This is a genomic window from Asticcacaulis sp. (genome assembly GCF_051954415.1).
Taxonomy (GTDB): domain Bacteria; phylum Pseudomonadota; class Alphaproteobacteria; order Caulobacterales; family Caulobacteraceae; genus Asticcacaulis.
This window is the reverse complement of record NZ_JBQCHT010000037.1, coordinates 1-54,109: the sequence shown is the minus strand read 5'-3', so window position 1 is coordinate 54,109 and position 54,109 is coordinate 1. Positions and strand designations below refer to the sequence as shown.

Below are 54,109 nucleotides of genomic sequence, written 5' to 3'. Positions count from 1 at the left end.
CCGCCAGCACGATCACGACCAAACTGGCCGCTACGATCTTCGATTTCATGATGCCCTCCCCTATCCCTTAACAGCTTAACGTCGAGCGAGCCCGGCGTCTATCTGCGTTTGGACCAAAAAGTTTGAAGGGGAGCCACAGATTTCACAGATGACCACAGATGGCGCTGCGCGCCCCTATGTTACGACAATTGGAATATGTATCCACGCAATGAATATCTGTGCCCATCTGTGAAATCTGTGGCTCCCCTTACACTTTCCGCTAAACCCAAACCGGCTGAGTGGCGCGCATGGCCTTGGCGGCCTCGACCAGGCGCTCCAGCGCGGGCCTCGTTTCGGCCCAGCCGCGCGTCTTGAGGCCACAGTCGGGATTGACCCATATCTGTTCCGGCTTCAGGCGTTGCGCCGCCCTGGCTAGCAGGCGCACCATCTCTTCGGTTTCCGGCACGCGCGGGCTGTGGATGTCATAGACGCCCGGTCCGACCTCGTTCGGATATTTGAAGTCGATAAAGGCTTCCAGCAGTTCCATGTTAGAGCGCGAAGTCTCGATCGAGATGACATCGGCATCCATGGCGGCGATGGCGCGGATGATATCATTGAACTCCGAATAACACATGTGGGTGTGGATCTGGGTTTCGTCCGCCACTCCCGCCGAGGCAATCTTGAAGCACTCAACCGCCCAATCGAGATAGCCCTGCCACTGCGCCGGGTCGATCGGCAGCCCTTCCCGGAACGCGGCCTCATCGATCTGGATGATGCGGATACCCGCGGCTTCGAGATCTAGCACCTCGTCACGGATGGCCAGGGCGATCTGGCGGCAGACTGTGGCGCGCGGCAGGTCATCGCGCACAAAAGCCCATTGCAGCATAGTCACCGGGCCGGTCAGCATCCCCTTCATCACCTTGGAGGTAGTAGATTGCGCGTAGATCGCCCACTCCACCGTCATCGGCTTTGGCCGCGACACATCGCCGAAAATGACCGGAGGACGGACATAGCGCGAGCCATAGGACTGCACCCAGCCATGTTGCGTGAAGGCATAGCCCTCAAGCTGTTCGGCGAAATACTGCACCATGTCATTGCGCTCGAATTCGCCATGCACCAGTACGTCGAGGCCGATTTCCTCCTGCCAGCGGACGGCCTTTTCGGTCTCGACCTTCAGGAAGGCATCATAATCGGTATCGCTCAATTGCCCCCTGCCGTGCTGCAAACGCGCAGCGCGCACCTCGGCCGTCTGCGGAAAGGAACCGATGGTCGTGGTCGGGTAAAGCGGCAGGTTCAGGCGCTTGCGCTGTTTCAGAATGCGTTCGGCAAACGGGCTTTGGCGTTCCGACATCGGCGGCGTCAGGCTGGCGACGCGTCCGGCCACCGCCAAATTATGGATGCGCGGGGAGGTCTTGCGCGCGGCGATGGCGACAGCATTTTCCGCGAGCTGCGCGCCAACATTTTCGCCCGACAGCGCAGCTTTAATCACTGATAGTTCTTCCAGCTTTTGCTCGGCAAAGGCCAGCCAGGATTTCAGGTCGGCATCCAGCTTTTCCTCCTGTGCCAGGTCAATCGGTACATGCAGCAGCGAACAGGATGGCGCCAGGATCACCGGGTCAAGCTGGCTCACTATTGGCTTCAACCGCGCCAGCAGGGCATTCAGATCGGTTCTCCAGATATTGCGGCCATCGATCACACCCAGCGAAACCGTCTTGTCGCCTGCCAGCACCGGCAGCTTTTCCAGCACGTCCGGGCGGACGGTCAGATCGACATGCACCCCCGCCACCGGCAGGGAAAAGGCCAGGTCGAGATTGGCATCATGGACATCGAAATAGCTGGTCAGCATCAGCTTGAGCCCCGGCACTTCACGCGCCAGATGTGCATAGGCCTCCGTCAGGGCCAGGGCGATCTGGCCACCCGGCGCATTCGCCAGCACCGGCTCATCGATCTGCACCCAATCGGCGCCGGCATCGCGCAGGGACAGCAGCACCTCGGCATAAACCGGCAGAAGACGCGGCAACAGGCTGAGCGTATTGAAGCCGCCGATCGCCGGCTTGGACAGGGCCAGGAAGGTCACCGGCCCGACCAGCACCGGACGGGTCTGATGGCCCAGCGCCTTCGCTTCGTTATAGTCAGCCAGTGGTTTGTTATGCGTCAGTTCAAAACTCTGGTTCGGCTTCAGTTCGCTCAGCAGGACATGATAGTTGGTATTGAACCACTTGGTCATTTCCAGCGCCGTGACGCTGCTGTGATTATGGCCGCAGGCCGAGACCTCGCCGGCGCCGCGCGCCATGCGGAAATAGGTATCGAGATCGGACGCGCCTTTGTACGTCTCCGGAATGGTCCCGACCATAAAGGCCGTATCGAGCAGATGATCGTAAAGCGAGAAATCGTTGGACGGCAGGATATCGATGCCGAAGTCTTTCTGGCGCTGCCAGTTTTGTGCCCGTAAGGCGGCGGCCGTTTCGCTCAGGGCGGCTTCGTCGCTCTTCCCCGACCAGAAGGATTCCAGCGCGGTCTTCAGTTCGCGCCGTTTGCCGATCCGCGGAAAACCGAGATTGGCAGTTTGGATGATAGTCATGTTTTTCGATCCCGTCGAAAAGAGCGGAGATCGTTGCGCGCAAAGGGACCACGCGCCGGACGGCACGGGTTGAAGCGCGCCACCGGAACTCCCGCCCGTGGTGAATATGAGAACTGGGGCAGGTCTCCTGGCTTGCGCCTCAATGCGTCTTTTCAGACGCCTCTTGTTTATCCAAAAAGTGAGGACACTTTTTGGCATGAGGCTCCGAACCACCTTCCCAGGCTGTCACCCAGTGGATTTTGGCTCGGAACTCCGCGCTTACAGTTGCGGGAACAGCGCCGGATTTAAACCGGCTTCCCTCTTAGCTCCCGGCACACGAATGCGACGGCAGACCTCAGTCACGGGAACGGTAACGCTTCATTTTGAAAGAGTCAATAAAGATATAAAGATATCTTTATATGATTATATAATTGTCAAAAGAGACGGGATGGCCGCCCCCCTTGCCTTTGACCGCCATTCCGAGTAGGAACGCCGCCAACTCAAACGAAATTGACAAGTTGTATCCATGCCGAAAATCAACGCCAACCAGATCAAGCCCGGCCAGGTGCTCGAATATCAGAACGGTCTGTGGACCGTGGTCAAGACCGAACACGTCAAGCCCGGCAAGGGCGGCGCCTTCGCCCAGGTCGAACTGAAGAACCTGATCACCGGCACCAAGCTCAACGAGCGCCTGCGTTCGGAAGAAACCGTCGAGCGCGTCACGCTGGAGCAGCGCGAGCACTCCTATCTCTATGAAGACGGCGACATGCTTGTTTTCATGGACCAGAACAATTACGAGCAGATCAGCCTCAGCAAGGACTGGGTTGGTGAAGACCAGGTCCAGTACCTGCACGACGGCATGATCGTCACCATCGAATTCCACGAAGAACGCGCCATCGGCATGACCCTGCCGGATACGGTCGTTCTGGAAGTGATGGAAACCGAGCCGACCATCAAGGGCCAGACCGCCTCCTCCTCCTACAAGCCGGCCAAGGCCAGCAACGGTATGCGCGTCATGATCCCGCCGTTCATGGGCGTAGGCGAACGCATCGTCGTCTCGACCGAGACCGGCGAATACATGAAGCGCGCTGACTAAGCTTAACTGACTTCAGGGGGATGGCGACATCCCCCTTCTACATTGTAAATCCCCGTTAAAAGGCCCTCCTCATGGTGACCGTACTTCAATCCTCTCTCATTCAGGTTATGGTCGGCGCCGTGCGCAAGGCTTGCAAGGGTGTAGCCCGCGACTTCGGTGAAATCACCGAATTACAGGTCTCGAAAAAGGGCCCTGGTGATTTCGTCACCGCCGCCGACAAGCGCGTCGAGGCTGCCCTCAAGGAAGAACTGCTGCGCGTCCGCCCCGGCTATGGTTTCCTGGGCGAGGAATCCGGCGAGGTCATCGGCACCGACAAGACCCACCGCTGGATCGTCGATCCCATCGACGGCACCACCAACTTCATGCACGGCATCCCGCACTTCGCCTGCACCATCGCCCTGGAACGTGAAAACGAAATCGTTGCCGGCGTCACCTTCAATCCGGTGACCAACGACCTCTACTGGGCCGAAAAGGGCAAGGGCGCCTATCACAATGATCGCCGCCTGCGCGTCTCCGGCCGCAAGACGCTCGATGACGCCCTGATCGGCACCGGCCTGCCCTTTATTGGCAAGGCGGGTCATGCCCAGGCGCTCAAGGAACTGCACCAGATCATGCAGCGCACGGTCGGCATCCGCCGCAATGGCGCCGCTTCGCTCGACCTGGCCTGGGTGGCCGCCGGCCAGCTTGACGCCTTCTGGGAACGCGGCCTGAAGCCCTGGGACATGGCGGCTGGCCTGCTGTTCATCCACGAAGCCGGCGGCAAGTTCGGATCGATCGACACTGACGAGCGCAGCCCGCTCCTCACCGGCGACCTGATCTGCGGCAATCTGGAGCTTTATCCGCTGCTGCTGGAAAAGCTGCACCTGGCGAAATAGCTCATTGATATTACAAATGAAATAGCTTGACGGCGGGCGATTTCCGGCAACTACTCTGCAAAAACAGAGAGGACACCATGGGAATCACCCGCCGTTTTGCTTTGGCCGCCGGCGCGGCCGCCTTTGCCTTGCCTGCCTTTGCCCTCCCCACCTTGGCACATGCCGAAGACACGCCGGTTGCCCGCTCTCCGGGCGGCGCCATTCTCGGCGAAGGCCCCCTGTGGTCCGCCGCGGACAACACCCTCTACTGGGTCGATATCCGGGGCAAGAAGCTGAATGCCCTGAGACTTAGCGACAACAGCGCGCAGAGCTGGGACATGCCCGACCTGATCGACTGGATCGTGCTGCGGAAATCAGGCGGCTTCCTGGTCGCCATCCTGCGCACCGTCCATGCCCTGACACTTGAGCCTTTCAGCCTGACGCCCCTGTTCACCATCGAAGCCGACAAGACCGACAATCGCCTGAACGACGCCAAGGTCGATGCGAAAGGCCGGCTGTGGACCGGCACCATGCACATGCCGTTTAAGGAAAAGACCGCCGCCTTCTATCGCATCGACCCCGACCTCAGCGTCCATCAGGTCGATGCCCCCTATCTCTGCACCAATGGCCCGGCCTTTTCAAAGGACGGCACACGGCTTTATCATAACGAAACCAGCGAAGGCTTCGTCTATGCCTTCGATGTGCTGGCCGACGGATCACTCTCCAACCGCCGTGTTTTTACCAAATTTGCCGAAGGCGTCGGCTTGCCGGACGGCATTACCACCGACGCCGATGACGGTGTCTGGGTGGCGCATTACGGCGGCAGCCGCATCAGCCGTTATACGCCTGATGGCCAGCTCGATTTCGACATCATGATCTCGGCGAAACAGGTCACCAGCCTGACCTTCGCCGGCGCGGATCTCGACCGCCTGTTCGTCACCTCTGCGGCTCAGCCGCCGGTCGATGCCGATGACTCGCACGCCGGCACATTGTGGGAAATTCCGAAAGCCCTTCTGCGCGGCCATAAGGGGCTGCCAACCAACGCCTTCGCGGGATAGATCAGGCGGAAACCTCATTCCTGATTGGGGAAACAGCTTGCCGACTCAGTTGGTAAAGTGCCAATTCATTCGCGTTGCAGAATGATGAAATGATGAAGATTACCCGTCGTAGCGTATTGATTTCGGGCGCAGCTGCCGGAGGCGCCATTGGAATGACCGCCCTCGCCTTGCCCACACTGGACAATGCGCCCGCGCTCATTCCCCGCTCTCCGCCAGGTGCGATCCTCGCAGATGAACCTCTGTGGTCAGCACGGGATAACACCCTTTATTGGGTCGATATTCGTGGCAAAACGCTTCACGCCCTGTCATTGACGGATGCCAGCACAAAGTCATGGACGATGCCGGGTCTGATGGACTGGGTCGTATTACGGGAAAAAGGCGGTTTCCTGGTCGCTATTCTGCGCACGGTCTACACCCTTACGCTTAACCCCTTTCTGCTGACGCCGCTTTTCACGATCGAGGCCGATAAAACAGAAAACCGGCTGAATGACGCCAAGGTCGACGCCAAGGGCAGAATATGGACCGGCACCATGCACATGCCCTTCAAGAAAAGGGATGCCGCTCTCTATCGCATCGATACCGACCTGAGCGTTCGCCTGATGGACGCCCCCTATATCTGCACCAATGGCCCGGCATTCTCGCATGACGGCCGGCATATGTATCACAACGAAACCGGTGAACGCATCATCTACGTTTTTGATCTGGCTACGGACGGATCGCTTTCCGGCAAACGTATTTTCACCCGGTTTTCCGAAGATGCCGGCCTGCCCGACGGCATGAGGGTGGACGCCGATAACGGCCTGTGGGTGGCACATTACGGCGGCGGCCGGGTCAGCCGCTATACGCCGGATGGCCAGCTTGATTTCGATATCAGGGTGCCGGCCAAACAGGTCACCAGCCTGACCTTCGCCGGTCCGAATCTCGACCGGATGTTCATCACCACCGCCGCCCAGCCCCCCGTGGCTGCCGATGACCGGCTGGCCGGCACGCTGTTCGAGGTGCCTGTGGCGCTGCTCCGCGGCCACAGGGGCGCGCCGACCAACGCTTTCGCGGGCTAATCCCCCAAACGTTCGGTGACAAGTTGCACCAGCGCCCGCAGCCGCGCCAGTTTTCCCAGGTCGCGGTGGTAACCAAAGTAAAGATTTCGCGGCGGCGGCACCTCGCCCAGATCGACCGGTTCCAGGCCGTCGAGCTGCGCCGCGAGGCGACAGGGCAGGACCGCAAGTCCGGCCCCCATCCGGCACATGTGCGCCTGGGCCTCGCGGTTGTTGCTGCGGAAGACGACCGGCGCATCCGGCCGCCTCGCCTTGAGCCAGCCGACATCCGGCAGGTGATCCAGGGCCGTATCCATCAGGATCAGTCCCATGTTGTGGTGATCGCTGCCCGCTTTTTTGTAGACGCCATAGGTCTGGACCAGCAGCCGGCGCTGCCTGATATCGGGCTCGTCAAAGGCGCCGATGCGGAAAACCAGGTCGGCTTCGCGCCGTGACAGGCTGTAGAGCCGCGTATCGGTTACCAGTTCGATCGTCACGTCTGGATGGCGGCGGCTGAATTCGGCGAGAACCGGCGTCAGCACATAGGTGCCGAACCATTCCGATGCCGACAAACGCAGAAAGCCGCTCAGGCGATCCGGCTGGCCGCTGACCTGGCGCGCAATGCCCAGGGCCTCCTCCTCCATCCGCTCGGCATGAACCAGCACGGCCTGACCTTCATCGGTCAGGACAAATCCGCCGGATGTGCGCTGGAAAAGGCTCTGCCCCAAGGCTTGTTCCAGCGCCCGCAGGCGGCGCCCCAGGGTCGGCTGGGTCTGGCCGACTTGCCGCGCGGCCGCGCCGAGCGTGCCGGCGCGCGCAACCGCCAGAAAGATTTTCAGGTCACCCCAGTCCATATCGTCTCAATCAATTTTGCACGATGACTATGCATGAATAGCAATTTCAAATCAAATTTGCATGATTTAAAGTGTCATCATTCACGAAAGGATACTGTCATGCGCGCTGCCCTCCTCACCGCCGCCCAGGCCGATTTCACCCTTGCCGACCTGCCCATCCCCGAACCGAAAGCCGGCGAAGTGCGCGTGCGCATCAGAGCCAGCGGCGTCAATCCGCTCGATACCAAGATACGCGCTGGAGTCGCGGCCCACGCGCGACAGCCCCTGCCCGCCGTGCTCGGCATGGATCTGGCCGGCGTGGTGGAAGCCGTCGGTGACGGCGTTACCGCCTTCAAGCCCGGCGATGAAGTCTATGGCATGGCCACGGGCATTGGCGGCCTTCAGGGTTCCCAGGCGGAATATGCCGCCGTCGATGCGGACTTCCTGGCGCTAAAGCCCGCCGCGCTTGATTTTCGTCAGGCCGCTGCCCTGCCCTTGGTGGTCATTACGGCCTGGGAAGGGCTGGTGGATCACGCCCGCCTCCAGCCGGGCCAGACGGTCCTGGTTCTGGGCGGCGCCGGCGGGGTCGGCCATGTGACGGTGCAAATCGCCAAGGCAATGGGCGCCAAGGTCTTTGCCACAGCCTCGCAAAAGGACTTCGACTACCTGGCCTCGATCGGTGCCACGCCGATTGACCGCGATATGCCGGTCGCCGATCTGGTGGCGCAATATACGGGTGGTGAAGGCTTCGATATCGTCTATGACACGGTGGGCGGCCCGGCCATCGATATGGCCTTTGAGGCGGTCAAGGTTCGCGGCCACGTCACCAGTGCCCTGGGACGCGAGACCCACAATCTGGCACCGCTCTCCCTGCGGGCCGCCACCTATTCGGCTGTCTTCACCCTGCTGCCCCTGCTGACAGGCAAGGGCCGCAAACACCATGGTGATATCCTGCGCGACATCGCCCGGCTGGCCGATGCGGGACAAATCGTCCCGCGCCTTGACCCGCGCCGCTTTGGACTGGCGGATGTGACCGCCGCCCATGCCGCCGTCACCGGCAAACCCGCCGGCAAGGTCATCATCGATATATAGGTGATGCACTTGCCGGCAGGCCGGGGATCAGGCCGGAACGAGGTCCGCCGCCAGATAGCCGAGGATCGCCGTCCAACCCTTGATATGGCCGTCGCGGGCCTCTTCGCTGCGGAACTTCACCTGCTTCAAAGTAATTTCGGTCTGGCCCGGCGCCGGTTCGGCGAAATCGATCGTCACCACGCTGTCATCGAGGGAATGCGGCGACTCCCAGGTGAAGGACAGCCGGGAATGGGGCGATACCTCCAGATAGGTGCCGGAATGCGGGATTTCGCGTTCCGGCGTCACCATCACGATCCTGAAACGCCCACCCTTGACCGGATCGGTCGTGACATGGGCGGCTTCCACGCCATCAGTGGCGGTGCGCATGAATTTCGCCAGGGTCGCCGGCGACAGCCAGGCATTGAATACGGCCTCGCGCGGGGCGGCAATAGTACGGTTTACGGTTAGTTCAAGCTCACTCATCAGGTTTCTCCTTAGGTAAGAGTATGTTTTCCAGCGCCGCCAGGCGCAGGTCCCAGATCGACTTCAGTTGCCCGAACCAGCTCTCAGTCAGCCGCAGCGGTTCAAGCGCCGCGGTGAGGAAATGTTCGCGGCCCAAGGTCTGGCGAGTGACAAGCCCCGCCTCCTCCAGCACCTTGATGTGCTTGGAGACGGCATTGAGGGACATGTCGAAATGCGCGGCGAGCGCGGTCACTCTCATCGCCCCTTCCTGAACAAGTAGCGTGAGGATGTGCCGTCGCGTGGTATCGCCAACGGCCTTCAGTATGCGTGACAGATCATCGTCGTTCATTTATTCACCCATTTAGTTGAATATATGAACACAATGAATTAGTCAACCATTTGGATGAATATTTTTAAGAGGCGTTATTTAACGCGGGATCAGGCCCGCAAACGAGGCCCGGACGAGTTGCTCGACCTCATGGTCATTGACCAGGCCGTGCCCGGTCAGGAGGCGCATGATCAGCGGGCCATAGATGATATCCAGCGCCAGTTCGACGCCATAGCGACCGTCGATATCACCACGCGCCACGCCGCGTTCATGGATGACATGCAGGCCGGCGCGCCGCCGGCTGAGAAACCGCTCCCGGTAAAGCGCCAGCAGGTCCGGCGAGTTCAGGCATTCGCCCCAAAGCTGCATGATGCACGGGCCGATCTTTGGATCGGTATAGAAGCGTGAAATCCCCTGGGCATTCAGGACGAAATCTTCCACCGCCGAACCGGTATCGGGCACCACTGCCTGAACCTTGCCGCGACTCAGCAAGGCATCCAGCCCCAGGTGGAGCTTGCTCGGCCACCATTTATAGAGTGTAGCCTTGCTGACGCCGGCGCGCGCCGCGATGGCGTCCATGCTCATATTCTTGAGCCCCACCTCGATCAGCAGGTCGACCGTCGTCTGGAGCACCGCCTCTTCCACCGCCTGGCTGCGCGGACGGCCGGGTTTGCGTTTCGGTTCATTTGCCGCGGGTGTCGTCACAGAATATGGTCCATCGCCAGGGAAACATCGTGCCAGGCCATATGTTCCTGGCGCAGGCTTTCAAGCTTTTTCAGAGCCTTGTAATAGCCCTTGTGGCCCAGGACCAGACGCAGGGGCGGTTTTTCGGCCGTCAGAGCCTCGATCACCGAGCTGACGCCGGCCAGCGGGTACCAGGCGGGATTGCCGAGCGGCACGCCCTGGCGTCGGCGCGTCCGACCGGAGGTGTCGTAATAATCGTCGATCACCCGCTGGCCGACGATCAGCGAATCGATCATGAAATCCGAGCGGAAGGGCACCGGCTCCAGCAGGGTGACCCCGATGCCGAGCGGCCCGACCTCTTCGGCCAGCACTTCGGACAAACCATCGATTGCCGACTTGGTTGCGGCGTAAATGCCCCAGCCCGGTCCCTCGCCCGTAGTGGCAAAGGTCGACATATTGACGATCTGACCTGATCTTTGCCGACGCATCTGTGGCAATACAGCACGCGTCATGCGCACCACGCCCAGCAGATTGCCTTCTACGGCCTGAAGCACTTCCGCGTCGGACACCTCTTCAATGGCACCCAGAACCCCCATGCTGGCATTATTGATCAGCAGATCGATGCCGCCGAAATGCGCCACGGCCTGATCCACGGCATACGACACCTGGCCGGCATCGGCGAGATCGAGCGACAGGACGAGCAGGCTGGCATCGCCATCGGGGAAAGCCTCCACCACCTTGTCGATATTGGCGGCGGTGGCCACAACCTTGTCGCCGCGCGCCAGAACCTGGCGCACCAGTTCGAGGCCAAAGCCGCGCGTCAGGTTGGAAATGAACCAGACCCTTGGCTTTGGCGCAGGCATAGCTTCAGCCGGCGCAGAGGCCGCACTCGCAAAAGAGGACATTCGCTTCAGACCTTCCATCTGACGGGCTCAGGCCCGATGCCTCAACCACGGCGGGGTCTGAATGATGGGCAATATATATACTATACGTTCAGTATTTGCAATTGGTATCGTTATCACATGTTTATACACAGGCGGAAGCAGGCCGTGATATCATTACAAGTAACTGAAATTATTTAAATTAACTGTTGAACTGCAACTGCGCCAGGCGGGCATAAAGGCCGCCGCGGGACACCAGTTCATCGTGCGTGCCGACATCGACGACGCGGCCGGCGTCCATCACCACGATCCGGTCGGCCTTGAGCACGGTGGCTAGTCTATGGGCGATCACCAGGGTGGTGCGCTCAGACATGGCTTCATTGAGCGCCATCTGCACCAGGCGCTCATTTTCGGCATCGAGCGCCGAGGTCGCCTCATCGAGCAGCAGGATCGGCGCCCGCCGCACCAAGGCACGGGCAATCGACAGGCGCTGCTTCTGGCCACCAGACAATGACTTGGCGCGCTCACCCAGTGGCTGTTTGAAACCTTCCGGCAGGGCCTCGATAAAGGCGCGCGCCTGGGCCTTGTCGGCGGCGATGCGGATTTCGGTATCCGTGGCGTCTTCGCGGCCAAAACGGATATTGTCCTCCGCCGAGCCGGAGAACAGGGCCGTATCCTGCGCCACCAGCGACAGGCGTTCGCGCACCGCCTTAGGGTCGGCAGAGCGGATTTCGACGCCATCGATCTCGATACGGCCGCTCGCATAGTCATAATAGCGCAGCAGCAGCTTGAAGACAGTCGACTTGCCGGCGCCCGAAGGCCCGACCAGGGCCACGGTCTCGCCCGGCTGCACGATCAGCGAAAAACCATCGAGCACCTTTTGATCCTGCCGCGAAGGATAGGCGAAATGGATGTCCTGAAAACGGATTTCGCCGCGCGCCGGCACCGGCATGGCGGTCGGGCTTTCGGGGACGGTAATGGTCGGCCGCGATCCCAGCAGTTCGTCTATGCGCATCATGGCGCCCGCCGCCTTCTGCACGTCGCCCCAGGTCTCATTTAGATTGGCGACCGAACCGCCGGTGAGAATCGCCAGCATGACGAACTGGACCAGGGTACCGTTCGACATGCGGCCATGCAGCACGTCCTGCGCCCCCAGCCACAGCACGAAAGCGATGCCGCCAAAGACGAGCGTGATGACCATGGCGGTCATGGTGGCGCGCGTCGCCATGCGCCCGACCGAGGTGCGATAGGTTTCTTCTACCGCCGCATCGAAGCGCTTACGCGTAAAGGCTTCGCGCACAAAGGCCTGAACGGTTTCCAGCGCATCCAGCGATTCGGAGGCAAAGCCGACAGCACGGGCGAAGCGGTCCTGCGTTTCGCGCGTCGCCTTGCCGACCTGGCGGCCGAAAACGATCAGCGGCACCAGCACGAACGGGAAGGTGCAGAAGACCATCAGGGTCAGTTTCGGGCTAACGAAGCTCATCATCACCAGCCCGGCCACGAAGGTCAGCAGGTTGCGCAGGGCGATGGAGATGGACGAGGCGACAAGCGTTTCAATGATCTGGATATCGGCGGTGAGGCGCGAAATCACCTCGCCGGTCCGGATCTTCAGGAAATAGCCCGGATCAAGCTTCAGGATGTGGGCGAAGACATCCTCGCGCAGGTCGGCCACCACGCGCTCCCCCATGCGCGTGATGCAGTAGTAGCGCAGGGCGGTGGCTATGGCCATGACGAGCGCAACCGCGCCCAGGACCAGAAACCACTGGTTCAGCACGGCGATATTGCGCGAGCCGAAGCCCTTATCGATCAGTTGCTTGGCGACGAAGGTCATGGCAGGCGTGGCCGCCGCCGAGATCAGCAGGAACAGGACCATCGCCGCACCAAGGGCCTTCTGCTTCCACAGATAGGGGATGAGCCTTGCCAGCGGCCTCAAATTTCGCGTCTTGCCGCGTGTGCCGGCGGCCTGGCGAATATCGGCGACCAGTTCGGCGCCCGTGCCGGGGCGGCCTTCGGCGGTGTCAGTCTGTGCGGGAGTTGAATCAGCCATGGACCTGAGCTTTATACAGTCAGGACTTGCCTCGCAAGGAAGCTTCCTGTAAGAGCCGCACCTTCGGCACTCATGCCTCACACTTTTTATGGCGTCCGCACGCTGCTGGCCGGACGTATAAAGGAACAGATCGATGAAAAAAGAAGGTCACCCCGACTATCACTGGATCACCGTCACCCTGACCGACGGTTCGACCTACCGCACCCGTTCGACCTACGGCAAGGAAGACGCCGTGCTGAACCTCGACATCGATCCGCGCACCCATCCGGCCTGGACCGGCGGCACCGGCGCCCTGCTCGACCGCGGCGGCCGCGTTTCGCGCTTCAACAACAAGTTCGCCGGCTTCCTCAAGAAGTAAGGCGGGGCCGCTCCGCTGCGGTCACTTGTCAGAGTTTGGAAATCCGGTCCGGGGCAACCTGGGCCGGATTTTTCTTTGGTCGGGAAAGTATCTTTCTTGTACCTCCCCACCTCTGGTGTGGAGGGGGACCGGACGAGACGCGAAGCGACGAGATGTGGTGGTGGGGTATCTTACTTTCTGCCTTTCCCATGCTAGAACCAGCCTATGCACACGCCCTATGACGGTTCTCACAAGCTTTTCACCATCGGCGTCAAGCCGCTCGATCCGGCTGACTGGATCGATGTCGATGGCCAACTGCTGGCCTATCTCGACGAAAAGGATCGGCTGGCCGAACGCGTGCCTGAGAACATCTTCGTCGCCGAACCGGGCACGGAAACCGCGCAAGGCGAAGTCCTGACCCTGCTGGCCGATCATCTGCCCGAACGCTTTCCCGATATCTATCAGCGTCTGGGGCCGCAGATCGACATCATACCCGCCTTCCGCCGCGTCCGGCTCGATACCCCCTACCCGCCCTTGCTCATCGCCGGCGGTCTGGTGCAGGAAGACCTGGTGCTGATGCGGCGCGGTGAGGACGGCTGGCGGCTGGCGGCGGCCCACCTGTGCTTCCCGTCTTCGTGGCGGCTGCATGAGAAATTCAGCAGGGCCCTGCAGGACATCCATGCCCCGGTGCCCGATTTCGGCCGCGACACCCGCAATGCCACCATCATCGAGCGCATGTTCGACAATCTGCGCACCGAGCAGCCGGTGATGCGCTGGAACTGGTCGCTGCACGCCGATGACGTGCTACATCACCCCCATTCCGCCGGGCAATGGCGATTTGGTGATGAAAAGATCGATAGCCTTTATTTCCGGCTGGAACGCCAGACTCTGCGCCGGCTGCCGGAAAGCGGCGATATCCTCTTCACCATCCGCATCTATCTTGATCCGCTGGAAGCGATGGAAACCCAGCCCAATGCCGCCGAGTTGGCCCAGGCCCTGATCAGTCAGTTGCGCGCCTACAACCCTGCGCAGCTTGACTATAAGGGCCTGACGCTGGAACGCGACCGCCTGATTACGCGCCTCGATGCCATAGCCAGCCGCTGACGCTCACATTGTTTGCTTACAAATCGTCATGATAGCGTCGCGCAAATCCGCGCGGGACTTCTCATGACAAAGACGCTTTGGCCTGTTGTTTTGCTGATGATTTTAGGCGCCTGCCACACGCCGACGCCCGAAGAACAGGCCGCAGCCGCCTTTACCGTCAGTCCGCTACAGCCGGGCGATGGCGCCGACCTGACCGGCTGCATCACCAGGATCGCCCGCGCCGGTGACAGGCCCTCATACATCCTGATCGAGGATTCCCTGCAGGGCGGCGCTTTGGGCTATATCCGCCTCAACGGCCGGCTGACAAAGATTACCATGACCTCCGGCGGCTCGGACAGCATTCACAGCGTGCGCAGCTTTGTCGATGGCACGAAAAGTCTGTCAGTGGTCGAGTCCTACGATATCAAGGACGCCGCGCCCGGCCAGACGGTGCGTCCGCTGACCGGCCAGCTAATCGTTACCTGGAAGGGCGGCACCCAGACCTTAGCCATTGGCGGCGCCAGGGCCTGTATCGATGCGCCTTAGACATCTCCTCCCTACGCCTTGGCGTGGGGAGGTGGCATCGAGCACTTGGTGAGATGACGGAGGGGCGCCCCTCCGGCGCTGCGCGCCACCTCCCCATTTAAGAAATGGGGAGGAGAATTATGCCGCCAGTTGCTCTTTCACACGTTCGGCCAGGGTCTTGATATCCAGCGGCTTGGGCAGGAATGAGATATTCTGCTCGGCTTCCAGCAGGTCGGAGAATTCCGACTCGGCATAGCCGGAAATGAACATCACCGGCACGTCACCCAGGATCGGCCGCGCCAGTTTCAGCATCGACGGCCCGTCCATGCCCGGCATGATGACGTCCGAGATCAACAGGTCGAACCGGCCTTCCTCGGCCTCAATGATGGCCAGCGCCTCCTCGCCATCCTCTGCTTCAAGCACCTCGTAACCGCGCTGACGCAGCAGGTGCGCCGCGATACCGCGCACGATCTGCTCGTCCTCGACGAACAGGATGCGGCCGACACCCGACAGATCCTTTGGCACCGGCTTGGCGGCGGCTTCGGGCTTCGCTTCCGCCTCAGGCTTTTCGGCCTCGATCCACACCGGCAGGAAGATGCGGAAGGTCGCGCCCTTGCCCGGCGGCGAAACAATCTGGATATGACCGCCGGCCTGGGCGATGATGCCGTGGACGGTTGAAAGGCCAAGCCCCGTGCCCTCCCCCAGCGGTTTGGTGGTGAAGAACGGCTCGAACACCTGCGCCAGGATTTCGGGCGGAATGCCGGGACCGGTATCGGAAACCTCGATCAGGGCCGATCCCTGCGCCGGCGCTTCCGGCCAACCGTAGTCCTTCGCCTCGTCCTGGCTCAGGCTGGCGGCGCGGATATTGACCTTGCCACCACCCTGGGCGCGCATGGCGTCCCGCGCATTGACGACCAGGTTCATCATGACCATTTCCATCTGCCCCTTGTCGACATGGACATTGGGCAGGTTGCGGCCATATTCGGTTTCCAGCTTCACGTCCTCGCGCACCAGGCGGCGCAGCAGAACCTCGGCCTCGGAGACCATTTCGCCGACATTGAGCGTAACGCGCTTGACCGTCTGCTTGCGGGCAAAGGCCAGCAGGTTGCGCACCAGATCCTCGGCGCGGGCGATGATCTGGCGGATGCCGTTCAGATCCTCGTAGGAGGGGTCGCCAAGCGGGTGATTGACCAGCAACTGGTCATTACGGAACTTGAAGCCGGTCAGGAGGTTGTTGAAATCGTGCGCCATGCCGCCGGCCACCTGGCCGATGGCCTGCATTTTCTGCGACTGCACCAGGGTCTGTTCCAGCTTCTTCTGCTCGGAGACATCGAACAGATAAAGGCTGTAACCGCCGGAAACCTGCGACACATAGATTTGCAGCGCCCGGTCGGACTTGACGTTCAGGCTGATATCGAACGGTCCGCTTTTGTGGGTCGCCAGTTTCTCGGCCAGGGCCGCACGGGAGTTTTCGGTCACCAGGTCGCCGAACGCCAATCCGGTCAGCTTATCCGGCGCCAGCTCGGTCAGGGCGGCGAAGACCGTGTTGAAATCGGTGATGCGCGCGGCGAAGAGATCATTGCCCGCCACCAGGGCCGCCCCGAAGGGCGCCGCTTCAGCGAAAGCATCCATCACGGCTTCCGGCAGGTCGGCCTTGTGGGGTTCCGAAACCTCCGGCAGGAAAGTATCATCCTGCACAGCCGGCGGATTTTCATGCTTCAGCATCAGGCCGTTGCCGAGCACGCCCTGCGAAGCCGCGCGCACCAACACCAGGTCTTCGCCGAGGCGCGACACCACCATCTCGTAATCGAAGCCGCCCAGCCGGACCAGCGCCCGGCCGATGCCCTGCGCCTTCGCTTCGCGCAGCGCCACGAAAAGCGCCGGCGCATGTTCACCCTGCGGCAGGCGCTTTGTGCCGCCGCCGGCATCGCTCCAGGCCGGATTAACCGCCAGCACATGGCCGTCAAAAGCCGCCACCGCGGCCGGCTCGCTCAAGGCGCCCACAATATCGGACGCCCGGAAGCCTTCGCCGGCCAGAATATCCGTCTCGCCCGTAAAGGCGAACAGGCCCAGCAGGGCCACACCGGCCACCGCCGCGATCAGGATACCCAGCACGATGCCAACCGGCAAGTGCCCGGACACCAGCCACACAGCCACGCAGGCGCAAACCACGATCACCGCGACAATACCCGCCGTCAGCGGATTGACGAGATCACGCAGCCGGCTGATCAGCGAGGTCGCGGTGTTTTCCGGTGCGGATACCGGCGGGGCAATAGGCGCTGCGGACAAGAGACAACCTCTCCATGCGAAATGCGGATGCTGAAACGCCCGTTATGCAAGCGAATCACTTCCTGAATACTAGACCATTTTGCATTCCATGCGCAGGTTAACAAAACCGTGCCTTTTCAAGGCGCTGGCCTTAGAACGCGCGCTTCTTCTTAGCCATGACGAAGCTGATCAGCTTGGCGACGGCAGCGAAGTGTTGTTCGGGGATCACGTCGTCCACCTCCATGCTGGCAAACAGGGCGCGCGCCAGGGGCGGGTCTTCAATGATCGGTACATCATGCTTGCCGGCTTCCTCGCGGATTTTCAGCGCCACATTATCCATGCCCTTGGCAACGCAGACGGGGGCCGCCATTTCGCCCATTTCGTATTGCAGGGCCACGGCATAGTGGGTCGGGTTGGTGACCACCACCGTGGCATTTTTCACATTGGACATCATGCGCCGGCGGCTTTTTTCCATGCGCAACTGGCGCAGCTTGGCCTTGATATGCGGGTCGCCTTCGGTCTGCTTGTATTCTTCCTTTTGCTCCTGCTTCGACATCTTCATGCGTTGCAGAAAACGGAACTTCTGCAAGGCAAAATCGGCCACGCCCTCGACGAACAGGAAGATGCAGACGGCAATCGCCAGGGCAATGACGGCCTCATGCACATAGGGCAGGATCAACATTGGCGAGGCGGCGGTCAGGGCCAGGATGTCGGTCAGGCGGTTCTTCACCACCATCCAGACGATGGTGCCGGTGATGATCAGCTTGAGCAGGGTCTTGCCGAACTGGATCAGCGCATCGACACCGAACAGCTTTTTCAGGCCGTTCATCGGATTGAGCTTGCTGAAATCCGGCGCCAGTTTCGACGGCGTGAACATCAGGCCGGTCTGCATAACATTGCCGAAGACACCCAGCGCAATGGAGGCGCCCATGACCATAAGCAGGATGGGGATGATATCCATTACCACGGCGCGGGCGATTCCCATGCCGCCGTCGCCTTCCAGAGACCCCAGCAACTGCTCCGGATGGGCCAGGAAGGGCAGGAGGTCACCGGTCAGGGTTTGCGCCAGTTCGGGGCCTTTCATGGCCACGATGGCGCAGGCGCCGATCAGGGAGAGGGCTTGCGGCAGGTCGCCGGACTTGGCGACATCGCCCTTGTCCCGCGCCTGCTGGAGTTTCCGCCCGGACGCCTCTTCTGTTTTATCTTCGCCGTCCGCTTCGTCAGCCACTGCGGGCTCCCTTCAGGAACACCCCAAGATACTCCTGGTAATGGTCGATGAAGACCATGCCGATGGTGCCGAGAGAGAGGCCCAGCAAGGCAAGGCCCGCCAGGACGCTCACCGGCGTGGCGGCAAAGAAGATCGGGAAATTGGGCATCATGCGCCCGATAAAACCGGTGGCGATATTGAAGACCAGGGCGAACACAATCACCGGCGCTGAAAGCTGAAGCGCCAGAACAAAGCTTTCGCCCAGGGTCTTGACCATCAGGGTGCCGGCATCGCCGATCATGACGGTCTTGGCTGGTGAGAATATCTGGTAGGAATCGACCATGGCGCGGATGAACAGATGATGGGTATTGGTCACCCAGATCATCACCAATCCGAAAATGGCCAGGAAAGCGCCAAGGCTGGTGCTGGACTGCGCTTCGGTCGGATTGGCGGTCTGCGCAAACGAGAGCGTGGTTTGCAGCGACAGGATTTCGCCCGTCGTCACCAGGGTGAACAGCAGCACACGCATCAGGCTGCCCAGCATCAGGCCGATAATCGTTTCGTGCAGCACAATGCCGGTCAGGGCGCCGAGCGTCGGCGGCATGGCCGGGATATAGGCCCCGACAATCGGCGTGATCATCATAGCCAGCAGCAGGGCGAAGCACAGGCGCAGGCGTGGCGGCACGGCCGGATCGCCCAGCCCCGGCACCAGCAGAACAATGCTGGCCAGGCGGATAAAGATCAGCCCAACCACCCACAATTGTGCCGACGTGCCGAAAAAGGAGGCCAGATCATCGCCGCCCGTATCCGGAAGACTTGAGCGCAGTTGTACGGCCTGCAACAGAAGCATGGCCTAGATGGCCGCGATCTTGTTGATGATTTCGTGCATGAAGGTGGCCAGCAGCGATCCCATCAGGGGCAGCAGCAGCAGCAGGGCCAGAAAGACCGAAATGATCTTCGGCGCATAGATCAGCGTGGCTTCCTGAATCTGCGTCAGGGCCTGAAAGAGGCCAATCACCACGCCCACCACCAGCCCGACCAGCAGGATCGGCAGACATAGCTGGATGGTCAGCCAGATGGCGTCACGCCCAATTCCCAGAACCTCGGCACCCGACATTCGTTTTACCCGTTAAATCACAACACAACCCGGCAATATTTGCCGCGCGAACGGTTAATTTGCCCTTAACCTATGATGAGATTCTCATTCGCCTTAAAGCCCGAAATGACAGGGAAAATTATCGCGGCATTAACTATGGTTAAACCCCGTTCAGGCAAGTTAACAGGCAATGAGTCGAGACCGTAAACCGTCTGCAACGAATGCCGGCCCTGCCGGCAGCGCGCCCGCACATGAGCCGGCGCTTGAGCGTGCGCGTGTTTTACTCGACGCACCGTCACCGCCTCAGTCCTCTCGCCAGGCCGCCCTGCGCACCACGGCCATCTTTGCCGCCACACTGTGCATGGGTATGGCTACCTTAGCGCTTGGGGATACCATCGCCTCGCCTCAGGTAGCGCCGCGATCGGATATCGATATCCGCGTCGGCCGCAACAAGTCCTCGGGCCGCATCGAAATCTACGGCGCCATCGGCAGCCGCGCCTCGGTCCGCCGCGAAAAAGGACAGGTGGTCATTCGCCTGCCTGGCCAGAAAAAGCCTGATCTCGGCGATATCCGCTCAAACCCGCCGGTCGGCATCAAGGGGGTCGATCTCAAGTCCGACGCCCGCGCCAGCGAACTGTGGCTCACGGTCAATGACGGATTCGAGACCCATTTCGGCCGGGAGGATGGCGCCGTTTTCGTCCAGATCGATCCGACCGCCGAAGACAATGCCAAACCGGACGATGGCAAGAAAGACGGCCAGGTCACGGTCAACCTCCAGGACATCATCAAGGGCGAAGAGACCAAACCCGCCGCGCCGAATGACGCCCGTGTCAACAAGGCGGCCAAGGTGCCGGTTGTGGCGCTGGAAGTCGAGGCCATCGATGGCGGCAAGGATATCGCCTTCCCGTTTGAAGGCCCCGTTGCCAGCGCCGTTTTCCGCCGCGGCGAATCGGTGTGGATCGTCTTCGATTCCGAGGTCGACCTGCGTCTGCCGCCGGAACTGAAGGACGGCGCCATCGTCCAGGACGCCCAGTGGACGCGCAATGACGGCTTCACCGCCCTGCGCCTCAAGGCCCCGACCATCGGCGCCCTGTCGGCCATCAATGACGGGCTGGTGTGGCGCGTCCGGCTGGGCGGCCGGCCGCTCGATAACAAGGCGGTCGAGGCCAGCGTCATCCGCGACGATAGCGCCGGTGTGCCGGGCCTGAACATCAACCTGGCCGGCGCCACCCGCATTGCCTGGATTCGTGACCCCAGTGTCGGCGACCGCATGGCAGTGGTTCCGGCGCGCGGCCCGGTGAAGAACCTGACCACCGCCCGCACCGTGCTGGAAGCCACCCTGGCCTCGACGGCGCAAGGCGCGGCGGTTGTGCATATGACGCCGGACGTCAAGGTCGATGTCTCCGGCGACCTGGTCGAGATATCGCGTCCGGGCGGCCTGACACTGTCCACCCTCGATCCCAATGCGTCACCCAGCGACCCAACCCTGGCCTACAAAAACGCCCTTTATCCCGGCCTGATGAACGCCGACTGGTCGGCCGCGCCAGCCGAAGGTTTCCTCGTGCGTTATAATGCCCTTCAGGCCGCCGCCGCCGATGAGGCCAGCCTGGGTCCGGCCGCTGCCACCAAGGCGCGCCTGGCTTTGGCGCGGTTTCTGGTCGGGCAGAACCTCAACTTCGAGGCGCAGGGTGTCCTCGACCTGCTGATCAAGGAAAGCCCGCGCGCCCAGGATAATCCCCAGGTCCGCGGCCTGCGCGTCGTCGCGCGCATGTTATCCGGCCGCTATGCCGACGCCACCGGCGACCTGTCCTCTTCGCAACTCGTCAACGACCCGGCCTCGCGTCTGTGGGCCGGCTATGGCGAAATGCAGTCCGGCCACCACGCCGATGCCGTTAAGGATTTCAAGTTCGGCCTCAAGGCGCTCGATCAGTTCCCACCGGAATGGCGCGTCAAGATCGGTTCGGCCTATGCCTATTCCGCCCTGCAACAGAACGACCTGGCCACCGCCGAGGCCATGATCGGCTACAGCCTCGCCCAGGCGGTAACACCCCTTCAAAAACTCTATGCCTATCTGATCGACGCCCAGATCATCGAGGCCCAGGGCGATAAGGCCCGCGCCCTGAAAGTCTACCAGGCGGTGGCGCGCGCTACGGATGACAGCATCGCCGCTCCCGCCGCCATGCACGCCGCCATGCTGAGCTACGACCTCAAGAAGGCGACTTCGGCCGAGACCCTGGCCACGCTCGATGGCTTGCGCTTCCGCTGGCGCGGCGGCGACACCGAAATGAAGCTGATCAATGACATGGGCAGCATTTATCTCAGCGAAGGCCGCTACCGCGAGGCCCTGATGGTGCTCAAGAGCGGCGGCCAGACCTTCATGAACGATCCGCAATCGATCCAGATCCAGGCGACGCTCAATCAGGCGTTCCGCGGCCTGTTCCTGGGCGGCATGGCCGACGGCCTGCAACCGGTCGAGGCGCTCGGCCTGTTCAACGACTTCAAGGAACTGACCCCCATTGGGTCTGACGGCGATGAGATGGTGCGTCGGATCGTGCGCCGCCTCGTCGATGTCGACCTGCTCGACCAGGCCGCCGACCTGCTGGAATATCAGGTCAGCCACCGCCTGGATGGCGTGGCCAAATCCACGGTGGCCGCCGACCTCGCCACCATCTACCTGATGGATCACAATCCGCAAAAGGCCCTGGCGGCCCTGTGGAATACCCGCACCACCCTGCTGCCGAAGGCGGTCATGGCCGAGCGCCGCGTGCTGGAAGCCCGCGCCCTCAACGAACTGAACGAGCCGGATAAGGCGCTGGACGTGCTGGGCAATGACAATTCGCCCGACGCACAGGATATCCGCGCCGATATCTTCTGGAACAAGCAGGACTATGCCCATGCCGGCGCCATTCTTGAAAAGCGCCTTGGTGACCGCTGGAAAAGCGACACGCCCCTGACGCTTGCCGACGAAGGCCGCCTGCTGCGCGCCGCCATCGCCTACAGCCTGCAAAAGGACCAGCCGTCCCTGACCCGCCTGTCGACGCGCTATGGCAAGTTTTCCGATACGGCGGCCTCCTCCGACGCCATTCGCGTGGCGCTGGCCCCGCTTGACGGCGGCACACTCAGTGCCAAGGATTTCGCTGCCTCTACCGCCGCCACCGACAGTTTTGCCGGCTGGGTTACGGGCATGAAGAAGAAATTCCGCGAGCGGGATGATGCCGCGGCAAAAGCGGCGGCGAATGCACCAAAGGGCAAGGCGGCGTAATTAGATGCGCGAACAAATAATCACTGAGATCAAACGCCTTTCTATTAAGCACGGAAGGCCAATCGGTCGGGAGTTATTTGAAAAAGAAACCGCGATTGGAAAACATGCTTGGCTTGGAGTCTATTGGGCGCGTTGGGGCGATGCGCTTGCAGAGGCAGGATTAGAACAAAACTCCAAAACTCCTAAAATTGATCCAGAATTTTACTATGAAAGATTGGCTGGAGCATTCCGCCACTTCCACAAAATTCCGACGACTACAGAGTTGCGATTATACCGCAATATTGATCCGTCGATGCCCGCACATAGCACTTTCGATAAAACTTTTGGCTCCAAAGAGGAAATGCTGCGCCGACTAAAAACATGGGCGGCCAGTAAGGCTCATTTTTCTGATATTTTCGACATGCTTTCTGAAATTACAGACAAACCTGAACCTGAGCACCACGAGGACATATCAGTAAAAGAAGGCTGGGTTTATATACTTAAATATGGAGATTTTTACAAAATTGGTGCAGGCAGCGATCTTGAGCGGCGGGTGAAGCAGATTGCTACCAAATTACCCGAAGACGGCGAATTGCTACATGCTATCCGGACTGACGATCCTTTCGGGATCGAAGCCTACTGGCACAAACGTTTCGCTGAGAAGCGAGCCAAAAACAATAGCGAGTTCTTCAAACTCAGCCCTAAGGACGTTCGAGTCTTAAAGAAGCGAAAATTCATGTAATTCGTGAGGACACTTCCGTGCGCAAAGTCACATCCATGTGATCAATGTCGTGTTTCGCTTTAAGGAAATTCGACAAACCTGTAATATATGCGTGTCCCCAAGATTTAGGGGATGTGAATCAAATGAAGGAAAATGATCGTCAGTTAAGTCAGGCATAGCCGCAAGTTTAATGCGCGGCCATTCGTCGAAATCTCGGCACCAGCCCATATTTGCTCTTACGCGATCAAGCCCTCCCCGAAACCAAGACTATAGTCACTCTCAAATCCGAGAGCGCGCATTCGCTTGTTCTGTTTATAGATTAACTCAACTTATGAAAGGTCGGGGGACCTGAGCCGCGTTCGTGATGGCCGCAGCCCTTGAAACAAAATACATGAATATGAACAACATCCGTCCCAATGGCATCTCCATTCCCGGCAAGTGGAAAGTCCTGCTCCCCGCCGGCGCGGTCACCGTACTGGTCCTGCTGTCGCTGGTTTCCTGCGGTCAAACCATCCAGCCGGGTAATGTCGGCGTCAAGATTCGTACGCTCGGCCCCAATGCCGGCGTGGATAAGACACCCCTGCCCTCCGGCTGGCATCTCAACCTGCCCGGCGAGCGCATTGCCGAATTCCCGGTGATCCAGCGCACCTATACCTACACCGCAGAAAAAGATGAACGCGGGCCGGAAAACGAGGAAATTAGTTTCTCCGACAACAACGCCCTGCCGATGACCGCCGATGTCCAACTGGTGATGCGCATCGATCCGTCCAAGGCGCCGGCGCTTTACACGCGCTATCGCCTGACCTTTGACCAGCTCTTTGAAGGGCCGATCCGCAATGATGTGCGCTCATCGATCGCGGCGGAAACCGAACTGGTCAGCGTCGAATATCTCTATCGCGGCGGCCGCCAGCAGGTGATCCAGAAGGCCCTGGCGCGCGTCAACCGCAAATGGGAGGCGCAAGGCGTCAATATCAGCCAGCTCGACTGGATCGGCACCATCCGCTACCCGCAGGTGATCCTCGACTCGATCCAGGCCAAGACCAAGGCCGATGCCGACGCCTCCGCGGCTCAGGCGCAGGTAGCCGTGGCCAAGGCCCAGGCCGATGCCCTGATCGAACAGGCGCGAGGCCAGGCCGAATCCAACCGCCTGCTGGCGCAGTCGATCGCCTCGTCTCCGGAAGTGGTGCAGTTGCGCGCCATTGAAAAGTGGGATGGCAAGCTGCCGACAACCACTGGCGGCGCGGTGCCGTTTATCGATATCAGCAAGCGCTAAAAACTAAGGGAGGTTGCCATTGACAGCCTCCCTTTTTCTTTGCGGGGAATGTGATATTATTAGTTAGTAATTGTTAGTGGAGACAGTCATGCCGACATCCGTCGCTCTTGGTCCTCATTTCGAAGCCTTTATCAAGGAGCAGGTTGCCAAAGGGCGGTATAATAACGCCAGCGAAGTGGTGCGCGACGGCCTGCGTATGCTGGAGGACCGCCAGCAGGACCGCCAGGCAAAACTGGAAGCGCTGCGGGCGGATTTGCAGGCGGCAGTTGATGATCCAACTGAGTACGATGCAGAAGAGGTTTTTGCCGAGGCGGAAGCCTTGATCGAACAACTGGCGATGAAAGCCGCTGGATAGTGCGGGTCGTATTCCGGAAGACAGCCCGGCGAGACCTGCTCGATATCGCCACCTATATTGGCCGCGACGCGCCTGTGCGTGCCCAAAGCTACATTGGTGAATTGCGCGGCAAGTGCCAAGGCCTGGTTGAAAATCCGTACTCAGGCAGTCCGCGTCCTGACGTGCTTGATGATCTTAGAATAGTGCCGCATGGCAATTATGTGATCTACTATTTAGTTCAATCGGAAAAGATAATCATCCTGCGCATCTCGCATGGCGCCCGTCTAATGGACGCCGTGGATTTGTCAGAAAACTAACCCTACCCGCCGCCCGTAGCCACCGGGTGGAAGCTCTGCACCAGCGAGCCTGCGACCAGGTGCCAGCCATCGACCAGCACGAAGAAGATCAGCTTGAACGGCAGCGAAATCACCACCGGCGGCAGCATCATCATGCCCATCGACATCAGCACTGAGGCAACAACGAGGTCGATGACGAGGAACGGCACGAACAGCATGAAGCCGATCTCGAATGCCTTTTTCAACTCCGAAATCATGAAGGCCGGCGTCACCACGCGCACCGGCAGGTCCATCTTGTCGGCCGGCATTTCGAGCTTGGACAGCCCGACGAACAGGCCGAGATCCTTCTGGTCGACCTGAGCCAGCATGAAGGCTTTCACCGGCTGGCTGGCAGCGTCAAACGCCTGCGGCAGCTCCATTTCCTGATCCATCAGCGGCCGGATTCCCTGGCTGTAGGCGGCCTCATAGGTCGGGGCCATAACGATAGCCGAAAGGAACAGCGCCAACGAAATAATCACCGCATTGGGCGGGCTCTGCTGCAAACCCAGCGCCGTCCGCAGCAATGACAGCACCACCACGATGCGAATGAACGAGGTCGTCATAATGACGATCGACGGCGCCAGGGACAGCACCGTCATCAGGCCGATCAACTGCACCACGCGAGCGCTTAAACTGCCGCCCTTGCCGAGATCGACATTCACCGACTGCGCCAGGGCGCTGTACGGCATGATCATCATGGTGAAGCCAAGGATAAACACCACCAGCACGATAAAATTCATCGTTTTCGGCCCTAAAGGCTTGCGGCCTTTCGGTTCAGCCTCGGAGGCAGGCGCGTCAGAACAGGTCATCATTGGGGTCCAGAGGCGCTTTTGAGGAAACAGGCGCAGGCTTCACGGAAACAGAGGCGGGCGCATCGAGTTCGCGCCCCTCGCCCAGCAGGATCAGGCGTTCGGCATTATCAAGTCGCACCAGTACCAGCCGGCGGGCTGGATCGAGCACAAGGGTCTCGATCACCTCCAGCCGCTTGGCGCCGCGCTGGGCCTGCAGCTTCGCCATCAGCGCCGGCGCATAGCGGCGCAGCACATAGGCCAGGCCGAGGATCAGCCCGATGACGATGGACAGACCAAAAAAGGCCCGCAGGATTTCTACCAGACTCATCTCGTCCTTTTGCCCCCACCGGAGTTAACGCGCCGTTTACTTAAAGCCTTCGTTAACCAAAAGGTGGGCATAATTTGCCCCGTATCTGTGGCATAACCCTCATTAGGTTGAGTCGCGGGATTTCGGAAAGGCCGAGCATGACGACAAACATGGCTAATCAGGGCATAGGCTTCCTCAACGCGCTGCAATCGCGCATGAGCTGGCTGAATGACCGCCAGAAGGTCGTGGCCCAGAACGTCGCCAACGCCTCGACCCCCGGTTTCAAGCCGCATGACCTGATGGGCCAGGACTTCGGCAAGCTGATGGCCGGACAGGATGACGCCGCCAATGGCCTCGGCATGACCATGACCAATGCCATGCACCTGCCCTCACCCGACGGCGGCGCCACGCGCGCCAGGGAAATCACCTCGCTCGATTCGGAAACCACCATGGACGGCAACAGCGTCGTGCTGGAAGAACAGATGCTCAAAATGGCCGAGAGCCGGATGCAGTTCCAGGCGGCGGTGTCCTTCTATGAAAAATCGATGTCCATGCTGCGCATGGCCGCCAAGGCGCCTGGTAAATAAGGAGATAGGTGATGATCAATAACGACAAGCCGACCCAATCCAGCCAGACCATGGCGGTCGCTGCCTCAGCGCTCAAGGCGCAGCAGGCGCGGATGCGCGTCATCGCCGAAAACATCGCCAACTCCGATTCGACCGGCCGCACACCGGGCGCCGATCCCTATCGCCGCCAGACACCCGTTTTCACCTCGGCGCCGGTCGATGGCGCCACGGGCGTCAAACTGGCCAATGTGGTGCAGGATATGAGCGCCTTCCAGCAGGAATACGACCCGACCCATCCGGCCGCGGATGCCACCGGCTACGTCAAGAAGCCCAATGTCGATCCGCTGATCGAGACCATGGATATGCGCGAGGCCCAGCGGTCTTACGAAGCCAATCTGAACGTCATCGAGACGGCGCGCGCAATGACCCAGAAAACCCTCGATATTCTTGAAAAATAAGGCGTAGACCATGGACCCCTTATCCGCTGCCCGCGCCTATGGCGCCGCCGTCAAACAGGCGCAAAACGCTGCGAAAGAAAGCAGCAACGAAGCCGGCGCCACCTCGGCGCCCGATTTCGGCAAAATGCTCCAGGGCGCGCTGGAGCACACGATGAAGACGACCCAGGGCGCCGAAAACATGATGGTCCAGCAATCGCAGGGCAAGGCGGAACTGATCGACGCCGTCACCGCTGTTTCGAGTGCCGAAACATCCTTGCAAACCGTCATCGCCATCCGCGACCAGGTGATCAACGCCTACCAGGAAATCATGCGGATGCCGATCTAAATCCGCCCTTGTTCATGACGGTTTTTAAGATACAATCTGTCTATGACCACCCTGTCGCCCGATGACATAAAGCGTATGACCCCCGCTGAGCGGCTGACGCTTATTGGTGACCTGTGGAACAGCCTTGACGATACCGAACTTCCCCTGCCACCGGCACAGCGCCTGGAACTTGAACGGCGCCTTGAAAACTTCGATGCCGAAGCCGATCGGGCAATGACCTGGGAACAGGTCAAAACCAAACGAGTTGCGCACAAATCCTGATGCGTGACATTCGGATATTTGCCGCCGCCGAACTGGAAATCACCGAAGCCAGAGCGTGGTACGACAGCGAAAGTCCCGGCCTCGGCGATCGGTTTATTGATGAATTAGATCCACAACTGGAACGGATTGCCGCTGCTCCCGACCAGTTTCCATGCGTCTTGCGCGATGTGCGCCGGGCACGCCTGCATATCTTTCCCTATGCGATTTTCTTCCGCGAAAAGGGAACTGCGGTTTTTGTGATCTCCTGCTTTCACTCCAGTCGAAATCCGCGCGCCTGGAAACATCGTGCCTGACTACCGACTTAGCCAACCCGTCCTGGCAGGCGTGACTACTTTTTGACCACAGCAGGAACTGTGAGTGGTATCAGTGACACCCTCCTTTTATACCTCCCCACCTATGGTGGGGAGGGGGACCGCGCCGCCTTTGCGGCGGGGTGGTGGGGCATCTGGCTATCTCTAAAAAGACTGGCGCAATTGATATCCTGTCAACGTAACTCCACTGTAATTCTAAATTTTAGACTTTAGAAACTTGACTTCCGCATGATATTTTTATTTCCAGCCAAGGGGATAAGAATGGGCCATCTAATACGTGCAATAATCGTAGCAGTAATTGCGTTATCACCTGCAACCGCTCATGCTCGCCTGACCGAGACTGTAAAGGTTAGATATGAAACCTCAGAAGGCGCCTCCAAATGGTATGAAGTCGATGCCAACTTCCTCACCGGTATGGAGCTTAATGAAGCGACCACTTCAACGCGATACAAAGCCCTAAAAAGCTATGCGGAACAGCCTTCGTTTCTTATCTGCGGCTACAAGTTTGTTTCAAGCTGTATGCCAACTTTTGGCCGTATCAAAGGCCCCGATCAAGAGGGGAGGCAGTGGGAAATTTGCACGGGCGATTTTTGTTACTAATATTCGATTGCTAATCACGCAAAGGAAAAGTCGCCCATTTCTAAGCGGAATTACGGTCACAGGATATCAATTGCGTAATTCCTGCCCTCTTTAAATACCCGCACATTCACCGAATCTATCCCCCTGTCCTTTTCCCGGTGCATCCTATGCGGATGTCCCTCGATGACCGCACAGCACAGGAAAAACTGACCCCGGAAGAGCGGCATGCGCTTCTGCGCGCCTTTGCCGACCGGATGCTGCTTAAGGTCACCGCCATGGATGATCCCGAAGATATGCCGGGCGTCGAGAAGGCCGTGCGGACAGCCGCCGTCATCGAATGCCTTTATAGCCGCTGTGACCGTGCCGAACGCCAGAAACCGGAGCCGCGCAAGGCCGAAGCCGAGCGCGCTGCCCATGAAGAAGCCGCGATCAAGGCGCAGGTGTCCCTGGCCAGTACGCTGAAATGGAGCAATGAGCGCCGCCGCGATCTGGGCCAATGGTGGGAGGCGGCCCAGAACGTCACAAAGACGGTCACTCAGGAGGCTCAGCTTACAACACCGGCGCCGCAGATGGCTATCGTGCCTGAACCTCTCACGCCGTCTGCGCCCAAAGTCAGCTATGTCGATTACACCGACTGTATCGCGCAAGCGCGCGCCGAACTGGCCTTGAAAAAACGCTTAGCGACGCAATCGTCACCACTGCCACGCCCACCGTTTCGCGGCCCGCCTTAGACTACCTGTCCTGTAGCTTCCCGCCTGCGGAGTTTGGCGTCAGCGAAAGTATAGCTTTCGCAAGCCATGGGACCGCGAGCCAAAGGCGAAGGGTGGTAGGGGTCTATAAGGCTGATCGTGCAGAAATTCTGCTCTCTTCAGTCATGAGGCAAATCAAGCCCCCACCACCACGCCATGAAGAATGGCTCGGTCCCCTTCCCCATTCATGGCAGGTATTATCAGCCCTTCTTCGGGGGCGTTGCCGGCTTGGCGCCTGCTGGCCCCGGCGCCGCCGGTCCGCCAGCGGCCGTCTTGTTGAGCTGCTGCTGCAGGCCGTCGGCGCGCTGCATCCGCTTCGCCAGCTTTTCCGTGAGATCTTTTGCGGCATCGGCCGACATGGCGCCGAGAATAGCCGCCAGGGCGCGGTCCTTCATTTTCGAGGCGATCGGCAGGCGGACATCGTCGCTCATGATCGTCATGGCGGCGGCCGCATCCTTGGGCTTCATGGCCGAGTAGACGGCAACCAGGCGCGTCGTGTCGTCATCCTGCACCTTGGTCGCCTGGTCGAGCAGGCCCTGGATTTGGGTCTTCAGGTCGGCCAGTTGCGTGATGCGGGCATCGAGCTTGGAATCGGCGGCCTCGATCAACTGGGCCCGCGAATTAAGCTGTTGCTCGCGCTGGTCAAGCTGGGCCCGGCGCTGGCCAAGGCTTTGCAGGATATTCAGTTCATTGGGCGAAATGCCCGCCTGCTTGGCCAGATCGTTTACAGATGTGGCGCAGATCGGCGTCATCGGCGCGGTCGCCGCCGCATCCTTGCCCTGCGAGGCCGCATCGGCCGCCATCAGGGCCGGATCGACACCGTAGCTCTGAGTCGGGTCATCGGCACGATCGACCTCGCCCTTGCCGCTCGCTTTCGGCGCCGTTGTCTTCGCTACTGGTTTTTCCGCCTTTTTGCCATCGGCGGCAAAGGCCGAAGCCGCATGAAATACATCCGGCATCACTTCCAGGCTGGTGATCGCCTTGAGGGCAAGCACACCACCGGCGGCGACGGCGATAAGCGGCAGGAAACGGGGTAAGGCCATCTAATAAATACTATCTCTTGATATGGAACTGACGCGGACGGCCTTTCGGCGCTTCCACGGTCGTCGTCTTGTCATCTGCCGCGTACTTGGAGAAGTCCCTGGCCGCGTCTCTGCTCGCGTCCTTGGCGAACAGGTCGTCTTCAACGGCAGCGAGCTGCCGGGCAGGCAGGTTAAGCGTGCGGATCATTTCGTTGAGATTGGCGACCACCAGTTCGGACATCTGGACCTTGTCGATGATCTCACTCTCGTCTTCCGGTTCGATATCAGGCAGCAGGCTGCGACCGGTGCGGACATAGGGCGTCCGATCTGGCCGGACCTCATTCATGAAGGCCGAGCGATCACGCGGCCGCGCTACCGCTTCGGCCTCATGGTGCGCCGGGCGAATGACCTCGTTCGCGGCCGGACGGGTCACGGGCTGGCTGCGGATCGCTTCGTAATGGACCAGCCCCTTGTCCAGTTCGGCCTGAACCCGTTCGGCGCGCGCCACCTGCATGTCGAGCTTTTGCAGCACATCGCGCGCCGCCAGAATACGACCATGCAAAAGATCCTGCGATTCGTCGGCATTGCCGCGCAGTTCCTTCAGAGAGGCATGAGCCCGGATGGCCGCGTCATCGAGATCATGCACGGCCTTGGCGAAGCCCTCATGGGCGGCGCGCAACGCTTTCAGGCGCTTGTCGAGACGCATACCGAACACCAGCGCCGCCACCAGCAGCGCCATCAGGATCACATCCATGATAATGTTCGTCAGGCTCATTGCGGCACCCTATTTCTTCACCTGCATCAGCCGGCGCTTGGCCGCCGAGGCGAGCGGAGAATCGACCCGCACAGCAATCGAATGGCCCTTGCGGCCCATCCGGCCCGTGGTCAGCGGGATGGCGCCACATTTGATCTGCACCGGCGATTCCGCATTGGCGTTGAGGATGAGGGTTTCGCCCACCTCCAGGTTAAGCACCTTGGACAGCGGCATCTGCTGCTCATCGAGCACGGCGCGGACCTCCATCTGGGTGGTCCAGATTTCGGTCGCCAGGTGGCTTTCCCAGATATTGTCGCGGCCGAATTTCTCGCCCATGAACTGCTGGAGCAGCATCTTGCGGATCGGTTCCAGCGTGGCATAGGGCAGCAGAAGTTCGACGCGTCCGCCGCGGTCTTCCATGTCGATGCGCAGCTTGACCAGGATCGCCGCATTGGCCGGGCGGGCGATGGCGGCAAAGCGCGGATTGGTTTCCAGGCGATCGAGGTTGAAATTAACCGGCGTCAGCGGCTCGAAAGCGGCCTTGGCGTCGTTCAGGATCACCTCGACCATCCGCTGCACCAGCACGCGCTCGATGGTGGTATAGGGCCGGCCTTCGATCCGCAGCGCCGCCGTGCCGCGACGCCCGCCCAGAAGCACGTCAACGATCGAATAGATCAGGTTGGAATCGACCGTCAGCAGGCCGTAATTGTCCAGTTCCTCGGCGCGGAAGACCGCCAGGATCGCCGGCAGGGGAATCGAGTTCAGATAGTCCCCGAACCGGATCGAGGAAATATTATCGAGCGACACTTCAACGTTGTCGGAGGTGAAGTTCCGCAAACTCGTCGTCATCAGGCGCACCAGCCGGTCGAAGACGATTTCGAGCATCGGCAGGCGCTCGTAAGACACCATGGCCGAATTGATGATCGCCCGGATGCCCGAGCGTTCATTGTAGTCGTCTTCCGATAGATCGAAGCCGAGCAGGCTGTCGATTTCGTCCTGGTTGAGAATGCGTTCGGCGCCGGAGGGCACATTGAAGCGCTCCCCCATGCCGCCGCCGCCAACCATGGCCTCCCACTCGGCCGCAAGGTCACCGCCGGCGTCACCATCGCCGCCACCGCCGCCCCCTGATCCGCCGGAGGCGGCTTCGGCTTCGGCGGCGAGTTCCGCCTCCCAAGCCGCCATCATGGCTTCCTGATCGACTTCTTCCGCCATTAGGTAATCAACATTTCTTCAATAAGAACGGCATTGATCTTGTGGGGCGCCAGAACCAGGTTGATCCGGCGCAGGATTTCCAGGCGCAACTGGTAATTGCCCTGCGAACCGCTGAGGTCTTCCGGACGCAGTTCGCGCAGGAAGCCCTGCATCACGTCATTGATGCGCGGCATGTTCTCGGTCAGGGCGTCCACTGTTTCGTCGTCCGGACATTCCAGGGTCAGCTTGAGCTTGAGATAGCTGGCGCGGCCGTCCGGCGACTGGATATTGGCCACCATGTTCGGCAGGGAAAGATAGGTCGTACCGTTCGGCCCTTCCGAGGGCACGGGCTGTGTGGCCGGATCGAGCTTGGCATCCGCCCCGCCGCCGTGTTCGCCGCCTTCCTTCTTCTTGTCCTTTTTGGCGTCCTTTTTCTCGCCATGGCCGGCCTTTTCATCCTTGCCATGCTCGCCCGCCTTCGCGGCATCCGCCGGCGGCTTGGGCGCCAGAAAAAGAAACCAGGCCGCAGCTCCGCCACCGCCCAGCAGCAGCACGGCCGCGGCGATAATGACGATCAGCAGGGGGAACTTCTTCTTGGGCGCGGCCTCGCCTTCGCCGCCTTCACCACCGTCTACCGGCGGGGCCTCCGCGTCCTTAGGCTTCTTCTCTTTCTTGGCCAAACTGCCCACCCATCGATAATACGCGACAAAGCTGAAAGCCGAAGTCTAGGCCCAACTCTTAAACAAACCTTAAGCACCCGCCTTCAAGTGTTAAGATCACTATCGCCAAACATGGTTAACGATTGCTTGTTATCCGCGCCCCGCACGGCACTTTTTGCCGCCCTTCCATGTGTCGGGATTCGGCGCAAACCGTCAACTTCCTTTTAAAACAAGGCTTTGGCAAAATTAACCATTCGTGGCACGGCGCTTGCATCTTACAAAAACATGGTTAACGGCGCATCTGAGGATCGGCGACGTTTTCCGGTAAGACCCTGAATTTGAACCTTTAATCGGGAGCCGCTGACATGGATAATGCCAACTACGTCGCCTTGTCGCGCCAGATCACCCTGCAACGGGAGCTGGATATCAGCGCTAATAACCTCGCCAACATGAACACCACGGGCTACAAGTTCGAGGAATTGCTGGTCAATGCCGAGCCGGGCGCTCCGGCCGTCAACGCCCCCATCCGTACACCGGCCAATTTTGCCTATGATAACGGCGTCGGGCGCAACTTCACCCAGGGCACGATGAACCAGACCGGCGCCCCGCTCGATCTGGCGCTGAATGGCGAAGGCACCTTCTTCACCGTCACCGGCAAGAACGGCCAGACCGCTTATACCCGCGACGGCGCCTTTACACTCAATGGCGAAGGCACGCTCGTCACCGCCCAGGGCTATGTCGTCCAGGGCGATGGCGGCCCGATCACGCTCGACCCAAAGAAGGGCGAGCCCAGCATCTCGGCCGACGGCATCATCACCCAGAGTTACCAGGGCCAGGCCGAACGCGTCGGCAAGCTCAATGTGGTCCGTATCGCCAATATGAGCGATCTCTCCAAGCAGGGCGACGGCACCTACACCCTGACCAGCAACCAGACGCCGATCACCGCCACCGACGCCCAGGTCCGCCAGGGCTTCCTCGAATCCTCCAACGTCAATCCGATGACCGAGATCACCAACCTGGTGCGCATCAACCGCGCCTACACAACCCTCGCCAACATCGTCGACCAGAACAGCCAACTGAACCGCAGCGCCGTAGAGCGCCTGGGCAGAGTTGCGTGATGACAATGACAGCCATCGCCATCACTTCATCCTTTGCGTTCAAACACCACGCAGGCTTAGCCTCGCAACGGCTCGGGCGCGCAATCGCGCTTGCCGGATCGCATCACGATCCGGAAGTCGCTATCAATTTGAATTTGGGAGCATAGTCATATGCGCGCCTTAAGAACCGCGACAACGGGCATGTCCGCCCAGCAGATGAATGTTGAAGTCATCTCCAACAACATCGCCAACATGAACACGATCGGCTTCAAGAAGCAGCGGGCCGAGTTCCAGGATCTGCTCTACCAAAACGTCGAGCGGATGGGCGCGCAGTCTTCCGATGCCGGCACAGTTGTCCCTACCGGCATTCAGGTCGGTTCCGGTGTAAAAACCGGCAGTGTTTACCGTATCATGCAAGATGGCAGCGCCACCCAGACGGGAAATGATTATGACGTCATGATCCAGGGCAAGGGCTATTTCCAGATCGAACTGCCTTCCGGCGAAACCGCCTATACGCGTGCCGGTAATTTCTCGCTCGACGATCAGGGCCGCCTTGTTACCACGGACGGCTATCTCGTTCAGCCCAGCATCACCATACCTCAGGGCACGACAGGTGTCAGCATCTCCAAGGCCGGCGAGGTGTCCGTCACCACAGCCGGTGTAACGGCCCCTACCGTCGTCGGCCAACTGCAACTGGCGACCTTCGCCAATCCCGCCGGCCTCGATGCCCAGGGCGACAATCTGTTCCTCGAAAGCGGTGCTTCGGGCGCGCCCAACATTTCAACGCCGGGCGATACCGGCTACGGCACCCTGCTTCAAGGCTATACGGAATCGTCGAACGTCGACGCCGTCTCGGAAATCACCGCCCTGATCGTGGCCCAGCGCGCCTATGAGATGAACTCCAAGGTCATCACCACGGCCGATGAAATGCTGCAAACCACCAGTCAACTGGCGAGGGCGTAAGTAAATGAGAATTCTAGCCGCCCTTTCCGTGATTTTGCTGGCAGTTCCCGCCCTGGCAAATGCCCAGACCTCGCCGAATCCGCTGATCCTGAAATCCAGCGTCACCGATGGCGACGGTCGCATCACGCTCGGCGACGTATTCGACAATGCCGGCCAGGCCTCGGACGTCCTGCTCGGCTACCGCCAGGGCTCAACGGCCGTGCTGGATGCCGCCATCGTGCAGTCGATCGCGGCGCGCAACGGCGTTTACTGGGATAATGCCCGCGGCCTGCGCCGCATCATCGTGGCCGCCGGTCCGGAAACTGGCTCCGGAACCGTATCTGGCAATGCCCCGCAACTGGCCACCATCACCGGCCCGCAGAGCCCGGCGAACTGGGGCCAGCCCTCGGTCAGCGGGCCAATTGCTGTAAAACGTTCTGAAATGGTCGCCGTCACCTGGACGCAGAACGGCCTCAGCCTCACCCTCTCCGGCCCGGCGCAAAAGGATGGCGCCATCGGTGATGTCATCCAGGTGCAGAACCCCTCATCGAAAAAGATGATCGACGCCGTCATCATCGGTCCCGGCCGCGCCGTTTCCGGCCAGGCCGCTGCCCAGATCCGTAATCAAACATTCCTGTCTTCGCGTTAAGTATCGAAGGTCTTCATATGTCCAAGCTCCTCCTTGCCGCCCCCGCCCTGCTCGCCGGTCTTGTCGTCCTCAGTGGCTGCGGCTCCGTCCGCGACGCCGTCAACGGCCCGAACCTGACGCCGATGGCCTATCCGTCCGCCCTGGTGCCTTCCGAACAGGCCATTGCCTATCCTCAGGCCAATAACACGCCGGCCTCCAGCAATTCGCTGTGGCGCGTCGGCGCCCGCACCTTCTTCAATGACCAGCGCGCCCGCGCGCTCGGCGATATCGTGACCGTCCAGGTTGATATCAATGACAGCGCCCAGACCAGCAACGCCACCGACCGCTCACGCACCAACGGTTTCAACGCCGCCACACCGTCGTTCTTCGGGCTGGAATCCTCGCTCGGCAAGATCCTGCCCGGCGCTTATAACCCGGCCAAAGCCCTGGGCAATTCGAGTGATTCCAGTTCGGTCGGCGCCGGTTCGGTCAAGCGCTCAGAAAAAATTTCCCTCACCATCGCCGCCACCGTCACCGGCGTTCTGCCCAATGGCAACCTGATCATCCAGGGCACGCAGGAAGTCCTCACCAACCGCGAAGTGCGTGAACTGACCGTTTCCGGCATCGCCCGCCCCGAAGATATTTCCTCGACCAACACCATCAAGCACACGCAACTGGCCGAGGCGCGCATCTCCTATGGCGGCCGCGGCGACATCACCAACATGCAGAAGCCGCCCGCCGCCCAGGCCCTGATGGAAAAATACTCCCCGTTTTGATTGCTGACGCATCAAAATCCATTTTTTGCGCTCAGGCCGCGCAGGCTTTCGCGCAAACGTGCGCGGCGGGCGGTCGCCCCTGCCAGGGCTTCAGAAAAGACTGAAGCCCTGGTACATATTCTCCGCCCTTGACCATATATTGAGACTTATCGGCTAGAAGTGGCGGTCAGGTTCCCTGATCGCCACAAGGTCTTATGCCCGCTTCGTCTTCCAGCCTGAAGGACGCCCGCCCCAGAATGCGGACAGACGGCGCCGCTGGCCCGGCGCAATGGATTATATACACCGAAGTCGCGCTGACCGTCTTCTGCCTCCTGATGTTCTCCAATGCCCTGATCGGCCCGCTGTTCGCACCGCAAACGCTTGATGCTGCGGCGGCGGAGAGCGATTCCGCCATCCTGCGCGTGATGTGGCTGCCGGTCTATGTGGTGACCCTCCTCCTGATCGGCTTTCGCGCGACCCGCCTGATGCGCATCCTGCCGGCCCTGTTCATGACTGGTCTGCTGGTGGGCCTGTGCTTTGCCTCTAGCTACTGGTCGATCGCGCCGGATATAACCACTCGGCGCACTATAGCCGTGGCCGTAACCTCCCTGTTCGGGCTCTACCTTGCCGCCCGCTATGCAGGCGCTGACCTGGTGCAAATCATCGCCTTCAGCTTCGCAGTGCTGGCGGCCGGCAGCTATTTTGTCTGCCTCTTTGTGCCGCACCTCGGCATCCACGACGACATCAATGCCGGCGCCTGGAAGGGCTTGTGGTACGAAAAAAACCAGATGGCGGCCATGATGGTTCTGGGCTTCATCGCTTCCTGCGCCTCCGCCTATATCGCGCCGGAACGCCGGAGAGTATGGATCGGACTGGCGGTGATGATCTTTCTTCTGGTCGTTCTGTCGCGCTCGAAAACGTCACTTCTGGCCTGTATGGCCAGCGCCGGGGCCTTCCCCGTGCTCACCGCCCTGCAGCGCGGCGGCGTACGCAGCATCGTTTTTACCTGGCTGGCGGCGACGGCGGCCCTGATTGGCGGCGCGCTGTTCTACATCGCGCCGGATATGATCTTCAAAATGCTTGGCAAGGATCCGACCCTTACCGGACGCACCGAAATCTGGGCCTCGCTGATGCGCCTGTCCGACAAGCACCCCTGGCTGGGTTATGGCTACAAGGCGTTTTGGACGCCGACCTCGGTGCCTGCCTCGGTGGTGCGCGCCGAAACCCACTGGGACGTGCCCTCGGCGCATAATGGCTGGCTCGACCTGCTGATCCAATTGGGCTGGGGCGGCGTGATCCTGTTCGGAGGGGTGTTGGCGATCGGTTTCTTCTGCGCCCTCTTCCGCTTCGCCCGCGTGAAGGATGGCTTTTTTTCGGTGCTGATCCTGCTGCTGTTCAGCTTCCTCATTATGTCGGAAAGCTTTATCCTGTCGCAGAATTCGCTGATCTGGGCCCTGTTCGTCTGCGCCCTGGCCCGGCTGACGGCGAACGAGGTCGAAGCTTAAGCTTCTGTCCCGACGGCTTCTGTGACCGATCGGAAACCGTCAGCCTTCAGGCGTGCCACCAAATCGCGGCAAATGATATCAGCCAGGCGCGGCCCCCTGTAAACCAAGGCCGAATAGAGCTGGACCAGCGAAGCGCCGGCCCTGATCTTGGCATAGGCTTGGGCGCCGCTCGATACCCCGCCGGCACCGATCAGGGTCAGCTTGCCGCCGGAGGCCGCCCGCGCCACCTTAAGCGCCCGCGTCGATACCTCAAACAAGGGCGCGCCGGAAAGGCCACCCGCTTCCGCCGCCTGCGCGGAAACCAGTCCGTCACGCGACAGGGTAGTATTGGACACAATCAGGCCATCGAGTTTGTGATCCAGCGTTGAGGTGACGGTATCTATAATTTCCGCCTCGGTCAGGTCCGGCGCGATCTTGAGGAAGATCGGGCAGTTGCTGCCGGAGACCTTCACCAGTGCCGCACGGGTTTCCGCCATCTGGCCCAGCAGGTCATCAAGGTAAGATTTGCCCTGCAGCGCGCGCAAACCCGGCGTATTGGGCGAGGAGATATTGGCGGTGAAATAACTACCTTGACCCCATAGGCGCTTGAGCCCGGTGACGTAATCGGCCATCCGGTCGGTGGCGTCCTTGTTGGCGCCGATATTGAGGCCGATCACCGCGCCCTTCCTGTGGGCATTGATATGCTCCAGATGGCGCAGGAAAACGTCCAGCCCCTTGTTGTTGAAACCCATGCGGTTGATCACAGCCTGGTCTTCACTCAGGCGGAACAGACGCGGTTTGGGATTGCCTTCCTGCGGCAGGGGCGTCACCGTGCCGCATTCGGCAAACCCGAAGCCGGCGCGCACCATGGCCAGGGGCACATCGGCATTTTTATCGAAACCGGCCGCCAGGCCGATGCAGTTGGGAAAGCGCAAGGTGCCGCCCTCAAAAGGCACATCGACAGCCAGTTGCGGCGTATTGAGGCGCGAAACCGGCCCCAGACCGGCCTTGAGCAGCAGGATGGTCAGGGTGTGCGCATCTTCGGGCGGCAAAATATGCAGGGCGCGAGTGGCAAGACCATAAATCATTTGGCTAAATACAGTCCATCATAGATCGGCCGTCCGGCGGCATCGATCTCAAAAACCGCCGCCGTCGCGGTCGGATAGTTGCCGCGCACCTTGTCGGTGATCTCCGGTCCTGCCGCGCCTTCAAACAGATACTCAGCCACCAGATACTGCACACCGGGATTATGCCCCACAACCAGCACACACTGGCCATTATCCTCATGCGCCTCTATGGCACGGCGCAGAGCCTCGGAACCGGCATTATAGAAATCCTTCGAGACCACAGCCGGAATATCGCCCATCACGGCCTTCACGGCTTCAAACGTACCCCGCGTGCGCGCCGCGCTGGAGACCAGGGCAAAATCAGGCTTCAGACCATAGGCTTTCAACGCTTCGGCGACGCTTTTGGCCTCTGCCCGGCCGCGATCCGCCAGAGTGCGGTCGAAATCCTCACCGGATTCGGCGTCTTTTTCCGCCTTGCCGTGGCGCATGATGATAAGCTGTTTCATGCTTTCCCTATGGCGCAGAATCTGACCGAGGGTCAAGCCAGCTCACGCGTCACCGGCGCTTGATCACGCGAGGTCGGCACCGGCTGCTGCGCCGGAGCCAGCACCCCCCGCAGTTCCTGCAGGATCGACTTCTGCGGCCGCGCCGTATGGGCGATGAATGGCCGGCGCCCGGCCTCCATCAGGATCAGACCGCCGGTGATCGGCCAGACCCGCGGCAGGATATTTTCCAGCGCCCCCGACCAGCGCAGGAACGGACTGAAAGGCGGCGCATACAGGGCATAGGACCAGGCCAGCGGTTCCAGTTCGGCATCGCGCAGCGCGGATTCAAGCTGCATCCGGCTATAGGGCTGGCCATAGCCGAAGGGCGTTTTTTCGGCATGGGCCCAGAAGCCGCCACGCGCCGCAACGCCCAAAATCAGCCGGCCATTGGGCGCCAGCAGGCGTGACGCCTCCAGCAACAGCCCCTGCGGCACGGGTGATTCTTCAAGCGCATGGACCATCAGAATGCGGTCGAACAGGGCGGTCGGGAATGGCAGGGCCTCTTCCTCAACCAGAACCGAGCGGACGCGCATATCCGCCGGCCATATTTCCGCGCCTTGCGAGGCGGGCATGGCCGAAAGCACGCGCCGGGCTTCGTTGAACCGGTCAAGGTACGGCGTACAGTAACCGATGCCAAGCACATCCAGTCCCCGCACATCCGGCCAGGCTTCGCCCAGTTTGCGATCAATCAGGCGCCTGGCCGCAGCGCCTTCCGGCGACTGGTAAAAGCGGTTGAGATCTTCGACCGGACGACGCAACGGGGTTCCTTTGGCTCTGGCAAGTCCTATATAGGTTAGAACATCCAGTTTATCAGGGCGACTCCTAAGATGGGCCTAAAGGTCGATATCTTCCCGGCACTGCAGGACAATTACGGCTTTATCCTCCAGGATGAGGCATCACGTCAGGTCGCCATCATCGATGCACCTGAGCCGCGCGCCATCATGGAAAGGCTGTCCGCTCTGGGGCTGCAACGGCTCGACTATATCCTCAATACCCACTGGCACCCGGACCATGCCGGCGGCAATGCCCTGCTGAAAAAACAATACGGCGCTGAAATTTACGGGCCGCAGGAAGTGACCCGGATCGCGCCGCTCGATCATGTGCTGAAACCCGGCGACGTATTCCGGCTCGGCGAAACCGCGCTGGAGGTGATCGATCTCAGCGGTCATACGCTTGGCCATATCGGCTATTATGATCGCGCTGGCGGTCAGGCTTTCGTGGCCGATACGATCTTTCCGCTGGGATGCGGCCGCCTGTTCGAGGGCACGCCGCGGCAGATGTGGGGCGCGCTGAAACGCATTGCCGATCTGCCGGACGACACCGTCCTTTACAGCGCCCATGAATATACGCTGTCCAATCTGAAATTCGCCGAGAGTTTGGGAAGCGATCCGGCACTTGAGGCACGGGCCGGGCTTATCCGGGAAAAACGAGAGCGTGGCGTACCTACCATACCATCGACCGTGGCCGAGGAAAAGGCGACCAATCCATTCCTGGTCTATCCGCTAAGGGAAAAGGATTTTGCCGCCCAGGCCGCCAAATTCGGCGAATTGCGCAAAGCCAAGGACCGGTTTTAGCGGCTATAATCAGCGCCGGGCCGTGCTGCCAACAGGGACAGACGTTACAACGACATTGAGGATGCGGCGCGAAGATGGCCGGCCACTCCAGTCGCCGCGCGAGACATCAAGTTTGAGCACCAGCACGCCGTTTTGCATGGTAGCGCTGGGCGGACGGCCTTCGATGAACTGCACGCCACGCAAGGGGGCCATGATCTGCTTGCCGCGCGGCTGCTGGGAGGCCTGGACCAAAGCCTCGGCGGCCACGCCGGCCGCATCGGCATAGAGAAAATCGGCACCAGGGGTCACGTCCGGCGCATCGAAGCCAATCGTGCGGCCGACCGCCAGGCTGACTCGGCGGCTGGCATGGACCAGGGACTGGAACAGCAGGCTGGGCGACATGCGGCCCGGCGTAAAGGCATCGGCCTTGCCGGTGACGGCGGCGGGATCGCCCATCGGCCGGTCATCGCTGAACAGGATCATGCCGCCCCAGCGCGTCGATTTCAGGACGGATTCGCCGACATCGTTCTTGTAGATGACATCGCCTTTCGGCCCTTGAGTCGGTGTCAGCAGCCAGACCTCGTCATCGCCATCGAAGCGCATCAGGCTGCGGTTGCCGGATTCATCGAGGATAAAGCCCTGGCCGTCTTCGGAGGTGAAATGCGCTACCGGTGGGCGGCTGGCGGAACGGTTGTCATCGGCCTTCTTGCCGAACATGGCTTCCTTGAGCGAGCGCGGCCCGTCGGCCAGTGCCGCACCCGATTCCGCCAGGCAGAACAGGAGCATCAATGCGGCCAAGAACTGTGCCAGAGATCGAGCCAAAGGATGTGCCAGGGTCTTGTTCATTGGGCGAAGATTTACCGGCCGACTTGGGCAGATTTAAGACGCCAAATCCATTTAGATCGCCCCAATGCGGGCGCAAAAAAGGCGCGGACATCACCATCCGCGCCTTTTGATTATATGCAGGCTAAGTCGCTCTGGTGAGGCGAAAAATGCTGGCGTTTGAGCACTCGCCGCGACGTGTACGCTTGTACACGAGCAAGAGCGCGCAAAACGACGGCGTTTTGCAGCCCACCGAAGTAGACTTAGAGCATGTGTTGGCCGCCATTGACAGCGATCGTCGCGCCGGTAATGAACGACGCCATGTCCGAGGCCAGGAAGGCGCAAATTTCAGCGACTTCTTCCGGCGTACCGAGACGGCCCACGGGGATACCGGCCACGATCTTGTCGAGGACGGCCGGCGCGATGGCCGAGACCATTTCGGTCGACGTATAGCCCGGCGCCACGCAGTTGACCGTGATGCCCTTGTTGGCCGATTCCATCGCCAGGGCCTTGGTGAAGCCGATCATGCCGGCCTTGGCGGCGGAATAGTTGGTCTGGCCGGCCTGGCCCTTCTGGCCGTTGATCGAGGAGATATTGATGATGCGGCCGTAGCCGCGCTCGCGCATACCTTCGATCACCTGGCGCGTCATGTTGAAGACGCTGTCCATATTGGTGTGGATGACTTCCTGCCACTGCTCCAGCGACATCTTGTGGAAGAAACCATCGCGCGTGATGCCGGCATTATTGACCAGCACCTCGATCGGCCCCAGAGCCGCTTCGACTTCCTGAGCGCAACGTTTGCAGTCATAGAAGTTATCGACACTGCCCTTGACGATGAAGACGCCCAGTTCCTCGGCGACGCGCTTGGCGTTTTCTTCATTACCGGCATAACCGGCGGCGACCGTCAGGCCGGCATCCTTCAGGCGCTTGACAATGGCCTTGCCAATACCGCGCGTACCACCGGTCACCAGTGCAACTCTGCTCATAGATATTCTCCCTCGAAAACTCTTTAGTTTCAGAACACCTGCGCGGTGGCATAAGCCGGTCCGGCGAGGCGAAAATGGTTAGCTTTCAAGACCCGGAGCGCAGCGTACTCAAGTACGTGAGCACCGGAAGCTTGAAAGATGACGATTTGCAGCCCGTTGGACCGAGCTTAGGCCTCGACGCAGAGAGCGACGCCCATACCACCGCCAATACACAGCGTAGCAACGCCCTTCTTCGCGCCTGAGCGCTGCATTTCAAAAAGCAGGGTGGTCAGGATACGGGCGCCGGAAGCCCCGATCGGGTGGCCGATGGCAATGGCGCCGCCGTTGACGTTGACCTTGCTGAGATCCCAGCCGAGTTCGCGGTTGACGCTGATGGCCTGGGCGGCGAAGGCTTCGTTGGCTTCGATCAGGTCGAGATCACCGATCGACCAGTTGGCCTTCTTCAGGGCCTTCTGCACCGCCTGGATCGGACCGGTGCCCATGATCGCCGGATCAACACCGGAAATGCCGGAAGAGACTATACGGGCCAGCGGTTTCAGTCCGCGCTTGTCAGCCTCGGCGCGCGACATCAGCACCACGGCGGCCGCGCCATCATTCAGGCCGGAGGCGTTGGCGGCGGTAACGGTGCCTTCTTTGGAAAAGGCCGGGCGCAGACCGGAAATGCCGTCGATAGTCACGCCATGACGGATGAATTCGTCCTTGTCGAACACCACGTCGCCCTTGCGGCTCTTGATGATGTAGGGGGCGATTTCGGCGTCGAACTTGCCGGCCTTCTGGGCGGCCTCAGCCTTGTTCTGCGAGGCGACAGCGAACTCATCCTGTTCCTGACGGCTGATGCCGAACTTGGTGGCGATGTTTTCGGCCGTGGTGCCCATGTGATAGTTGTTGAAAGCGTCCCACAGGCCGTCCTTGATCATGGTGTCGACCATAGAGAGGTCGCCCATCTTCTGGCCGGAGCGGATATAGGCCGCGTGGGTGGCCATGGACATGCTTTCCTGACCGCCGGCCACGACGATGGCGCTGTCACCCAGCGCGACCTGCTGGGCACCCAGGGCGACCGCGCGCAGGCCGGAGCCGCAGATCTGGTTGATCGACCAGGCGGGGGAATCGTAAGGAATGCCGGCCTTGACCGATGCCTGGCGCGCCGGTCCCTGCCCCTGCGCCGCCTGGAGCACCTGCCCAAGGATGACTTCATTGACGTCAGACGCCTGCAAGCCGGCTCGCTCGACGGCCGCCTTGATGGCGTGGGCGCCCAGATCATGCGCGGGTACAGTGCCTAAGCTGCCGAGGAAAGAACCGACCGGCGTGCGGGCGGCGGAGACGATAACCACTTCATTGACGGACATTCCGGACTTCCCTTGTAGACTGTATACACCAAAAAAGACTTGCGTAACCGCGACTTACGGCACCCGAGGGGCGAAATCAAGTTACACCGTTATCCTTGCGCCTGAACACTGGTTTCAGTTTATGACGGCATTCGTGCCCTATCGTGATGACCGCGTCACGCCCAAAATCCGGTCCGGCCGCCCCCATCTATTCAACTTTTTGTGCGCAGCATCACCCGCAATAAGGCTTGCGCGGAAATTGCGCAGGACACAATAATGAAAGCCTTGAAAAGAAAGGATTTGCGCCATTTTCACACCCCCTCTTTACGCAAAGGCAAAAAAGCGCTTATGTTGTAGGTGCGAAATAAACGCAGACCCGATCAATCGGGCACAATAATCTCAAGGATAGAGTACAGGAGAAACTGCTCAGATGGCCGAAACAAAGACACGGGCAAAGCGCGGTGAGGGCGATCGCGTCATCATCAAGAAATACGCCAACCGGCGTTTGTACAATACGGCCACCAGTTCCTATGTGACGCTGGACAACCTGTCCGACATGGTACGGGAAGGCGTCGATTTCGTGGTCTTTGATGCCAAGTCCGGCGATGACATCACCCGCGGCGTCCTGGCCCAGATCATTTTTGAAGAAGAAAGCCGCGGTCAGAACCTGCTGCCGATCCAGTTCCTGCGCCAGCTCATTGGCTTTTACGGCGACAGTATGCAGAACCTGCTGCCCACCTATCTGGAAATGTCGCTCGATGGTTTCGCCAAGCAGCAGGAGCGCTTCCGCTCGCAGTTTTCGCAAGCCTTTGGTGCCGCACCAGGCATCGGCTTCTTCGACGAGCAGGTATCGCAAAACCTGGCCATGTTCGACCGCGCCATGCGCATGTTCTCGCCCTTCTCGTTTGCCAATGCGGCCGGAACCGCACAGGCAGCGCCGGCTGCCGAGCCAGCGCCTGAAAGCGCAAAGCCGGAAACCGACCAGGTCCGCGAACTGCGCGAACAGATGGAAGCCATGAAGGCCCAGATCGACCGCCTGGCTCAAAAGGGATAAAAGAACCGGGCGGTTATCTGGACGGTGGCCGCCCGGCTTTCTATTGTTTTAACCCATGCGGGCTATATTGCCGCCATGAGCGGAAACCTGCCCCCCAATAACCTGCCCGTGCCTGCCGGCCCCGTCATTGACCAGGGGACGAAGGAGGCACCGTACCGGAAGCGGAGGGCATCTGCGGAAGCGGATGACGCCACCTATGCCGCCCAGCTTCTGAGCGGCGGTGAAAAGCGCGGTCTTCGCGGCGGGCCGGAAACCCTGGGTCGGGCAAAATCGACCTACCTCAAGTCGGAATATTCCGGCCAAAATGACCGCCGCCCCGCGCCCGGCCGCGTGACAAAGACTGAAATTTAGAGCGTTTTCCGCTCTGATTGGATCAGATCGGCGCTCTAGTTTTTTGCTTTTACGCACTTTTTAATCCGAAAAGTGCGCCACACTTTTCGGAAAGTGCTCTAACAGAAAATTGGCGGCACGCTTATTGCAGCCGATCAGGTTCCTCTACTGCGGAGCCTTGCGTGCTGTCTCTTGTCAAAGCCCATAAACCCCGTCCGACCTGGACACGCTATGCCACCCGCGCCTTCGATATTTTCGCGGTAACGCTGATTTTCGCGGTGTTTGGCTGAGTTTATAAATGTTGACCCGTGCGGCCGACACGCTTAAAATACCTAATAAGGTAATCGAGGTGCCCGCATGGATATCACTAAAGACATTCAGCCCATGACAACCTTTCGCAACCGCTCCGCAGATTTCATGAAGCGCATACGCGAAACGGGCCGCCCCATGATCCTGACCGTCAACGGCAAGGCCGCCGCCGTGCTGCAAGATGCAGACTCCTACCAACATTTGCTGGATTTGGCCGCTCAGGCCAATGCCGACGAAGGCATCCGCCAAGGGCTTGAAGATATAAACGCCGGCCAGACACGTCTCGCCTCGGACGTCTTTAACGAGCTGCGCGGCCTGCATGGCATACCGCGTTGAACTGACCCGCCGCGCCATCAGGGATTTGGCGCGGCTCTATGAAACGATAAATGCCCGAAACTCACAGGCCGCCAGCGATTGGTTCAACAGCCTGGAAGCCGCCATTCTTGCCCTGGAAAGTCAGCCGCACCGGCATCCCGCTGTGCCGGAAAAAGCCGGCCTTCGGCAAATCCTGCATCCCAGCTGGTCCTATGTTTACCGCATCATCTTCAAGGCCGATGACCAGACGCAAACGGTAAATGTTCTCCACATCCGCCACAGCTCACAAAAGCCGCTGTAAAACGCATTTAGGTCCTAGTGCCCGAAGTCGATATCTTTACGAGCCGAAACCGCCGTAACGATAAAGCCCGCCAGCACATCCATGAGCGTCATGAAGGTCAGCAGGAAGAAGGCCGAGGTGGCGAAGGGTCGGAACAACAGGAACTCGACCAGGCAGACGATGAACAGCACCATCGACAGCGAATGATTGACGATGGCCACCTTGTCTGACTTGGTCGATTTCAGCAGTTCAAAGAACAGGCAGATCAGGGCGCCGAACAGGATGACATCACCCACATTGACCGACCAGTGCGTACCGGCCGAAGGCATGGGCAGGTTGAATAATACCTGCGTCACGGCATTATAGGCCGCTTCATCACTGCCACCGAGCGAAAACAGGGCAAGGATGTTGTAAACGATGAAGGGTATAACGAGTAGCGGAAACGCGGTAATCACACTGAACCCCCTTTGATGATTATCAGCAGGCTGCTGGTCGTACATGCCGATGGCCGCTTCCTTGGCGATAAGATCACGATCGATAGCCATGAAAAACCCGCTCCTGAGCTGTCGCCTATCGCTCGCTTTCGGTCACCTTGCCGGGCTGGCGTAAACGACTGTTTAACCACATTACACCGGGGAGGTCGGAAAGCGCTACAGCTAAACGTCCAATATTGGTATATTTGGACTGACCTGTGGTACGCAGGCGATCATCCACCGGCTCGAATAAGATTTCAAAGCCCTCCCGCGTCACCAGGGAAGGCAGGTAGCGGTGCATCTGGTCGAAATAGGGCAAACGCAGGAAAACCTCCCGGCGCAGGGCTTTCAGACCGCAGCCGGTATCGTCGGCCTTGTCATTGAGCATCGCCTTGCGGATGCGATTGGCCCAGCGAGAGGCCACGCGCTTGGAAGATGTATCCTGGCGATTGCGGCGCTGGCCGGCCACCATGCCCACGGTTTCCGGCGCGTCACGCAGGATCTGCGACATGCGGGCAGCATCGGCCGCGGGGTTCTGACCATCGCCATCGAGCGTCACTATCAACGGTGCCCTGGCGGCAAAGACGCCGGTACGCATGGCGCCGCTCTTGCCGACATTGTTTTCATGGCGCAACACGCGCAGGGACGGTATCCCCGCCTGCGCTGCCAGGAGGCGCGCATGAGTATCGTCCGAACTGCGGTCATCGACAAAGATGATCTCGAAACCATCGGCCCCGAAAGCTGTCGTGAAAGCCGTCTCTATCTCCCTGGCGACTTGTACGGCCGCCCCTTCTTCATTATAGACGGGCACCACGGCAGAGACGGTTAAGGGCATGATCTGACTGGCTCGCTATCGTGTGGGCAAGGGATTGAAACCCATTGGGTTTTATGCCTCATAGACCGTTTGCCATATTGCGTAAATAGGGACGGCGATGGCTTCGATAGCGGCAACGACACAAACTGTGTTTCAGTTTATCCAGAGTCACTTCGCCCAACTGGTCTCAAAAGGCCGCCGGGGGCCGCTGATCGCCGCCCTGCTGGCCATCGCCGCCGCCCTGCCCTGCGCCGTGATGATGCCGCCGCTCGACCGTGACGAATCGCGTTTCATCCAGGCCTCGGCCCAGATGATCGAGACGCACGACTACATCAATATCAATGTCCAGGACGTGCCGCGCTATAAAAAGCCGGTGGGTATCCACTGGCTTCAGGTGGCGGCGGTCAAGCTGACCTCCAGTGTGGCCAAACGCGATGTGCTGGCGTTCCGCTGGCCGTCAATCCTTGGGGCGGCCCTGGCGGCCTTCGCCTGCGCCTGGGGCGCGTCCTATGCTTTCGGCACACGCGTCGGCACCAAGGCCGGCATCATATTCGCCGTCACCTTCATGCTGTCGACCGAAGCCTTCATCGCCAAGACCGACGCCGTACAGTGCGGTTTCATCACCCTGATGATGGCGGCGCTGGCGCAGATCTACCTGCGAACGCGCGATCTGGGCCGGGACGATGCGCGCCCGAAAATGCCCTGGGTCAAGCTGGTCTTCTGGCTGGGCCTGGCCGGTAGCATCATGATCAAGTTCATCATCGGCCCGATGATACTGGCTACCACCCTTCTGACCTTGTGGGCCCTGGACCGCCGCATCCGCTGGGCGCGCAATCTCGGCTGGGGCTGGGGACTGATCCTGGTCGCGCTGATCTGCGGCCCGTGGATCATGGCCATCACCGTCACCACCGACGGCCAGTTCTGGGTCGGCGCAGTCGGCAAGGATTTCGCCGACAAGCTGAAAGGCGGCTCCGAAGGCCATTTCATGTGGCCCGGTTACCACCTGGCCCTTTTACCAGTGACCATGTTCCCGGCGGCCTGGTTCTTGGGCGGCGCCCTGCAGACAGCGATTTCCCGCCGTCATGAAGCCGCCATCCGCTTCGCCATCGCCTGGTTCGTGCCGGCCTTCCTGATTTTCGAACTGTCCCCGACCAAGCTGCCGCACTATACTCTTCCGACCTTCGCGGCCCTGGCCTGGCTGTGCGCCCTGTCGCTCGACGTGCCGCTGAAGTTGTGGGCAAGGATCGTCAATGTAGCGACAGGGGTTATCGGTGGACTGGTTCTAAGCGCGCTGGCGATCGCGGGTTATGTACTTTACGGTAATAGTGCCGCTTTCATCTTTATGATCGCGGTTATCCTGTCGGCTGGTGTTCTGGGCGGGCTGGGCGGCTGGCTGATGTGGATCAATCGCCAGCGCACCGGCTTTGCCTTCATCCTGGCCGCCGGCATACTGGCCCACCTCAGCTTTGTCAGCGAACTGGCTCAGCTCAAGCCTCTCTGGATTTCCAAGCAACTGGAAGCCGCGTTGGCCTCTAATCATCTTGATCCGCGCCATGACCTGCGCACGCCTGGTCCGGTGGCCATCATCGGTTATTCCGAGCCCAGCTTCGTCTTCGCCATGGGCACCAAGACCCAGTTACTCAATGATGACGTGAAAGGTGCCGTCCGGGCCCTGCGCGAAGGGCGGCCGCTGTTCGTGGAATCGCAATTTGAAAAAGCCTTCCAGAGCGAAGCGGCAGCGCAAGGTCTTTCCCCCCATGCTGTCACCCAGGTCAGGGGGCACAATTACAATGGTCGCGATCAAACCCTGACGCTTTACGATAATCCGCCCACGCAGTGATTCCAAATGCCTGCATTTGGCAAGGATGACCGACCGTCGCGCCTGTTGGCGCGTTAGCCAGGCGGCGTTTGAGCGGAAATAAGCGTTATTCGGCCGGCAGTTCGTCTTCCTCATCACGCAGGCGATCACGGAACATGGCGCGCGTGACGGATACACCGATAATCAGCGGTGCCAAAAGTCGCACATAGGCCATGCGCCAAAAACCCTTGCCTCTGGCGCGCTTGTTGAAATAATAGATCAGGCCATTGCCCTTGTTGCGCTCGACGAACACCGGCTCGACCCGCGAGGTATGACCTTCATGCACCACCTCGGCCTGTGGGTGAAAAAGCACCGTACCGCCCATTTCACGAGCGCGCCAGCACAGGTCGACATCTTCGACATGCAGGAAGAAGTTGCTGTCAAAGCCCTTCAGCCGGCTGAAATCCGACCGCGATACTGCAAAACAGGCGCCTGAAATGGTCGGCACCGATACCGGCGCTTCCGGCAGGGGCTGATCCTCCTGGTGGATTTCGTACTTTCGCCAGGCCGGCACATATTTGTGCAGTTGGAGAAGGGATACCAAAGTGGTGAAGGGCGTGACCTCCCCGCGCCGCGCACCACGCTGCTCTGTCAGGTCCGGATTAAGCAAACGGGCACCAACGATACAGGGACCGTCTGGCGACAGCTTTTTCTGTGCACTGACCGCCGTGACAAGCTTGCGCGGGCAATCCGGTTGCAGCAAGGCGTCCGGATTGAGGAACACCAGCCACGGCTGGGTAGCCAGATGCGCCCCCAGATTGGCCGCTTTCGCGAAGCCAATATTGCCCTGTCCCTGAATCAGCAGAATATGATCATGCTCTTCCTTCAGGTCGCGCAGCCATTGCTCCACCTTTTCGGAACTGCCGTTATCGATCAGGATGAACTGCCTGACACACGGATCATTCAGCACCCGGCCGATACTGTCGAACAGCACACGGCCGGTATGGAAAACGATCATGATGACCGTGATTCCGTCCTTTTCATCGCAGGGGGCGATCTCGTTATGCTGCATGAAATAGTGCGCTTCGCTGGTGGCCAGCTTGCGTTCTTTCAGCATCTCGATAATGGACGGCGGCAGTGCAGTCATCAGGCTTCCTTTAGATCGGGCGGCGTGGCGTCTTCAGCCAGCTTTTGCACGGCCTTGGCAATGCTGAGGATGGTCTGCCCTTCAGAGCCGAGGAAGCGCAGGGCCACCTCGCCGGTTTCGGCTTCCTTGCGGCCCACAACCGCGATCACCGGCACCTTGGCCAGCGAATGCTCACGGACCTTGTAGTTGATCTTCTCGTTGCGCAGATCCGCCTCGACGCGCAGACCAGCTTTGCGAAGGGCCTCAACGACCGTTTCCGCATAGGGGTTGGCGTCCGAGGTGATCGGTGCCACCACGACCTGAACAGGGGCCAGCCACAGGGGGAAACGGCCGGCATAGTTTTCGATCATGATGCCGATAAAGCGCTCGAATGAGCCCAGGATGGCGCGGTGAAGCATGACCGGGCGCTGACGCGAACCGTCTTCGGCGACATATTCGGCCTCCAGGCGCTCCGGCAGCACATAGTCGAGCTGGAGCGTGCCGCAGGTCCATTCACGGCCGATGGCGTCCTTGACAATGAAGTCGAGCTTGGGCGCGTAGAAGGCGCCGTCACCTTCCGCGATCACCGGCTCGACACCGGCGGCGCGGGCGGCTTCGGCCAGCATACCCTCGGCCTTGTCCCAGAATTCATCCGAGCCGGCACGCGTTTCCGGGCGCGTGGCCAGGTTGATATAGGCGGTTTCCATACCGAGATCGGCGTGAATCATCTTGGTCAGGCGGACGAACTTTTCCGTTTCCTCGACAATCTGGTCCTCGCGGCAGAAGATGTGGGCGTCGTCCTGGGTGAAACCACGCACACGCATCAGGCCATGCAGCGAACCGGACGGCTCGTAGCGGTGGCAGGCGCCGAATTCGGCCATGCGCATCGGCAGTTCTTTATACGACCGCAGGCCGACCTTGAAGATCTGGACGTGGCCAGGGCAGTTCATCGGCTTGAGCGACAGGGTTTCGCCCTCGACCGTCTCGCAGACGAACATGTTGGGGCGATACTTTTCCCAATGGCCCGACTTTTCCCAGAAGGTACGGTCGAGCACCTGCGGCGTCTTGACCTCGACATAGCCGGCCGCATCAAGGCGGCGACGCATGTAGGCTTCCAGCGTGCGCCAGAGCTGCCAGCCCTTGGGATGCCAGAACACCATGCCGCGGCCTTCTTCCTGCATGTGGAAGAGATCCATAGCGCGGCCCAGCTTGCGGTGATCGCGCTTCTCGGCTTCCTCGATACGGTGGATATAGGCTTCGAGATCAGCCTCCGTGGCCCAGGCCGTGCCATAGATGCGCTGGAGCTGGGCGTTATTGTGGTCGCCACGCCAATAGGCGCCGGCCAGCTTGGTCAGCTTGAACGCCTTGCCAATAAATTTCGACGACGGCAGGTGCGGCCCGCGGCACAGGTCTTTCCAGGCGTCACCGTGACGATAGACTGTGATGGTTTCGGTGCCCGGCAGGTCGCGGATGATCGCGGCCTTGTAGGCTTCGCCGATCGATTCGAAATGCTTGATGGCGTCATCGCGGTCCCAGACCTCGCGCACGATCTTTTCGTCGCGGTCGACGATTTCCTTCATCCTGGCTTCAATTTTGGCGAAGTCGTCCGTCGAGAACGGCTCGTCGCGGGCAAAATCATAATAGAAGCCGTCTTCGATCGACGGGCCAATGGTGACCTGCGTACCCGGAAACAGCTCCTGCACCGCCTCGGCCAGAATGTGGGCCGTGTCGTGACGGATCACTTCGAGCGCCTCGGGGGCGTCGCGCGTCAAGATTTCCAATGCCCCCCCCTCTTCAAGCGGTCGATCCAAGTCCAGCAACGCTCCGTCGAGTTTGATAAGGACTGCCTTCTTCGCCAGTGATTTTGACAGGCTTTCGGCAATGGCCCTGCCGGTGGTCCCCTTATCAAAGCTGCGAACGGCGCCATCGGGGAACGTCAAGTCTATCATCATCTTAGTCACTTTTAGCTGGCGACCTGTAGCCCTTACGGCGGGCTTCATCGCGCAATAATTTAAATAAGGATTCGATGTTGCCTTTTAAAAGCCACATTAAATCCGGCGCCGTGTGCCATCAAAAACACACTGACCTTACTCTTTGCCCTCACGCGCGTCTAAGTCCGAAAAGTGGGTCACACTGTTCGGGATGCGCTCTAAGTTTCCCTTCCCGGAACCGGATCATAGCCTGTGCCTCCCCCCGGACGGCAGCGACAGATACGTTTTATACCCAGCCACGAACCTCTGACGGGTCCGTGTGTTATCAAGGCTTCGGCCATATATTCGGAACAGGTTGGCCGAAACCGGCACGCCTGACCGATATAGGGCGACAATGTGAGCTTGTAAGCCCGCAAGGCCGCGCGCACGGAACGTTCATAAAGAGCGGTCATGCGCAACCGAATGAAGAAAAAGCCTGACGGCGTCAACCCCCGCGACAAGCCCCCTCGTCTCACATATTGAAAAGACATTCGCTCCGGTTGGCAAGCCATAAGCAAGCCCATACCAGTTTTAGTTTATTTCAGTGACGAAATAGCCGCACTGGTTGCCTCCAGGGCCAGAAGCGTCGAGGCGTGGCGTGCGGGAAAATCCTTTACGGATTCAAGAATTTGCAGGTCGACAAAGCGTGCCGGGAAAATTGCCGGCTCACCCTTGAGTAGATTCCGCAATGCATCACGGGCCGCCAGCACCTCATCACCCGTAGCGCCGATGACATGCTGGCTGAGAATCGCCGCACTGGCCTGGCCCAGCGCACAGGCCTGAACCTGCTGGGCAAAATCCGTCACCACATCGCCCTCCATATTCAGTTCCACATGGATGGTGCTGCCGCACAGCTTAGCCACCTTGTCGGCCACGGCTTGAGGTTGGTCCAGATGACCGACATGCTGGAGCTGGGTGGTGCGGCGCAGGATTTCGCGGGAATAGAGATCGTCGATCATTGTGTGTAGATGGCGGAGGATACAGGGAAACGCAAGTGACCGGTGTATCCTAAATTATTCCCTCCAAGATGGATAAAAGACTGCGGCCCGGGGGGGGGGGGGGCCGGGGGGGGGCCGGCCCCCCCCCCCCCCGCGCCCGCGGGCGGGGGGGTGGAGTGGTTGGAGGAAAAGGGGGGGGTGTGGGGGGGGGAGGGGGG

Annotated in this window: 61 protein-coding genes and 1 riboswitch (1 of these 62 cut by a window edge); of the genes, 31 read left to right on the top strand and 30 right to left on the bottom strand. The window is 60.2% G+C overall.

Features of this window, described 5'->3' with window-relative positions:
* Both ACTHND_RS14550 and metE read right to left on the bottom strand, forming a co-directional pair.
* Positions 1-49, bottom strand: partial view of a hypothetical protein gene (locus tag ACTHND_RS14550; RefSeq protein WP_440178676.1) — the beginning only. Its footprint begins 659 nt before the window's first position; the window shows 49 of its 708 coding nt (coding positions 1-49); it begins with the start codon at positions 47-49; the stop codon falls past the left edge of the window.
* A 210-nt stretch (positions 50-259) separates the two neighbouring features.
* Positions 260-2,560 carry a 5-methyltetrahydropteroyltriglutamate--homocysteine S-methyltransferase gene (gene metE, locus ACTHND_RS14545; RefSeq protein ID WP_440178675.1) on the bottom strand — a complete coding sequence of 767 codons (2,301 nt, stop codon included), beginning with the start codon at positions 2,558-2,560 and terminating at the stop codon, positions 260-262.
* A 100-nt stretch (positions 2,561-2,660) separates the two neighbouring features.
* Positions 2,661-2,912: riboswitch (cobalamin riboswitch) on the bottom strand.
* Between the two features lie 153 nt (positions 2,913-3,065).
* Here metE and efp point away from each other — a divergent pair.
* The 4 genes from efp to ACTHND_RS14525 all read left to right on the top strand — a co-directional run bounded on the left by efp (position 3,066) and on the right by ACTHND_RS14525 (position 6,605).
* Positions 3,066-3,635 (top strand): elongation factor P, encoded by a 570-nt coding sequence (efp, locus tag ACTHND_RS14540; RefSeq protein WP_090645226.1) that lies wholly within the window; start codon positions 3,066-3,068, stop codon positions 3,633-3,635.
* Positions 3,636-3,706: 71 nt separating this feature from the next.
* The gene (locus ACTHND_RS14535; protein WP_440178673.1) at positions 3,707-4,510 is read left to right on the top strand and encodes an inositol monophosphatase family protein; all 804 of its coding nucleotides are present in this window, start codon (positions 3,707-3,709) and stop codon (positions 4,508-4,510) included.
* Between the two features lie 77 nt (positions 4,511-4,587).
* Positions 4,588-5,547: an SMP-30/gluconolactonase/LRE family protein gene (locus ACTHND_RS14530; protein WP_440178672.1), complete on the top strand. Its 960-nt coding sequence runs from the start codon at positions 4,588-4,590 to the stop codon at positions 5,545-5,547.
* A gap of 152 nt (positions 5,548-5,699) precedes the next feature.
* On the top strand, positions 5,700-6,605 hold the full coding sequence (locus ACTHND_RS14525; protein WP_440178671.1) for an SMP-30/gluconolactonase/LRE family protein: 906 nt from the start codon (positions 5,700-5,702) through the stop codon (positions 6,603-6,605).
* Here ACTHND_RS14525 and ACTHND_RS14520 read toward each other — a convergent pair.
* The gene (locus tag ACTHND_RS14520; RefSeq protein ID WP_440178670.1) at positions 6,602-7,435 is read right to left on the bottom strand and encodes a LysR family transcriptional regulator; all 834 of its coding nucleotides are present in this window, start codon (positions 7,433-7,435) and stop codon (positions 6,602-6,604) included. The genes ACTHND_RS14525 and ACTHND_RS14520 overlap by 4 nt on opposite strands.
* 99 nt (positions 7,436-7,534) lie before the next feature.
* On the opposite strand from ACTHND_RS14520, the gene ACTHND_RS14515 reads away from it, so the two are divergent.
* Positions 7,535-8,506, top strand: a complete 972-nt coding sequence (locus ACTHND_RS14515; protein WP_440178669.1) for a zinc-dependent alcohol dehydrogenase family protein — start codon at positions 7,535-7,537, stop codon at positions 8,504-8,506.
* Positions 8,507-8,533: 27 nt separating this feature from the next.
* Here ACTHND_RS14515 and ACTHND_RS14510 read toward each other — a convergent pair whose 3' ends face one another.
* From ACTHND_RS14510 to ACTHND_RS14490, 5 genes are all read right to left on the bottom strand, one after another.
* Entirely contained in the window at positions 8,534-8,968 is a 435-nt protein-coding gene (locus ACTHND_RS14510; protein WP_440178668.1) for an SRPBCC family protein, read from the bottom strand.
* A complete protein-coding gene (locus ACTHND_RS14505) occupies positions 8,961-9,296 on the bottom strand; it encodes an ArsR/SmtB family transcription factor (RefSeq protein ID WP_440178667.1) in 336 nt (111 codons plus the stop codon). The genes ACTHND_RS14510 and ACTHND_RS14505 overlap by 8 nt, the downstream gene beginning before the upstream one ends.
* A gap of 78 nt (positions 9,297-9,374) precedes the next feature.
* On the bottom strand, positions 9,375-9,980 hold the full coding sequence (locus ACTHND_RS14500; protein ID WP_440178665.1) for a TetR/AcrR family transcriptional regulator: 606 nt from the start codon (positions 9,978-9,980) through the stop codon (positions 9,375-9,377).
* A complete protein-coding gene (locus tag ACTHND_RS14495) occupies positions 9,977-10,864 on the bottom strand; it encodes an SDR family NAD(P)-dependent oxidoreductase (RefSeq protein WP_440178664.1) in 888 nt (295 codons plus the stop codon). The genes ACTHND_RS14500 and ACTHND_RS14495 overlap by 4 nt, the downstream gene beginning before the upstream one ends.
* 178 nt (positions 10,865-11,042) lie before the next feature.
* Positions 11,043-12,887 carry an ABC transporter transmembrane domain-containing protein gene (locus ACTHND_RS14490; protein ID WP_440178663.1) on the bottom strand — a complete coding sequence of 615 codons (1,845 nt, stop codon included), beginning with the start codon at positions 12,885-12,887 and terminating at the stop codon, positions 11,043-11,045.
* Positions 12,888-13,020: 133 nt separating this feature from the next.
* On the opposite strand from ACTHND_RS14490, the gene rpmE reads away from it, so the two are divergent.
* The 3 genes from rpmE (at position 13,021) to ACTHND_RS14475 (ending at position 14,853) form a co-directional block, all read left to right on the top strand.
* Positions 13,021-13,245 carry a 50S ribosomal protein L31 gene (gene rpmE, locus ACTHND_RS14485; RefSeq protein ID WP_440178662.1) on the top strand — a complete coding sequence of 75 codons (225 nt, stop codon included), beginning with the start codon at positions 13,021-13,023 and terminating at the stop codon, positions 13,243-13,245.
* A 204-nt stretch (positions 13,246-13,449) separates the two neighbouring features.
* The gene (locus tag ACTHND_RS14480; protein ID WP_440178661.1) at positions 13,450-14,328 is read left to right on the top strand and encodes a heme-dependent oxidative N-demethylase family protein; all 879 of its coding nucleotides are present in this window, start codon (positions 13,450-13,452) and stop codon (positions 14,326-14,328) included.
* A 63-nt stretch (positions 14,329-14,391) separates the two neighbouring features.
* The gene (locus tag ACTHND_RS14475) at positions 14,392-14,853 is read left to right on the top strand and encodes a hypothetical protein (RefSeq protein ID WP_440178660.1); all 462 of its coding nucleotides are present in this window, start codon (positions 14,392-14,394) and stop codon (positions 14,851-14,853) included.
* Between the two features lie 117 nt (positions 14,854-14,970).
* Here the strand turns inward: ACTHND_RS14475 and cckA are convergent, their stop codons facing one another.
* The 4 genes from cckA to fliQ all read right to left on the bottom strand — a co-directional run bounded on the left by cckA (position 14,971) and on the right by fliQ (position 19,424).
* Positions 14,971-17,121, bottom strand: a complete 2,151-nt coding sequence (cckA, locus tag ACTHND_RS14470) for a cell cycle histidine kinase CckA (protein WP_440178659.1) — start codon at positions 17,119-17,121, stop codon at positions 14,971-14,973.
* A 130-nt stretch (positions 17,122-17,251) separates the two neighbouring features.
* Entirely contained in the window at positions 17,252-18,328 is a 1,077-nt protein-coding gene (gene flhB, locus ACTHND_RS14465; protein WP_440178658.1) for a flagellar biosynthesis protein FlhB, read from the bottom strand.
* Complete coding sequence (gene fliR / locus ACTHND_RS14460) at positions 18,321-19,157, bottom strand: flagellar biosynthetic protein FliR (protein WP_440178657.1); 837 nt, start codon at positions 19,155-19,157, stop codon at positions 18,321-18,323. The genes flhB and fliR overlap by 8 nt, the downstream gene beginning before the upstream one ends.
* Before the next feature lie 3 nt (positions 19,158-19,160).
* Entirely contained in the window at positions 19,161-19,424 is a 264-nt protein-coding gene (gene fliQ, locus ACTHND_RS14455) for a flagellar biosynthesis protein FliQ (RefSeq protein ID WP_090645276.1), read from the bottom strand.
* 169 nt (positions 19,425-19,593) lie between these two features.
* On the opposite strand from fliQ, the gene ACTHND_RS14450 reads away from it, so the two are divergent.
* From ACTHND_RS14450 to ACTHND_RS14430, 5 genes are all read left to right on the top strand, one after another.
* Positions 19,594-22,665, top strand: a complete 3,072-nt coding sequence (locus tag ACTHND_RS14450; RefSeq protein WP_440178656.1) for a tetratricopeptide repeat protein — start codon at positions 19,594-19,596, stop codon at positions 22,663-22,665.
* Between the two features lie 4 nt (positions 22,666-22,669).
* Positions 22,670-23,386 (top strand): GIY-YIG nuclease family protein, encoded by a 717-nt coding sequence (locus ACTHND_RS14445; RefSeq protein ID WP_440178655.1) that lies wholly within the window; start codon positions 22,670-22,672, stop codon positions 23,384-23,386.
* A gap of 376 nt (positions 23,387-23,762) precedes the next feature.
* Entirely contained in the window at positions 23,763-24,638 is an 876-nt protein-coding gene (locus tag ACTHND_RS14440; RefSeq protein ID WP_440178654.1) for an SPFH domain-containing protein, read from the top strand.
* Between the two features lie 88 nt (positions 24,639-24,726).
* Entirely contained in the window at positions 24,727-24,993 is a 267-nt protein-coding gene (locus ACTHND_RS14435; RefSeq protein WP_440178653.1) for a type II toxin-antitoxin system ParD family antitoxin, read from the top strand.
* On the top strand, positions 24,993-25,289 hold the full coding sequence (locus ACTHND_RS14430; RefSeq protein ID WP_440178652.1) for a type II toxin-antitoxin system RelE/ParE family toxin: 297 nt from the start codon (positions 24,993-24,995) through the stop codon (positions 25,287-25,289). The genes ACTHND_RS14435 and ACTHND_RS14430 overlap by 1 nt, the downstream gene beginning before the upstream one ends.
* 2 nt (positions 25,290-25,291) lie before the next feature.
* On the opposite strand, the gene fliP is transcribed toward ACTHND_RS14430, so the two are convergent.
* Complete coding sequence (gene fliP, locus ACTHND_RS14425) at positions 25,292-26,047, bottom strand: flagellar type III secretion system pore protein FliP (protein ID WP_090645286.1); 756 nt, start codon at positions 26,045-26,047, stop codon at positions 25,292-25,294.
* Positions 26,048-26,102: 55 nt separating this feature from the next.
* Positions 26,103-26,426 (bottom strand): FliO/MopB family protein, encoded by a 324-nt coding sequence (locus tag ACTHND_RS14420; RefSeq protein WP_440178651.1) that lies wholly within the window; start codon positions 26,424-26,426, stop codon positions 26,103-26,105.
* A 137-nt stretch (positions 26,427-26,563) separates the two neighbouring features.
* Between ACTHND_RS14420 and flgB the strand changes: the two genes are divergently transcribed.
* The 7 genes from flgB (at position 26,564) to ACTHND_RS14385 (ending at position 29,636) form a co-directional block, all read left to right on the top strand.
* Positions 26,564-26,992, top strand: coding sequence for a flagellar basal body rod protein FlgB (gene flgB, locus ACTHND_RS14415; protein WP_440178649.1), 429 nt, complete (start codon positions 26,564-26,566; stop codon positions 26,990-26,992).
* An 11-nt stretch (positions 26,993-27,003) separates the two neighbouring features.
* Positions 27,004-27,429: a flagellar basal body rod protein FlgC gene (flgC, locus tag ACTHND_RS14410; protein ID WP_440178648.1), complete on the top strand. Its 426-nt coding sequence runs from the start codon at positions 27,004-27,006 to the stop codon at positions 27,427-27,429.
* Between the two features lie 10 nt (positions 27,430-27,439).
* Positions 27,440-27,754: a flagellar hook-basal body complex protein FliE gene (fliE, locus tag ACTHND_RS14405; protein ID WP_440178647.1), complete on the top strand. Its 315-nt coding sequence runs from the start codon at positions 27,440-27,442 to the stop codon at positions 27,752-27,754.
* A gap of 42 nt (positions 27,755-27,796) precedes the next feature.
* Positions 27,797-28,015 (top strand): addiction module protein, encoded by a 219-nt coding sequence (locus tag ACTHND_RS14400; RefSeq protein WP_440178646.1) that lies wholly within the window; start codon positions 27,797-27,799, stop codon positions 28,013-28,015.
* Positions 28,015-28,308, top strand: a complete 294-nt coding sequence (locus tag ACTHND_RS14395; RefSeq protein ID WP_440178645.1) for a type II toxin-antitoxin system RelE/ParE family toxin — start codon at positions 28,015-28,017, stop codon at positions 28,306-28,308. Before ACTHND_RS14400 ends, ACTHND_RS14395 begins: the two co-directional genes overlap by 1 nt.
* A 279-nt stretch (positions 28,309-28,587) precedes the next feature.
* The gene (locus ACTHND_RS14390; RefSeq protein ID WP_440178644.1) at positions 28,588-28,926 is read left to right on the top strand and encodes a hypothetical protein; all 339 of its coding nucleotides are present in this window, start codon (positions 28,588-28,590) and stop codon (positions 28,924-28,926) included.
* A 146-nt stretch (positions 28,927-29,072) separates the two neighbouring features.
* A complete protein-coding gene (locus ACTHND_RS14385) occupies positions 29,073-29,636 on the top strand; it encodes a hypothetical protein (protein WP_440178643.1) in 564 nt (187 codons plus the stop codon).
* A 218-nt stretch (positions 29,637-29,854) separates the two neighbouring features.
* On the opposite strand, the gene ACTHND_RS14380 is transcribed toward ACTHND_RS14385, so the two are convergent.
* From ACTHND_RS14380 to ACTHND_RS14365, 4 genes are all read right to left on the bottom strand, one after another.
* Positions 29,855-30,697: a MotE family protein gene (locus ACTHND_RS14380; protein ID WP_440178642.1), complete on the bottom strand. Its 843-nt coding sequence runs from the start codon at positions 30,695-30,697 to the stop codon at positions 29,855-29,857.
* 10 nt (positions 30,698-30,707) lie between these two features.
* Positions 30,708-31,451: a DUF6468 domain-containing protein gene (locus ACTHND_RS14375; RefSeq protein ID WP_440178640.1), complete on the bottom strand. Its 744-nt coding sequence runs from the start codon at positions 31,449-31,451 to the stop codon at positions 30,708-30,710.
* A 9-nt stretch (positions 31,452-31,460) separates the two neighbouring features.
* Entirely contained in the window at positions 31,461-32,495 is a 1,035-nt protein-coding gene (gene fliM, locus ACTHND_RS14370) for a flagellar motor switch protein FliM (RefSeq protein WP_415500080.1), read from the bottom strand.
* A 146-nt stretch (positions 32,496-32,641) separates the two neighbouring features.
* Complete coding sequence (locus tag ACTHND_RS14365) at positions 32,642-33,301, bottom strand: flagellar basal body-associated FliL family protein (RefSeq protein WP_440178639.1); 660 nt, start codon at positions 33,299-33,301, stop codon at positions 32,642-32,644.
* 344 nt (positions 33,302-33,645) lie between these two features.
* Between ACTHND_RS14365 and flgF the strand changes: the two genes are divergently transcribed.
* The 5 genes from flgF to ACTHND_RS14340 all read left to right on the top strand — a co-directional run bounded on the left by flgF (position 33,646) and on the right by ACTHND_RS14340 (position 38,207).
* The gene (gene flgF, locus ACTHND_RS14360; protein WP_440178638.1) at positions 33,646-34,398 is read left to right on the top strand and encodes a flagellar basal-body rod protein FlgF; all 753 of its coding nucleotides are present in this window, start codon (positions 33,646-33,648) and stop codon (positions 34,396-34,398) included.
* Between the two features lie 150 nt (positions 34,399-34,548).
* Positions 34,549-35,340 carry a flagellar basal-body rod protein FlgG gene (gene flgG / locus ACTHND_RS14355; protein WP_440178637.1) on the top strand — a complete coding sequence of 264 codons (792 nt, stop codon included), beginning with the start codon at positions 34,549-34,551 and terminating at the stop codon, positions 35,338-35,340.
* 4 nt (positions 35,341-35,344) lie between these two features.
* Positions 35,345-35,968: a flagella basal body P-ring formation protein FlgA gene (locus tag ACTHND_RS14350; protein ID WP_440178636.1), complete on the top strand. Its 624-nt coding sequence runs from the start codon at positions 35,345-35,347 to the stop codon at positions 35,966-35,968.
* Between the two features lie 17 nt (positions 35,969-35,985).
* A complete protein-coding gene (gene flgH, locus ACTHND_RS14345; RefSeq protein ID WP_440178635.1) occupies positions 35,986-36,723 on the top strand; it encodes a flagellar basal body L-ring protein FlgH in 738 nt (245 codons plus the stop codon).
* A gap of 194 nt (positions 36,724-36,917) precedes the next feature.
* On the top strand, positions 36,918-38,207 hold the full coding sequence (locus ACTHND_RS14340) for an O-antigen ligase family protein (RefSeq protein WP_440178634.1): 1,290 nt from the start codon (positions 36,918-36,920) through the stop codon (positions 38,205-38,207).
* On the opposite strand, the gene ACTHND_RS14335 is transcribed toward ACTHND_RS14340, so the two are convergent.
* From ACTHND_RS14335 to ACTHND_RS14325, 3 genes are read right to left on the bottom strand one after another with little or no spacing between them, the layout of a single operon-like run.
* Positions 38,204-39,274, bottom strand: coding sequence for a quinone-dependent dihydroorotate dehydrogenase (locus ACTHND_RS14335; RefSeq protein ID WP_440178633.1), 1,071 nt, complete (start codon positions 39,272-39,274; stop codon positions 38,204-38,206). The genes ACTHND_RS14340 and ACTHND_RS14335 overlap by 4 nt on opposite strands.
* Positions 39,271-39,759, bottom strand: a complete 489-nt coding sequence (locus tag ACTHND_RS14330) for a SixA phosphatase family protein (RefSeq protein WP_440178631.1) — start codon at positions 39,757-39,759, stop codon at positions 39,271-39,273. Before ACTHND_RS14330 ends, ACTHND_RS14335 begins: the two co-directional genes overlap by 4 nt.
* Before the next feature lie 32 nt (positions 39,760-39,791).
* Positions 39,792-40,556: a class I SAM-dependent methyltransferase gene (locus ACTHND_RS14325; protein ID WP_440178630.1), complete on the bottom strand. Its 765-nt coding sequence runs from the start codon at positions 40,554-40,556 to the stop codon at positions 39,792-39,794.
* A gap of 69 nt (positions 40,557-40,625) precedes the next feature.
* Between ACTHND_RS14325 and gloB the strand changes: the two genes are divergently transcribed.
* Positions 40,626-41,372: a hydroxyacylglutathione hydrolase gene (gene gloB / locus ACTHND_RS14320; protein WP_440178629.1), complete on the top strand. Its 747-nt coding sequence runs from the start codon at positions 40,626-40,628 to the stop codon at positions 41,370-41,372.
* Between the two features lie 9 nt (positions 41,373-41,381).
* Here gloB and ACTHND_RS14315 read toward each other — a convergent pair whose 3' ends face one another.
* From ACTHND_RS14315 to ACTHND_RS14305, 3 genes are all read right to left on the bottom strand, one after another.
* Positions 41,382-42,149 (bottom strand): DUF4908 domain-containing protein, encoded by a 768-nt coding sequence (locus tag ACTHND_RS14315; protein WP_440178628.1) that lies wholly within the window; start codon positions 42,147-42,149, stop codon positions 41,382-41,384.
* 287 nt (positions 42,150-42,436) lie between these two features.
* On the bottom strand, positions 42,437-43,159 hold the full coding sequence (gene phbB / locus ACTHND_RS14310; RefSeq protein ID WP_440178627.1) for an acetoacetyl-CoA reductase: 723 nt from the start codon (positions 43,157-43,159) through the stop codon (positions 42,437-42,439).
* 167 nt (positions 43,160-43,326) lie between these two features.
* Entirely contained in the window at positions 43,327-44,505 is a 1,179-nt protein-coding gene (locus ACTHND_RS14305; RefSeq protein WP_440178625.1) for an acetyl-CoA C-acetyltransferase, read from the bottom strand.
* Positions 44,506-44,914: 409 nt separating this feature from the next.
* Between ACTHND_RS14305 and phaR the strand changes: the two genes are divergently transcribed.
* The 4 genes from phaR (at position 44,915) to ACTHND_RS14285 (ending at position 46,793) form a co-directional block, all read left to right on the top strand.
* A complete protein-coding gene (gene phaR, locus ACTHND_RS14300) occupies positions 44,915-45,538 on the top strand; it encodes a polyhydroxyalkanoate synthesis repressor PhaR (RefSeq protein WP_440178624.1) in 624 nt (207 codons plus the stop codon).
* Between the two features lie 75 nt (positions 45,539-45,613).
* The gene (locus tag ACTHND_RS14295) at positions 45,614-45,889 is read left to right on the top strand and encodes a hypothetical protein (protein ID WP_440178623.1); all 276 of its coding nucleotides are present in this window, start codon (positions 45,614-45,616) and stop codon (positions 45,887-45,889) included.
* Between the two features lie 363 nt (positions 45,890-46,252).
* Positions 46,253-46,513: a type II toxin-antitoxin system Phd/YefM family antitoxin gene (locus ACTHND_RS14290; protein ID WP_440178622.1), complete on the top strand. Its 261-nt coding sequence runs from the start codon at positions 46,253-46,255 to the stop codon at positions 46,511-46,513.
* Positions 46,497-46,793 carry a type II toxin-antitoxin system RelE/ParE family toxin gene (locus ACTHND_RS14285; RefSeq protein ID WP_440178621.1) on the top strand — a complete coding sequence of 99 codons (297 nt, stop codon included), beginning with the start codon at positions 46,497-46,499 and terminating at the stop codon, positions 46,791-46,793. The genes ACTHND_RS14290 and ACTHND_RS14285 overlap by 17 nt, the downstream gene beginning before the upstream one ends.
* A 14-nt stretch (positions 46,794-46,807) precedes the next feature.
* Here ACTHND_RS14285 and ACTHND_RS14280 read toward each other — a convergent pair whose 3' ends face one another.
* Entirely contained in the window at positions 46,808-47,317 is a 510-nt protein-coding gene (locus ACTHND_RS14280) for a hypothetical protein (RefSeq protein WP_440178620.1), read from the bottom strand.
* A 25-nt stretch (positions 47,318-47,342) separates the two neighbouring features.
* Positions 47,343-48,080: a glycosyltransferase family 2 protein gene (locus ACTHND_RS14275; RefSeq protein ID WP_440178619.1), complete on the bottom strand. Its 738-nt coding sequence runs from the start codon at positions 48,078-48,080 to the stop codon at positions 47,343-47,345.
* A gap of 97 nt (positions 48,081-48,177) precedes the next feature.
* Between ACTHND_RS14275 and ACTHND_RS14270 the strand changes: the two genes are divergently transcribed.
* Positions 48,178-49,899 (top strand): ArnT family glycosyltransferase, encoded by a 1,722-nt coding sequence (locus tag ACTHND_RS14270; protein ID WP_440178617.1) that lies wholly within the window; start codon positions 48,178-48,180, stop codon positions 49,897-49,899.
* 85 nt (positions 49,900-49,984) lie between these two features.
* On the opposite strand, the gene ACTHND_RS14265 is transcribed toward ACTHND_RS14270, so the two are convergent.
* The 4 genes from ACTHND_RS14265 to ACTHND_RS14250 all read right to left on the bottom strand — a co-directional run bounded on the left by ACTHND_RS14265 (position 49,985) and on the right by ACTHND_RS14250 (position 53,912).
* On the bottom strand, positions 49,985-51,004 hold the full coding sequence (locus ACTHND_RS14265; protein ID WP_440178616.1) for a glycosyltransferase family 2 protein: 1,020 nt from the start codon (positions 51,002-51,004) through the stop codon (positions 49,985-49,987).
* Positions 51,004-52,932 carry a threonine--tRNA ligase gene (thrS, locus tag ACTHND_RS14260; protein WP_440178690.1) on the bottom strand — a complete coding sequence of 643 codons (1,929 nt, stop codon included), beginning with the start codon at positions 52,930-52,932 and terminating at the stop codon, positions 51,004-51,006. The genes ACTHND_RS14265 and thrS overlap by 1 nt, the downstream gene beginning before the upstream one ends.
* 200 nt (positions 52,933-53,132) lie before the next feature.
* Positions 53,133-53,366 carry a membrane protein insertion efficiency factor YidD gene (yidD, locus tag ACTHND_RS14255; RefSeq protein ID WP_090645363.1) on the bottom strand — a complete coding sequence of 78 codons (234 nt, stop codon included), beginning with the start codon at positions 53,364-53,366 and terminating at the stop codon, positions 53,133-53,135.
* Positions 53,367-53,489: 123 nt separating this feature from the next.
* The gene (locus ACTHND_RS14250) at positions 53,490-53,912 is read right to left on the bottom strand and encodes an iron-sulfur cluster assembly scaffold protein (RefSeq protein WP_440178615.1); all 423 of its coding nucleotides are present in this window, start codon (positions 53,910-53,912) and stop codon (positions 53,490-53,492) included.
* Positions 53,913-54,109 lie beyond the last annotated feature (197 nt).

Excerpts from the sequence above, each read along its gene's own strand:
- fliQ (WP_090645276.1), bottom strand. The coding sequence starts at position 19,424 with ATGTCGGGTGCCGAGGTTCTGGGAATTGGGCGTGACGCCATCTGGCTG.
- fliR (WP_440178657.1), bottom strand. The coding sequence starts at position 19,157 with ATGCTTCTGTTGCAGGCCGTACAACTGCGCTCAAGTCTTCCGGATACG.
- ACTHND_RS14420 (WP_440178651.1), bottom strand. The coding sequence starts at position 26,426 with ATGAGTCTGGTAGAAATCCTGCGGGCCTTTTTTGGTCTGTCCATCGTC.
- ACTHND_RS14535 (WP_440178673.1), top strand. The coding sequence starts at position 3,707 with ATGGTGACCGTACTTCAATCCTCTCTCATTCAGGTTATGGTCGGCGCC.
- ACTHND_RS14525 (WP_440178671.1), top strand. The coding sequence starts at position 5,700 with ATGACCGCCCTCGCCTTGCCCACACTGGACAATGCGCCCGCGCTCATT.
- ACTHND_RS14305 (WP_440178625.1), bottom strand. The coding sequence starts at position 44,505 with ATGTCCGTCAATGAAGTGGTTATCGTCTCCGCCGCCCGCACGCCGGTC.
- efp (WP_090645226.1), top strand. The coding sequence starts at position 3,066 with ATGCCGAAAATCAACGCCAACCAGATCAAGCCCGGCCAGGTGCTCGAA.
- ACTHND_RS14390 (WP_440178644.1), top strand. The coding sequence starts at position 28,588 with ATGGGCCATCTAATACGTGCAATAATCGTAGCAGTAATTGCGTTATCA.
- ACTHND_RS14335 (WP_440178633.1), bottom strand. The coding sequence starts at position 39,274 with ATGATTTATGGTCTTGCCACTCGCGCCCTGCATATTTTGCCGCCCGAA.
- yidD (WP_090645363.1), bottom strand. The coding sequence starts at position 53,366 with ATGACCGCTCTTTATGAACGTTCCGTGCGCGCGGCCTTGCGGGCTTAC.
- ACTHND_RS14450 (WP_440178656.1), top strand. The coding sequence starts at position 19,594 with ATGAGTCGAGACCGTAAACCGTCTGCAACGAATGCCGGCCCTGCCGGC.
- ACTHND_RS14495 (WP_440178664.1), bottom strand. The coding sequence starts at position 10,864 with ATGTCCTCTTTTGCGAGTGCGGCCTCTGCGCCGGCTGAAGCTATGCCT.
- fliP (WP_090645286.1), bottom strand. The coding sequence starts at position 26,047 with ATGAATTTTATCGTGCTGGTGGTGTTTATCCTTGGCTTCACCATGATG.
- flgC (WP_440178648.1), top strand. The coding sequence starts at position 27,004 with ATGATCAATAACGACAAGCCGACCCAATCCAGCCAGACCATGGCGGTC.
- ACTHND_RS14295 (WP_440178623.1), top strand. The coding sequence starts at position 45,614 with ATGAGCGGAAACCTGCCCCCCAATAACCTGCCCGTGCCTGCCGGCCCC.
- ACTHND_RS14275 (WP_440178619.1), bottom strand. The coding sequence starts at position 48,080 with ATGCCCTTAACCGTCTCTGCCGTGGTGCCCGTCTATAATGAAGAAGGG.
- flgB (WP_440178649.1), top strand. The coding sequence starts at position 26,564 with ATGACGACAAACATGGCTAATCAGGGCATAGGCTTCCTCAACGCGCTG.
- ACTHND_RS14290 (WP_440178622.1), top strand. The coding sequence starts at position 46,253 with ATGACAACCTTTCGCAACCGCTCCGCAGATTTCATGAAGCGCATACGC.
- flgG (WP_440178637.1), top strand. The coding sequence starts at position 34,549 with ATGCGCGCCTTAAGAACCGCGACAACGGGCATGTCCGCCCAGCAGATG.
- ACTHND_RS14395 (WP_440178645.1), top strand. The coding sequence starts at position 28,015 with ATGCGTGACATTCGGATATTTGCCGCCGCCGAACTGGAAATCACCGAA.
- ACTHND_RS14265 (WP_440178616.1), bottom strand. The coding sequence starts at position 51,004 with ATGACTGCACTGCCGCCGTCCATTATCGAGATGCTGAAAGAACGCAAG.
- fliM (WP_415500080.1), bottom strand. The coding sequence starts at position 32,495 with ATGGTTGGCGGCGGCGGCATGGGGGAGCGCTTCAATGTGCCCTCCGGC.
- gloB (WP_440178629.1), top strand. The coding sequence starts at position 40,626 with ATGGGCCTAAAGGTCGATATCTTCCCGGCACTGCAGGACAATTACGGC.
- rpmE (WP_440178662.1), top strand. The coding sequence starts at position 13,021 with ATGAAAAAAGAAGGTCACCCCGACTATCACTGGATCACCGTCACCCTG.
- ACTHND_RS14385 (WP_440178643.1), top strand. The coding sequence starts at position 29,073 with ATGCGGATGTCCCTCGATGACCGCACAGCACAGGAAAAACTGACCCCG.
- ACTHND_RS14285 (WP_440178621.1), top strand. The coding sequence starts at position 46,497 with ATGGCATACCGCGTTGAACTGACCCGCCGCGCCATCAGGGATTTGGCG.
- flgH (WP_440178635.1), top strand. The coding sequence starts at position 35,986 with ATGTCCAAGCTCCTCCTTGCCGCCCCCGCCCTGCTCGCCGGTCTTGTC.
- flgF (WP_440178638.1), top strand. The coding sequence starts at position 33,646 with ATGGATAATGCCAACTACGTCGCCTTGTCGCGCCAGATCACCCTGCAA.
- ACTHND_RS14280 (WP_440178620.1), bottom strand. The coding sequence starts at position 47,317 with ATGGCTATCGATCGTGATCTTATCGCCAAGGAAGCGGCCATCGGCATG.
- ACTHND_RS14250 (WP_440178615.1), bottom strand. The coding sequence starts at position 53,912 with ATGATCGACGATCTCTATTCCCGCGAAATCCTGCGCCGCACCACCCAG.
- phbB (WP_440178627.1), bottom strand. The coding sequence starts at position 43,159 with ATGAGCAGAGTTGCACTGGTGACCGGTGGTACGCGCGGTATTGGCAAG.
- ACTHND_RS14475 (WP_440178660.1), top strand. The coding sequence starts at position 14,392 with ATGACAAAGACGCTTTGGCCTGTTGTTTTGCTGATGATTTTAGGCGCC.
- metE (WP_440178675.1), bottom strand. The coding sequence starts at position 2,560 with ATGACTATCATCCAAACTGCCAATCTCGGTTTTCCGCGGATCGGCAAA.
- phaR (WP_440178624.1), top strand. The coding sequence starts at position 44,915 with ATGGCCGAAACAAAGACACGGGCAAAGCGCGGTGAGGGCGATCGCGTC.
- ACTHND_RS14270 (WP_440178617.1), top strand. The coding sequence starts at position 48,178 with ATGGCTTCGATAGCGGCAACGACACAAACTGTGTTTCAGTTTATCCAG.
- ACTHND_RS14380 (WP_440178642.1), bottom strand. The coding sequence starts at position 30,697 with ATGGCCTTACCCCGTTTCCTGCCGCTTATCGCCGTCGCCGCCGGTGGT.
- ACTHND_RS14445 (WP_440178655.1), top strand. The coding sequence starts at position 22,670 with ATGCGCGAACAAATAATCACTGAGATCAAACGCCTTTCTATTAAGCAC.
- ACTHND_RS14435 (WP_440178653.1), top strand. The coding sequence starts at position 24,727 with ATGCCGACATCCGTCGCTCTTGGTCCTCATTTCGAAGCCTTTATCAAG.
- ACTHND_RS14515 (WP_440178669.1), top strand. The coding sequence starts at position 7,535 with ATGCGCGCTGCCCTCCTCACCGCCGCCCAGGCCGATTTCACCCTTGCC.
- ACTHND_RS14505 (WP_440178667.1), bottom strand. The coding sequence starts at position 9,296 with ATGAACGACGATGATCTGTCACGCATACTGAAGGCCGTTGGCGATACC.
- ACTHND_RS14340 (WP_440178634.1), top strand. The coding sequence starts at position 36,918 with ATGCCCGCTTCGTCTTCCAGCCTGAAGGACGCCCGCCCCAGAATGCGG.
- ACTHND_RS14375 (WP_440178640.1), bottom strand. The coding sequence starts at position 31,451 with ATGAGCCTGACGAACATTATCATGGATGTGATCCTGATGGCGCTGCTG.
- ACTHND_RS14400 (WP_440178646.1), top strand. The coding sequence starts at position 27,797 with ATGACCACCCTGTCGCCCGATGACATAAAGCGTATGACCCCCGCTGAG.
- ACTHND_RS14490 (WP_440178663.1), bottom strand. The coding sequence starts at position 12,887 with ATGGCTGATTCAACTCCCGCACAGACTGACACCGCCGAAGGCCGCCCC.
- ACTHND_RS14350 (WP_440178636.1), top strand. The coding sequence starts at position 35,345 with ATGAGAATTCTAGCCGCCCTTTCCGTGATTTTGCTGGCAGTTCCCGCC.
- ACTHND_RS14480 (WP_440178661.1), top strand. The coding sequence starts at position 13,450 with ATGCACACGCCCTATGACGGTTCTCACAAGCTTTTCACCATCGGCGTC.
- ACTHND_RS14510 (WP_440178668.1), bottom strand. The coding sequence starts at position 8,968 with ATGAGTGAGCTTGAACTAACCGTAAACCGTACTATTGCCGCCCCGCGC.
- ACTHND_RS14440 (WP_440178654.1), top strand. The coding sequence starts at position 23,763 with ATGAACAACATCCGTCCCAATGGCATCTCCATTCCCGGCAAGTGGAAA.
- fliE (WP_440178647.1), top strand. The coding sequence starts at position 27,440 with ATGGACCCCTTATCCGCTGCCCGCGCCTATGGCGCCGCCGTCAAACAG.
- ACTHND_RS14520 (WP_440178670.1), bottom strand. The coding sequence starts at position 7,435 with ATGGACTGGGGTGACCTGAAAATCTTTCTGGCGGTTGCGCGCGCCGGC.
- ACTHND_RS14330 (WP_440178631.1), bottom strand. The coding sequence starts at position 39,759 with ATGAAACAGCTTATCATCATGCGCCACGGCAAGGCGGAAAAAGACGCC.
- thrS (WP_440178690.1), bottom strand. The coding sequence starts at position 52,932 with ATGATAGACTTGACGTTCCCCGATGGCGCCGTTCGCAGCTTTGATAAG.
- ACTHND_RS14530 (WP_440178672.1), top strand. The coding sequence starts at position 4,588 with ATGGGAATCACCCGCCGTTTTGCTTTGGCCGCCGGCGCGGCCGCCTTT.